47 protein-coding genes (2 of these 47 only partly in view) are annotated in these 57671 nt (G+C 72.6%); 32 read left to right on the top strand and 15 right to left on the bottom strand.

The window, feature by feature from the left end; translation table 11 throughout:
- The 3 genes from NAEX_RS36370 to NAEX_RS36360 form a co-directional block, all read left to right on the top strand.
- Nucleotides 1-635: the 3' portion of an adenylate/guanylate cyclase domain-containing protein gene (locus NAEX_RS36370; protein WP_096332068.1), read on the top strand. Its footprint begins 457 nt before the window's first position; the window shows 635 of its 1092 coding nt (coding positions 458-1092); its start codon lies off the left edge, out of view; the stop codon is at nucleotides 633-635.
- Between the two features lie 192 nt (nucleotides 636-827).
- A complete protein-coding gene (locus NAEX_RS36365; RefSeq protein WP_096332067.1) occupies nucleotides 828-2294 on the top strand; it encodes a hypothetical protein in 1467 nt (488 codons plus the stop codon).
- Entirely contained in the window at nucleotides 2291-3460 is a 1170-nt protein-coding gene (locus tag NAEX_RS36360) for an ARPP-2 domain-containing protein (protein ID WP_096332066.1), read from the top strand. Before NAEX_RS36365 ends, NAEX_RS36360 begins: the two co-directional genes overlap by 4 nt.
- Here NAEX_RS36360 and NAEX_RS36355 read toward each other — a convergent pair.
- Nucleotides 3457-3750 (bottom strand): HU family DNA-binding protein, encoded by a 294-nt coding sequence (locus NAEX_RS36355; RefSeq protein WP_096332065.1) that lies wholly within the window; start codon nucleotides 3748-3750, stop codon nucleotides 3457-3459. The two genes, NAEX_RS36360 and NAEX_RS36355, sit on opposite strands and share 4 nt — an antisense overlap.
- Before the next feature lie 637 nt (nucleotides 3751-4387).
- Between NAEX_RS36355 and NAEX_RS36350 the strand changes: the two genes are divergently transcribed.
- From NAEX_RS36350 to NAEX_RS36340, 3 genes are read left to right on the top strand one after another with little or no spacing between them, the layout of a single operon-like run.
- Entirely contained in the window at nucleotides 4388-4645 is a 258-nt protein-coding gene (locus NAEX_RS36350) for a hypothetical protein (protein ID WP_143140743.1), read from the top strand.
- A gap of 34 nt (nucleotides 4646-4679) precedes the next feature.
- Nucleotides 4680-5483, top strand: a complete 804-nt coding sequence (locus NAEX_RS36345; protein WP_096332063.1) for a hypothetical protein — start codon at nucleotides 4680-4682, stop codon at nucleotides 5481-5483.
- Nucleotides 5480-6073 (top strand): hypothetical protein, encoded by a 594-nt coding sequence (locus NAEX_RS36340; RefSeq protein ID WP_096332062.1) that lies wholly within the window; start codon nucleotides 5480-5482, stop codon nucleotides 6071-6073. The genes NAEX_RS36345 and NAEX_RS36340 overlap by 4 nt, the downstream gene beginning before the upstream one ends.
- Before the next feature lie 176 nt (nucleotides 6074-6249).
- Here NAEX_RS36340 and NAEX_RS36335 read toward each other — a convergent pair whose 3' ends face one another.
- Entirely contained in the window at nucleotides 6250-6657 is a 408-nt protein-coding gene (locus tag NAEX_RS36335) for a hypothetical protein (protein WP_096332061.1), read from the bottom strand.
- A gap of 91 nt (nucleotides 6658-6748) precedes the next feature.
- On the opposite strand from NAEX_RS36335, the gene NAEX_RS36330 reads away from it, so the two are divergent.
- Together NAEX_RS36330 and sthA are read left to right on the top strand one after the other, a co-directional pair.
- Nucleotides 6749-7747 (top strand): FHA domain-containing protein, encoded by a 999-nt coding sequence (locus tag NAEX_RS36330; protein ID WP_100793110.1) that lies wholly within the window; start codon nucleotides 6749-6751, stop codon nucleotides 7745-7747.
- Between the two features lie 408 nt (nucleotides 7748-8155).
- The gene (sthA, locus tag NAEX_RS36325) at nucleotides 8156-9508 is read left to right on the top strand and encodes a Si-specific NAD(P)(+) transhydrogenase (protein ID WP_420814175.1); all 1353 of its coding nucleotides are present in this window, start codon (nucleotides 8156-8158) and stop codon (nucleotides 9506-9508) included.
- A gap of 71 nt (nucleotides 9509-9579) precedes the next feature.
- On the opposite strand, the gene NAEX_RS36320 is transcribed toward sthA, so the two are convergent.
- Nucleotides 9580-10983 (bottom strand): vWA domain-containing protein, encoded by a 1404-nt coding sequence (locus NAEX_RS36320; protein WP_170136297.1) that lies wholly within the window; start codon nucleotides 10981-10983, stop codon nucleotides 9580-9582.
- Between the two features lie 304 nt (nucleotides 10984-11287).
- Between NAEX_RS36320 and NAEX_RS36315 the strand changes: the two genes are divergently transcribed.
- The 3 genes from NAEX_RS36315 (at nucleotide 11288) to NAEX_RS36305 (ending at nucleotide 14355) form a co-directional block, all read left to right on the top strand.
- A complete protein-coding gene (locus NAEX_RS36315) occupies nucleotides 11288-11755 on the top strand; it encodes a hypothetical protein (protein WP_096332058.1) in 468 nt (155 codons plus the stop codon).
- A 94-nt stretch (nucleotides 11756-11849) separates the two neighbouring features.
- A complete protein-coding gene (locus tag NAEX_RS36310; RefSeq protein WP_143140740.1) occupies nucleotides 11850-12569 on the top strand; it encodes a hypothetical protein in 720 nt (239 codons plus the stop codon).
- A gap of 859 nt (nucleotides 12570-13428) precedes the next feature.
- A complete protein-coding gene (locus NAEX_RS36305) occupies nucleotides 13429-14355 on the top strand; it encodes a cation diffusion facilitator family transporter (protein WP_170136296.1) in 927 nt (308 codons plus the stop codon).
- A gap of 96 nt (nucleotides 14356-14451) precedes the next feature.
- Here the strand turns inward: NAEX_RS36305 and NAEX_RS36300 are convergent, their stop codons facing one another.
- On the bottom strand, nucleotides 14452-15354 hold the full coding sequence (locus NAEX_RS36300) for a hypothetical protein (RefSeq protein WP_096332055.1): 903 nt from the start codon (nucleotides 15352-15354) through the stop codon (nucleotides 14452-14454).
- Nucleotides 15355-15511: 157 nt separating this feature from the next.
- Here NAEX_RS36300 and NAEX_RS36295 point away from each other — a divergent pair, with 157 nt between their 5' ends.
- A complete protein-coding gene (locus NAEX_RS36295; protein WP_096332054.1) occupies nucleotides 15512-16504 on the top strand; it encodes a prenyltransferase in 993 nt (330 codons plus the stop codon).
- 17 nt (nucleotides 16505-16521) lie between these two features.
- Here the strand turns inward: NAEX_RS36295 and NAEX_RS36290 are convergent, their stop codons facing one another.
- The gene (locus tag NAEX_RS36290) at nucleotides 16522-17160 is read right to left on the bottom strand and encodes a hypothetical protein (protein ID WP_096332053.1); all 639 of its coding nucleotides are present in this window, start codon (nucleotides 17158-17160) and stop codon (nucleotides 16522-16524) included.
- Between the two features lie 125 nt (nucleotides 17161-17285).
- Between NAEX_RS36290 and NAEX_RS36285 the strand changes: the two genes are divergently transcribed.
- The 8 genes from NAEX_RS36285 (at nucleotide 17286) to NAEX_RS36250 (ending at nucleotide 28450) form a co-directional block, all read left to right on the top strand.
- A complete protein-coding gene (locus NAEX_RS36285; RefSeq protein WP_096332052.1) occupies nucleotides 17286-17975 on the top strand; it encodes an MBL fold metallo-hydrolase in 690 nt (229 codons plus the stop codon).
- Nucleotides 17976-18073: 98 nt separating this feature from the next.
- Nucleotides 18074-21316 carry a PilZ domain-containing protein gene (locus NAEX_RS36280; protein WP_096332051.1) on the top strand — a complete coding sequence of 1081 codons (3243 nt, stop codon included), beginning with the start codon at nucleotides 18074-18076 and terminating at the stop codon, nucleotides 21314-21316.
- The gene (locus NAEX_RS36275) at nucleotides 21313-24045 is read left to right on the top strand and encodes an HD domain-containing phosphohydrolase (RefSeq protein ID WP_096332050.1); all 2733 of its coding nucleotides are present in this window, start codon (nucleotides 21313-21315) and stop codon (nucleotides 24043-24045) included. Before NAEX_RS36280 ends, NAEX_RS36275 begins: the two co-directional genes overlap by 4 nt.
- 112 nt (nucleotides 24046-24157) lie before the next feature.
- Complete coding sequence (locus tag NAEX_RS36270) at nucleotides 24158-24814, top strand: class I SAM-dependent methyltransferase (RefSeq protein WP_096332049.1); 657 nt, start codon at nucleotides 24158-24160, stop codon at nucleotides 24812-24814.
- Nucleotides 24815-25001: 187 nt separating this feature from the next.
- Nucleotides 25002-25814 (top strand): class I SAM-dependent methyltransferase, encoded by an 813-nt coding sequence (locus NAEX_RS36265; RefSeq protein WP_170136295.1) that lies wholly within the window; start codon nucleotides 25002-25004, stop codon nucleotides 25812-25814.
- 426 nt (nucleotides 25815-26240) lie between these two features.
- Complete coding sequence (locus NAEX_RS36260) at nucleotides 26241-27008, top strand: hypothetical protein (protein WP_096332047.1); 768 nt, start codon at nucleotides 26241-26243, stop codon at nucleotides 27006-27008.
- Nucleotides 27009-27078: 70 nt separating this feature from the next.
- On the top strand, nucleotides 27079-27483 hold the full coding sequence (locus NAEX_RS36255) for a hypothetical protein (protein WP_096332046.1): 405 nt from the start codon (nucleotides 27079-27081) through the stop codon (nucleotides 27481-27483).
- Between the two features lie 7 nt (nucleotides 27484-27490).
- Entirely contained in the window at nucleotides 27491-28450 is a 960-nt protein-coding gene (locus NAEX_RS36250; protein WP_143140738.1) for a DUF2169 family type VI secretion system accessory protein, read from the top strand.
- 167 nt (nucleotides 28451-28617) lie between these two features.
- Here the strand turns inward: NAEX_RS36250 and NAEX_RS36245 are convergent, their stop codons facing one another.
- Both NAEX_RS36245 and NAEX_RS36240 read right to left on the bottom strand, forming a co-directional pair.
- Nucleotides 28618-28872 carry a hypothetical protein gene (locus NAEX_RS36245; RefSeq protein ID WP_143825696.1) on the bottom strand — a complete coding sequence of 85 codons (255 nt, stop codon included), beginning with the start codon at nucleotides 28870-28872 and terminating at the stop codon, nucleotides 28618-28620.
- 21 nt (nucleotides 28873-28893) lie between these two features.
- Nucleotides 28894-29250: a hypothetical protein gene (locus tag NAEX_RS36240; RefSeq protein ID WP_143825695.1), complete on the bottom strand. Its 357-nt coding sequence runs from the start codon at nucleotides 29248-29250 to the stop codon at nucleotides 28894-28896.
- A 377-nt stretch (nucleotides 29251-29627) separates the two neighbouring features.
- Between NAEX_RS36240 and NAEX_RS36235 the strand changes: the two genes are divergently transcribed.
- The gene (locus NAEX_RS36235) at nucleotides 29628-30791 is read left to right on the top strand and encodes a DUF2169 family type VI secretion system accessory protein (protein ID WP_096332042.1); all 1164 of its coding nucleotides are present in this window, start codon (nucleotides 29628-29630) and stop codon (nucleotides 30789-30791) included.
- A 151-nt stretch (nucleotides 30792-30942) separates the two neighbouring features.
- Here NAEX_RS36235 and NAEX_RS36230 read toward each other — a convergent pair whose 3' ends face one another.
- Nucleotides 30943-32451, bottom strand: a complete 1509-nt coding sequence (locus NAEX_RS36230) for an ABC transporter permease (RefSeq protein ID WP_096332041.1) — start codon at nucleotides 32449-32451, stop codon at nucleotides 30943-30945.
- Between the two features lie 4 nt (nucleotides 32452-32455).
- Nucleotides 32456-34228: an ABC transporter permease gene (locus tag NAEX_RS36225; protein WP_096332040.1), complete on the bottom strand. Its 1773-nt coding sequence runs from the start codon at nucleotides 34226-34228 to the stop codon at nucleotides 32456-32458.
- A 423-nt stretch (nucleotides 34229-34651) separates the two neighbouring features.
- Between NAEX_RS36225 and NAEX_RS36220 the strand changes: the two genes are divergently transcribed.
- Nucleotides 34652-35560: a hypothetical protein gene (locus NAEX_RS36220; RefSeq protein ID WP_143140737.1), complete on the top strand. Its 909-nt coding sequence runs from the start codon at nucleotides 34652-34654 to the stop codon at nucleotides 35558-35560.
- Entirely contained in the window at nucleotides 35560-36411 is an 852-nt protein-coding gene (locus NAEX_RS36215) for a hypothetical protein (RefSeq protein ID WP_096332038.1), read from the top strand. Before NAEX_RS36220 ends, NAEX_RS36215 begins: the two co-directional genes overlap by 1 nt.
- A 165-nt stretch (nucleotides 36412-36576) precedes the next feature.
- On the opposite strand, the gene NAEX_RS36210 is transcribed toward NAEX_RS36215, so the two are convergent.
- Complete coding sequence (locus NAEX_RS36210; RefSeq protein ID WP_096332037.1) at nucleotides 36577-36807, bottom strand: Sec-independent protein translocase subunit TatA/TatB; 231 nt, start codon at nucleotides 36805-36807, stop codon at nucleotides 36577-36579.
- Between the two features lie 158 nt (nucleotides 36808-36965).
- Here NAEX_RS36210 and NAEX_RS36205 point away from each other — a divergent pair, with 158 nt between their 5' ends.
- The 3 genes from NAEX_RS36205 to NAEX_RS51290 all read left to right on the top strand — a co-directional run bounded on the left by NAEX_RS36205 (nucleotide 36966) and on the right by NAEX_RS51290 (nucleotide 41709).
- The gene (locus NAEX_RS36205; RefSeq protein ID WP_100793105.1) at nucleotides 36966-38924 is read left to right on the top strand and encodes a LysM peptidoglycan-binding domain-containing protein; all 1959 of its coding nucleotides are present in this window, start codon (nucleotides 36966-36968) and stop codon (nucleotides 38922-38924) included.
- A complete protein-coding gene (locus NAEX_RS36200) occupies nucleotides 38921-40369 on the top strand; it encodes a molybdopterin molybdotransferase MoeA (protein WP_096332035.1) in 1449 nt (482 codons plus the stop codon). Before NAEX_RS36205 ends, NAEX_RS36200 begins: the two co-directional genes overlap by 4 nt.
- A gap of 479 nt (nucleotides 40370-40848) precedes the next feature.
- Nucleotides 40849-41709 (top strand): pseudouridine synthase, encoded by an 861-nt coding sequence (locus tag NAEX_RS51290; protein WP_170136294.1) that lies wholly within the window; start codon nucleotides 40849-40851, stop codon nucleotides 41707-41709.
- Nucleotides 41710-42949: 1240 nt separating this feature from the next.
- Here the strand turns inward: NAEX_RS51290 and NAEX_RS36190 are convergent.
- On the bottom strand, nucleotides 42950-43474 hold the full coding sequence (locus tag NAEX_RS36190) for a DUF6940 family protein (RefSeq protein WP_096332033.1): 525 nt from the start codon (nucleotides 43472-43474) through the stop codon (nucleotides 42950-42952).
- Between the two features lie 43 nt (nucleotides 43475-43517).
- Nucleotides 43518-44303: a hypothetical protein gene (locus NAEX_RS36185; protein ID WP_096332032.1), complete on the bottom strand. Its 786-nt coding sequence runs from the start codon at nucleotides 44301-44303 to the stop codon at nucleotides 43518-43520.
- On the opposite strand from NAEX_RS36185, the gene NAEX_RS36180 reads away from it, so the two are divergent.
- The 6 genes from NAEX_RS36180 (at nucleotide 44302) to NAEX_RS36150 (ending at nucleotide 53939) form a co-directional block, all read left to right on the top strand.
- Nucleotides 44302-46527 (top strand): WD40 repeat domain-containing protein, encoded by a 2226-nt coding sequence (locus NAEX_RS36180; RefSeq protein ID WP_096332031.1) that lies wholly within the window; start codon nucleotides 44302-44304, stop codon nucleotides 46525-46527. The genes NAEX_RS36185 and NAEX_RS36180 overlap by 2 nt on opposite strands.
- Before the next feature lie 115 nt (nucleotides 46528-46642).
- Entirely contained in the window at nucleotides 46643-47716 is a 1074-nt protein-coding gene (locus NAEX_RS36175; RefSeq protein ID WP_096332030.1) for a hypothetical protein, read from the top strand.
- Nucleotides 47717-48014: 298 nt separating this feature from the next.
- Nucleotides 48015-49835 carry a trypsin-like serine protease gene (locus NAEX_RS36170; RefSeq protein WP_100793103.1) on the top strand — a complete coding sequence of 607 codons (1821 nt, stop codon included), beginning with the start codon at nucleotides 48015-48017 and terminating at the stop codon, nucleotides 49833-49835.
- A gap of 779 nt (nucleotides 49836-50614) precedes the next feature.
- Entirely contained in the window at nucleotides 50615-51727 is a 1113-nt protein-coding gene (locus NAEX_RS36165) for a hypothetical protein (protein ID WP_096332028.1), read from the top strand.
- Between the two features lie 532 nt (nucleotides 51728-52259).
- On the top strand, nucleotides 52260-52559 hold the full coding sequence (locus NAEX_RS36160; protein WP_096332027.1) for a hypothetical protein: 300 nt from the start codon (nucleotides 52260-52262) through the stop codon (nucleotides 52557-52559).
- A gap of 804 nt (nucleotides 52560-53363) precedes the next feature.
- Nucleotides 53364-53939, top strand: a complete 576-nt coding sequence (locus tag NAEX_RS36150) for a hypothetical protein (protein WP_096332025.1) — start codon at nucleotides 53364-53366, stop codon at nucleotides 53937-53939.
- 144 nt (nucleotides 53940-54083) lie between these two features.
- Here the strand turns inward: NAEX_RS36150 and NAEX_RS36145 are convergent, their stop codons facing one another.
- The 3 genes from NAEX_RS36145 to NAEX_RS36135 form a co-directional block, all read right to left on the bottom strand.
- The gene (locus NAEX_RS36145) at nucleotides 54084-56213 is read right to left on the bottom strand and encodes a protein kinase domain-containing protein (protein ID WP_096332024.1); all 2130 of its coding nucleotides are present in this window, start codon (nucleotides 56211-56213) and stop codon (nucleotides 54084-54086) included.
- An 11-nt stretch (nucleotides 56214-56224) separates the two neighbouring features.
- Nucleotides 56225-56836, bottom strand: coding sequence for an RNA polymerase sigma factor (locus NAEX_RS36140; RefSeq protein WP_096332023.1), 612 nt, complete (start codon nucleotides 56834-56836; stop codon nucleotides 56225-56227).
- 120 nt (nucleotides 56837-56956) lie between these two features.
- Nucleotides 56957-57671: the 3' portion of an ADYC domain-containing protein gene (locus tag NAEX_RS36135; protein WP_096332022.1), read on the bottom strand. 257 nt of this gene lie beyond the right edge of the window; only the last 715 of its 972 coding nucleotides appear in the window; the start codon falls outside the window, past its right edge; its stop codon occupies nucleotides 56957-56959.

The raw sequence follows: 57671 nt of genomic DNA, 5'->3' as shown, positions 1-57671 counted from the left end.
ACGAGAAGCGCCGCAGCGACGACCTGCTCTACAGCATGCTGCCCCAGAGCGTCGCCAACACCCTCCGCGAGGGCCGCAGCGTCGTCGGCGATCACTACCCGCAGGTCACGGTGCTGTTCTGCGACATCGTCGACTACACGCGGGCGGCCAGCGACCACTCGCCGCTCGAGGTGTTCGAGCTGCTCGGCCGGCTCTACACCCGCTTCGACGCGCTGATCGAGCGCCACCCCGTCTACAAGATCAAGACCGTCGGCGACTGCTACGTCATCGCCGGCGGCGTGCCCGACCCCAACCCGCGCCACGCCGACGCGATCTGCGACGTCGCGCTCGACATGCTCGAGGCCGTCGAGGGCATGGCCCTGCCGACCGGCGCGCCGCTGCAGATCCGGATCGGCGTCAACTCGGGCCCGGTGGTCGCCGGCGTGGTCGGCACCAAGATGCCGCGGTTTTGCCTGTACGGCGACACCGTCAACATCGCCAGCCGGATGGAGACCACGAGCCAGCCGATGCACGTCCAGATCAGCCAGTCGACGCACGCGCTGATCGACCCCAACCGCTACGAGATCGAGGAGCGCGGCGAGGTCGCGCTCAAGGGTCGCGGCAACATGCGCACCTACTTCGTGCGCCGCCGCTAAGGTCGCTCGCCCCCGCGAGCGCCGCCGAGCGCCCGCGAGCCGCCTGCGCGCCCCCGCGACCGCCGTGTCGGCCGCGGCCGCGTGGTAGGCTCGGGGGGCCGCCCGCGGGACTTCCGTTCGACTTCCGAATTCGGCCTCTGGAGCTGCGCTAAGCAGTCGAGCACTCCTTCCCCGGGCGGCTTACCTGTCCCGATGATCATGTCCGCCGAGACCCGCCACGCCGCCGCCGCGCGGGTCACCTGCGAGGACCTGGTGGTGTTCCTCAACGCCTGCTTCTGCTGCACCGGCCAGCGCGAGTTCTACAGCGACGGCCGCGCCCAGACCGTCTCGATCGAGTTCCTGCACGACTACATCCGCGGCAACTACCGCCGGCTCTACGCCCGCACCCTCGCCGCCGGCGTCAACCACTTCAACCGCGCGCGGATCGTCACCGAACTGCTGGCCAGCTCGCGCGACGCGGGCCCCGTCGAGCGGCGCGACGAGGGCCGGCTCGTGGTCGCCGCCCTGCGCTCGCTGCCGGCCCCGCGGGCCTACCGGGCGCTCCTCGCCGTGCGCGCCCGCGGCGTCAACAACCGGCGGCTGCGGGCGATCGTCCGCGACTACCTGTCCTCCCGGCCAGATCTACAATTCGACGCCGTCAAGTACCGGGGCAAGCTGCGCGACCTGATCTTGCACACCCACCTGCGCCTGCCCGGCGAGCTCGGCGGGTTCCTGTTCAAGGGCTGGAAGCAGCGCCGCTATCAGACCCCGCTGCTCGAGACCTTCCGCCAGGCTCACTTCAGCGACGAGGCGATGTACGAGCTGCCGTTCACCGTCGCCGAGGGCATGGCCGCCCGCCGCAACATCGACCGGGCCGTGTTCCTGCGGAAGATCGCCCCGCGCCTGACCACGCTCGAGCGGCTGCGCCTGCAGAACACCGCCGCGCGCGAGGGCGTGGCCGAGCTGGCGATCGACCTCGCCCGCGCCGGCCTCACGCGCGTGGCGATCTACCTCCTCTCGCTGCCGCCGGCCGAGCGGCGCGAGCGGCGGGCCGAGCTGCAGGCCGCCCTCGACGACGCCGCCCGCCGCTGCCTGCGCGAGGCCCCGCTCGCGCTCGGCCGCGTCGCCGCCGTCCTCGACCGCTCCTACTCGACCACCGGCTCGCCGGACAAGCCGCGCCGCTCGCTGGCCGTCGCGCTCGGGGTCGACGCCCTGCTACGGGCCGCGAGCGCCGAGTACATGCCCTTTTGGACACCTACCGCCGATGACCCGCTGCTGGCCGGCCCGCGCGGCCAGACCGACCTCGCCGGCCCCTTGCTCGACGCCCTCGAGACCCGGCCCGACCTGCTCGTCGTCGTCTCCGACGGCTTCGACAACGACCCCACCGGCGGCGCCGGCGAGGTCTGCCGCGTCTTCAAAGCCCGCCTCGATCCCGCGGGTCGCACCACCATCGTCCACGTCAACCCGGTGTTCGAGGCCCCCGAGCTCGGCCCGCGGCGCCTCGGCGCCGCCGTCCCGACCCTCGGCCTGCGCGACGCCGAGGACCTGCCGACCGCGCTGGCGTTCGCCCGCTTCGCCGCCGGCGACCTCTCGCTGGCCGAGCTCGAGGACTACCTGGCCCGCCGCGTCGACGTGTTCCTGCGCCGCGCCGCCGTCGCCCCGCTGGAGGAGGGCGCATGAAGTTCGACGAGACCAGCCAGGGCCTCGGCCTGCGCGGCCTGCAGATCGCCCCGGCCCAGGCGTTCGGGGCGGTCCGCCTCGTTCCCTTGCTCAAAGAACATGTCCGCGAGGACCTGCGCCTTGGGACACTCGAGTTCAAGGGCCGTCGCCCCCACGCCGTCGGCGTGCGCGGCCACGCCGACGCGCCGACGGTCGCCTACTGCTCGTACATCCCCCACGCCTACGTCCTGCGTTGGTCCAGCGACGGCACCGCCGTGGCCGCCCGGGGCGCCGCGCTGACCGACAAGCAGCTCGGCCTGCGCGACCTCGGCGGCGTGCGCGTGCTCCACCGCATGGTCCGCCAGGAAGAGCCGGGCGCGCTGCGGTTCTTGCCGCTGCACCTGTCGCTGGAGGGCTTCCTGTCGCTGCACTTCGGCGGCCCCGACGTCGCCTGGAGCGAGTACAGCCGGCAGGCCCTGAGCCACGGCCTGTCGCCGCGGCGCGAGCGCGCGGCGCTCGGCAGCCACGTCCACGGCCTCGAGGACGCCGTGCGGATGTTCGAGATCCACGAGCGCCAGGTCGGCGCGCTCGTGTTCGTCGCCGACGCGCTGGCGGCGATGGTCGTGTTCCCCCACCCCGACGACTACCGCGCGCTGCACCGCAGCCTCGTGCGCGACTTCTTCGGCGAGCTCGTCTACCAGTACGCGATCCTCTACGACGACGTCCCGGCCCACCGCGTCGCCGTGCGCGAGGCCGAGATCGCCGACCTCGCCGGCCTGCGTGCCGCCGTCGCCCGCGCCCGCGCCGACTGGACCGCCTTCACCGCCGGCATGGCCGCCGGCGTGCTGCGCGAGCCCCTGCGCTGGCAGACGGTCCACCGGACCGGCCCGTTCCGCCTGCGCCGCTTCATGTCGGCGCTGCGGCCCGACGAGGACAACCACCTCGGCGAGGCGATCCTCCGCGACGGCGGCGAGCTCGAGTACTGCAAGACCTTCCGCCTGTCCGCGGCCCAGGTCCGGCGCGCCTTTTTGTTGGAGAAGCTGGCGCAGCACCACTGGGACCTCGCGCGCACCGCCGAGGCCCTCGGCGTCGAGGTCCCGGCGCTGCTGGTCCGCCTGCGCAACGCCGGCTTCGGCTACCTGCTCAAGGAACATGTCCTGAAGAACCTGCCTCCCGGGGCCGTTTAGCCCTCCAGCGCCGCCTTGAGCTCGCGCGCCGGCTTGAACCGGACCGTCTCGCTGCGGGGGATCTCGATCGCCTCCCCGGTCTTCGGGTTGCGCCCGGGCCGCGCCTGCGTCACGTGGACCGAGAACGAACCGAAATTCGGGTGAACATAGCGCCCCTCCCGCCGCAGGCTCTCGGTGACCGCGGCGAACACCGCGTCGACCACCTTGCCCGTCGCCGCCACGGACAGCTCCGGACCGCCGCTCTCCTCGAGCTGGCGGCGGATCGTCTCGATCAATTCCTTGCGCGTCATGACCTGAGGCTAGCAGGCCCGACCTGCGTGAAGGGCGCACTCCCGGCGGTGTGGCCGGCCGCCCACGCACGACCAGCCGCGCGATCTCTCGCGGCCGCGGCGGTGGAATTCGCCGTCGTTGCAGATGCATCGACCGGCCCCCGCCCTCGGGCCCTGCCCGCGAACAACGTCTGTCTGCGCAACCAGGAGCGTGCCCCGGGCCTCGCCCGCCGCTCGCGGCGACGCATGAGGCCGCCCAATCATTGGGTCCTACGGTATTGTTCGCTGCATCCCGGTCTCAGCGAAAATGGCACAACTGCCGTGATTGTATCGGGCCTCACAAATGTTTCTCGGACGGGCCCTGGTCGCCCGCCGGGGGCCCGCGATCGGTGAACGATCCATGCTTGTACAATCATTCTTGACCCGCCACTATACATCTGAGCATGATTGCAACCCGCTACCTCGAGCGTTAGCGTCGAAGTTGCTCTAGGGTCATTGAAGCGTGGACGTTTCAACTCCGGTCGATCCGGACCGGTCGCGCCCACCGTAGCCCATACGGGCCGCTGGCCCATCGGGCCGATACCCTTCATGCCCTCATCAGGCGCTCCTCGGACCAGATACCTCATCGGCCACCATGACCAGTACCGCCAAATTCGCCTTGGGTTTCTCCCTTAGCCTGGCACTCGGCACCGGCGTGTTGTCGCAGCCGGTCGAGCCCTCGGCCGGCTGGTTCGGCAACTGCCTCATCTGCAAGTGGGATCCCTGGGGCGGCCCGGCGTTCTGTGCGACCACCACCAGCAAGGGTTGGTGGGGCTGCTACGCCACCGGTTACAAGTGTCTCAATGGCGGCCAGCCGTGCGGCAAGAAGGCCCCCACGCCGACCGCGACCGGCGACGCCGGGCTGCGGGCCCCCTGATCCCGAACACACAGCACGGAAGCGGCGGTTCGGAATGTTTACAAGGAAGCTGATCGTCACCCTCGCCGGTCTCGTCGCCGTCTGCGCCCTGCTCTCGTATGCGGCGAGCGAGCGCCTCGGCGGCCTCCGCGGCGGGGCGACAGCCTCGGCGGCCGCCCATTCGGCCGGGCCCGGTTACGGCTCCTATCTGCAGATCGCCGGCGTCCGGCCGATGGACTACGACGCCGCCAACGCGGGCGCCCGGCGCGACGGTGACGCCTGGGTCCTCGGCGACGTCGACCTCGAAGCCGTCCGCGCCGCCGCCGCCGCGCCCGAGGACCTCGACCGTCTGGCCGAGGCCGACCCCAAGTGGATCCCCACCCAGACCTGGAAGATGCGCCACGGCGGGGCCAGCCCGTTCGCCGTCGCCAAGGAGCACTGCAGCGCCCGCCACCTCGCGCAGATGGAGGCCATGTGCAAGGCCGACATCAGCGTCGTCGTCGAGCGCCGGAGCGCCGGCGAGGGCCACGTCGTCTACGCCAGGCCCACCCTCGGCGACGAGGCCACCGACGACTGCCACGCCTACGCCGACTGCATCGCCCGCAACGCCTGGCTCGACCGCCCCGCGCCGCTGCCGGACGGGCGCACCCGCTATCACGCGTTCCAGGCCGGCGACATCCGCCTGCCGATGCACGGCACCAGGGACGAGTGGCAGGTCAGCCTGCGCTCCGAGATCGAGCTCGTCACCGCCAACCTCACCGCGCTGCGCCGGCTCGACCTCGCCGACCCGCAGATCCGCCAGAGCCTCGATCTGCAGCAAGATCTGCTCGAGCAGCTCGAGTGGATGGCCGCATTGTGAGCCTGTTGCGCCGCCATCGCCCCCTCTTCGCCGGCCTGGTCGCCGGCCTCCTCGTCGCCGTCGCGGCCGCCTGGCTGCTCGACCCGGGCCGCTGGCTCCGCCCGGGCGTCGGTCGCGTCTACGTCATCGGCACCTGTTCTTACAGCAAGGTCGCGCTCGACATCCTGCGCGCCGACCCCGACGCGCCGTTCATCCCGCTGGTCCTGCCCGCCGACGTCGCGGAGTTCGAGGCCGACGCCTGCGACGTCGCCCGCGCCCGCCTGCAGCGCGCGGGCGCCTTCTGGCTGGCCGTCCTCCCGCGCGCCTACGTGTGCCGCCGCCTGCGCGATTTGGCCGCCGCGCGCTTCGCCGGCGAGACCACCGGCGAAGGTTACCCGGCGTGGGTCAGCGCCGAGGGCGAGTTCGTCGGCCTCGGCGTCGACCCGCGCCAGATCGCCGCGCTCGGCCTGACCCCGCCGCCTCCCGTCGTCCGCTTCTGGGTCGAGGGCGGCTACGACCGCGCCCTCGTCGAATCGCTCGGCTTCGCCGTCCCCGAAGGCTCCGTCCAGGGCCCGCGCGAGCCGACGCCGATGGCCTCCGCGGCGCCCTGACGAGCAGCCCGGGAGGACATGCCCCAGGGACATGTTCATCAGGACATGTTCCATGGCACATGCCCTTGCCGCCATCGCGCCGCTTGCCGGTCCTGCCGAGGCGACATGCCCCGAAGCACATGCGCGTCAGGACATGATTTTGGCATGCCGCGCCTCCGCCGCTCGCCGCCCTCGTCTCACCCGCGCTCGAGCGCGTCGGCGGCCTGCAGCGCGACGAAGCTCCACGCGAACAGCCCGAGCCCCACCAGCACGGCGGTGCGCAGCCCGGTCGCGAGCGCGTAACAGACGTGCAGCCCGGCGCAGGCGGCGAACAGGCGCCAGCGCGCGCGTGAGGGTCGTCGCGTCAGCAGGACGGCCGCGGCCGCCGCCAGCGCCGCGAAGTACCCGATCCACAGCCAGCCCGAGGCCGGCACCGCCGGCAGGGCGCCGGCCTGGAGCCCGGCGGCGATCTGCTCGATCAGGCTGTGTTGTTCGCACTGGTCGAGCACCGGCAGGGCCGCGCAGGCGAGCCCGAACGGGGCTGCGGCGCGACGCACGGCCTCGCGCCGCCAGCGTTCGGCGATGTCGTCCTGCCCCCGGCTCACGACACCACCCTACTGCGCCGCGCCGGCGAACGCACGTGCGGGCGCAAATTCGCCCGCGCCGCCGTCGATCGCCCCGGCTATCATCGTCGGGATGGCCGAGGCTCACGGACACGACGACGACAAGCCGAGTCGCGCGACCCGCATTCTGGCCGCGCCGGTCGAGCCGAGGGCCTCGTTCGCCGCGACCTTCAAGGCGATGTTCCGCGAGCTCCACCCGATCTACGCCGCCTTCGACAAGGACGGCCTGCTCTGCGTCGCCGCCCGCGAGGACGGCAAGATCGCCGCCTACGTCCACCTGCCGATCCTCAGCGAGCAGGGCGCCTTCGGCGTCATCGGTCGCCACGAGTGCTGCGCCCTCACCCTCCACGACGAGGACGTCTCGCTGCGGCACGCGCTCGTGCGGGTCAGCCGGCAGGGCATCGGCGAGGCGCGCGTGCGGCTGATCGACCTCGACTCGTCGAACACCTTCCGCACCGAGGACGGTCAGGTGTGCAAGTCGGTCCTGGCCGAGGGCCCCCTGTTCGTCCACGTGCTCGGCTACCAGCTGTTCCTGTTCCCGACCGGCTCGCTGGCCCCGAGCCGCTGGGAGAGCAGCGCCGACGCCACCTGGCAGTCCTTCCCCGAGCGCGTCTACCTCGACCATCGGATCCCCGAGCGCGTCAATCGCGAGCAGCGGCGCCCGCAGCCCGCCGGTCGAACGCGGCGCCACACGTACATGACGCTGCTCCCGGCCGCCCAGCACCTGCGCGCCAAGCCCGGCGCCGGCGGGAAGATCGTCGGCACCATCCTGCTGTCGGCCGAGAACACCCAGATCGCCCACCGCGTCTCGGCCGAGGACCTCGAGCGCGGCATGCTGATCGGCCGCTACGAGCGCTGCCAGCTCGCCGGCGCCAGCCACAGCCTGTCGCGCGTCCACCTGGTGCTGCTGCTCGACGAGGGCGACATCTGGGCCGTCGACACCGCCAGCCTCAACGGCACGATCGTCGACGGCCAGAAGATCAGCGCGATCGTGCTCGACCGCGAGCTCGAGCTCAAGCTGCCGGCGGGCATGGGCATGCGCTGGGTCCCCGAGCACATCCCGCCGTCCTGAGCGCGAGGTCCGGCGCGCTCGCGCGGGCGCGCCCGGCGTCCTCGCGACGCGCTCGCACGTGTCGTGCCGGCCGAGGATCACGCGCCTTCACGTTCGCGGTCGTCGGCGCCGACCCGCCTCGCTCGCGCTTGCAAGCCGGTCGTGGGCGACGCGCCCATCGCTCGCACGTCCAGCCGCGCGAGCGTGACGCGGCGCGAGCGAACCGCCGTCGGCCTCGCCGCGCCGCCTGTGCGGGCACGCGGCTGCACGCGCCTCGCGGCCTGGTAAGCTTGCCGCGCCCGAGGAGCCCGCGTGACCGCCGAGACCAACCTGTCCTCTTCGCCATCTGGTTTCGCCCCGAACCGGCCGAGCGGCCTCGATTTCGACGTCGTCGTCCTCGGCTCCGGCCCCGGCGGCGAGGGGGCCGCCATGCTCGCCGCCAAGGCCGGCCGGCGCGTCGCCCTCGTCGAGCGCCACCGGGCGGTCGGCGGCGCCTGCACCCACCTCGGCACGATCCCCAGCAAGGCCCTGCGCGAGGCCGTGCGGACGCTGAAGAGCGTGCGGCAAAACCCCCTGTTCGCCGACCTCGTCGCCGGCCACGTCGTCACCTTCCCCCAGCTCCTCACCGGCGCGCGGCGGGTCATCGACAACCAGGTCGAGCTGCGGCGCAGCTTCTACCACCGCAACCACGTCGACGTCTTCACCGGCCACGCGCGCTTCGTCGATCCGCACACCATCGAGGTCGAGGAGCCCGGCGGCGCGCGCCCGCGCCTGCGCGCCGCCGGCTTCGTCATCGCCACCGGCTCGCGCCCCTACCGGCCGCCGGACGTCGACTTCACGCACCCGCGGATCTTCGACAGCGACACCATCCTCGGCCTCGGCCACCACGGCCGCGAGCGCGCCCCGCAGTCGATCACCATCTACGGCGCCGGCGTCGTCGGCTGCGAGTACGCCTCGATCTTCCGCGGCCTCGAGATGAAGGTCAACCTCGTCAACAACCGCGACAAGCTGCTCGCCTTCCTCGACGACGAGATCATCGACGCGCTGTCGTACCACCTGCGCGATCAGGGCGTGCTGATCCGCCACAACGAGATCTACGAGCGCATCGAACCCCAGCCCGACGGCGTGGTCGTCCACCTCAAGTCGGGCAAGAAGCTGCGCTCCGACATCTTGCTGTGGGCCAACGGGCGCACCGGCAACACCCAGGACATGGGCCTCGAGGCGATCGGCATCCAGCCCAACAGCCGCGGCCAGATCGAGGTCGACGACGTCTACCGCACCCCCGTCCACCCGCACATCTACGCCGTCGGCGACGTCGTCGGCGTCCCGAGCCTCGCCTCCGCCGCCTACGATCAGGGCCGCTTCGCCATGACCCACCTTCTCCACGGCGAGTGCGACGCCCGCCTCGTCAAGGACATCCCGACCGGCATCTACACCGACCCCGAGATCAGCTCGGTCGGCCGCACCGAGCGCGAGCTGACGCAGGACGGCGTGCCCTACGAGGTCGGCCACGCCCTGTTCCGCAACCTCGCCCGCGCCCAGATCACCGGCATCCGCGTCGGCGTGCTCAAGCTGCTGTTTCACCGCGAGACCCTGCAGATCCTCGGCGTCCACTGCTTCGGCGATCAGGCCGCCGAGATCATCCACATCGGCCAGGCGATCATGGCCCAGGGCGGCGAGGCCAACAACCTGCGCTACTTCATCAACACTACCTTCAACTATCCGACCATGGCCGAGGCCTACCGGGTCGCCGCGCTCAACGGCTATAACCGCGTGTTCTAGCCCGTCGCGGTCCGCGGCCGACGGCGAAGCGCCCGTCCGTGTCGCCCGCGCGCCGACCGATCCCCGCGGCCTCACTTGGCGAGCTTGTACGCCTTCGCCTTCGACTGCTTGCCGTAGATCTTCGCCTGCTCCGCGCTCTGTCTGGCCGCGTCGAGCCCCGACTCGGCCGCTTTGAGCTCCTCGAGCTGCTTGGCCAGCTTCGGGCTCGGCGTCGCCTTCTGCTGCTGCTCGAGCGCGTGGACGCTGTCCTTCAGGACCTCGCGCGCCTTGTCGTAGTCGCCGCCGTCGACCGCGAGCGCGGCCGCCTGCATCTGCGCCGCGCTCTCGACCTCGGCCACGCGGACCGTCACCTCGGTGCGCTCCGACCGCCGGAGCTCCTCCGCGTCGGCGCTCGTCGGGGCCGACAGCGCCAGCTTACCCTCGACCGCCCGGCCTCGCTGCGTCTGGTCCTTGGCCCTGAGGTCGACGGTCCCGAGCGCCAGCTGTCCCGTCGCACCTGTCCCGAAGTTCACCTGCAGTTTGACCACGATCTCGCGCACCTGCTGGGCCGCCAGCGAGCCGACCAGGATCGACGCGCCCTGCGGCGTCTCCTGCCACGAGTAGCCGTACACCTGGCGCACCTGGACCCCCGGCGCCATCTGCATCGTCACCTCGATCCCCGAGGCCACGGTCGCCACCAGCCCGGCGAACTCGTCCGACAGCACCCGCGAGATCGCGTCCGTGCCCTGGATGAAGTGATAGCGCCCCCCGCCCTGGTCGGCGAGCCGCGTCATCAGCTCCTCGTTGTAGTCGAGCCCGACCCCGAGCGTCGACACGCTGACCCCGCGGCCGAAGTTCTCGCGCGCGCGCTGCCCGAGCACCAGCGGGTCCTTCTCGCCCTCGTTGGCCTGGCCGTCGGACAGCAGCAGCAGGTGGCGCAGCTCGTCCTCCTTGCGGGTCTGCGGATCGAACGCCTCGAACCCGCGGAACAGCGCCGGACCGAGCGCCGTGCCGCCGCGGTCCGTGATCGCCAGCACCGCCTTGCGCGCGGTTTGAAGGCCCGCCTCGTCCGCGACCAGACCCTCGGTCAGCACCTCGACCTCGCTGTCGTAGGCGATCAGCGTCAACCGGTCATGCGGCTTCAATTCCTTCAGCAGGTCGAGCGTCGCCTGCTTGACCGCCAGCAGCTTCTCGCCGGCCATGCTGCCCGAGCGGTCGAGCACCACCGCGAGGTCGAGCGGCGGCCGCTCGCCGACCACCTCGCCCATCCCGCGCAGGCGCAGCAGCAGGTGGACGTCGAGCGTGTTGCTGCGCCGATCGAGCACCTCGAATTGCGGCAGCACCTCGAGCTGCACCGAGCCGGAGCTCATCACCCATCCTAGTCCGCCAGGCACCGGCGCCTCCGACTTCTCCGGCTGCGCCGGCTCGCTCGCCGCGGCCTCGCGCCTGGGCTCGCCCTTGGCGGTACATCCGCTCGTGACGAGCAACGCGGACATCGTGAACACGAGCGAAACCAGCGAAGACAGGCGCGGCGTGGGCATCGGCGCCTGCAACGCCGCCGCGGTCCGCTGGTTCTGATCGCCGACGCACCGCGCGACGATCAGAACCGCTCCGCCCCCGCGAGCGCCTCTGCGTCGCGCCCTCCTCGGCGAGCCACGAGCGGTGCGAGACGCCCCGCCTCGCGCTGCGAATTCCACCGCCCGCGAACGCGGCCTCGTCGCTCGAATTCGCGCCTCCCCCGCGCCGCGAGCCGGGCTGTCTTTTCGGACATCTGATTCCAACCACGCTACTGTCCTTCGCGTGCTCGTCCGCCGCGTCGCCCTCCTCGTCCTGCTGGTCCTCGGATGCGCCCACAGCCCGCCGCCGCCGCCGGGACCGCGCGTGCTGGCCGGCAGCGCGCAGATCCAGCGCGCCGGGGCGACGGTCGAGCTGACGCTGCGTTACGAGGTGCGCGAGGGATCGGCGCTCGAGATCTCGGCCGAGTTGCGCGGCGGCGGGAGCGGTAGCGTCGGCGCCGTCGCCGTCGAGCTGCGGCCCGACGGTTTCGAGCTCGCGAGCCCCGCGAGCTGGACCGCCGAGGTCGCTGCAGGGGAGACTGCGAGCAACACCTGGAAGCTGCGCCCCGCGGCCGAGGGCATCGCGCGGGTCGAAGTCCGCCACGGCCTCGCGGGCAGCGACCTCGACGGCATCACCACCGCGGCCTTCCGCGTCGGCGCTGACGCGATCCGTCTGTGCGCCACCGCCGACTGCGCCGGCGAGGCGCCCTGACCGGGCTGCCGCGATAGTTTTGCGAAGCGAGATCGCGCAGGGAGTTTTCCCGGGGCCGGTCTGTTATCCTGTCGGAGTCGGGGACCCCAGAGTCATGACTGAACAACGCGAGTACGCCACCCGCACCAATCTTCACGCGTTTTACTCTCACAGTCAGCTCTTGATCGTCGCCGAGGGCGAGCTGCCGTCGACCGAATACGAGATCGACATCGGCCACCAGGCCGGCGAACCCATCCCGACCTTCGCGCTCACGCATCGCGCCCGGCCCACCGCCGCCGATACCCCGCCCAAGGCCACGCCGTTCCGCTACGGCGAGATCTTCAGCATCGGTCGCCCGCCCGACATCATCCGCGTGCGTCACAAGGACGGCCTCGACGACGTGAACGTCGAGTTCACGCGCGACGACCTCGTCGACATCGTGCTCAGCCTCAGCGGCGGCGACGTCGAGGTCGCCCTGCCCGACAGCGACGGCGACACCAATTCCCCGATCCCGCCGCCCCCGCCGTCGGGCTTCGACACCCACCCGCCGTCGGCCGAGAACGCGTCGGCCCCGGTCGAGACGCGGCCGCTGACCGCCAGCGAGAAGGCGGGGATCCTCGGCGACATCGCCGTCCGCTACCGCGAGGCGATCGGCTACTCGAACAAGCTCTCGTTCGACGAGGCCTTCGCCGACGCGCTCAAGAAGCTCCCGCCGCCGTCGGTCAAATTCCCCGACATGCTCGAGACCGTCGAGGTCGTGCAGATCGGCGCGAGCTTCGGCGGCATCGCGGGCTTCCGCCGCCTCGAGGTCCGGATCCGCGCCTACCCGGATTGACCTGCTTGCACATGCACCGGCCGCGCGAAAAGGGGTGCTTCCCAAGCTCCGCGGCCTTGTGGTAGGAATAAGTTCGTGCTTCGCGGCCCAGTCACAGGAGGGCAGGTCTAGCTCGCTGCTCTGCAGCGGGGCGGCGTTGCGCCGCCCGAGCGTCTTCCCCACCATCCATCACAAGGAAGGCTATTCCAGAACGTCGCTGATCGTCCGTAGCCCATACGGGCCGCGACGGGCTGGTTCAACCTCGCCGATCGTGGTTCCGTGCGCGGCCCGTATGGGCTACGGACGGCGAGTTCAGTGAGCCTTCCATGTCCCAGGTCTTGAGGTAGACCCTCCACGACAGGTCACGATGCACGGGCGGCCGAGGCGCGAACAGCACCTCGGCCGTCGCTTATTTTTCTGGTATCGTCCTCCTCGTGTCGTGCGTGTGCGAAGGAGGTCAGGTCTAGCTCGGTGCTCTGCACCGGGGCGGCGTTGCGCCGCCCGAGCGTTCTGCACGCCATTCGTCACAAGGAAGGCTGTTCCAGGATTCACTGATCGCCGAGGTACCGGTCGCATCGCGACGGGCTGGTTCAACCTCGCCGATCGGGGTTCCGTGCGCGATGCGACCGGTACCTCGGCGGAGAATCCAGTGAGCCTTCCATGTCCCAGGTCATGAGGTAGAACTTCTCGCCGCGCACGGCACGTGCGGCCCCGACGACCTCCCCGCCGCGCGCGGGAAGGCCCTTCGGGGCCGCGGCTTTTGGGTCGCTGCGCGCGCCTCTGCCCCCGTTCGCTTGACATCGCGGCCCATCGGTCCGATGCCAGTTCCATGGGTTCCGCCACCCACTCGCGAGCGCCGCGAGAACGCGCCCGACGCGCCTTGCGCGTCGCCCTCGCGCTCAACGTCGCGTTCCTCGGGCTCGAGACGGTCATCGCGTTCCTCAGCGGTTCGCTGGCCCTGCTCTCCGACGCCGCGCACATGGTCAGCGACGTCGCCGCCCTGGCGCTCGCCCTGCTCGCCTCCGAGTTCGCCCTGCGCCCGGCGGTGCAGGGCCGCACCTACGGCTTCGCCCGCGCCGAGGCCCTCGGCGCCTTCGCCAACACCCTGTTCCTCGCGTTCGCCTGCGCCCTCATCGTCCACAGCGCGATCGGCCGCCTCACCACCGGCGACACCCACTTCGAGCCCGAGCCGGTGCTCGTCGTCGGCGCCGCCGGCCTCGTCGTCAACCTCGCCTCGGCCTGGTACCTCGCGCGCAGCGGCGGCGACAACCTCAACATCCGCGGCGCGCTGATCCACATGCTGGCCGACGCGCTGGGCTCGCTCGGGGCGATCGTCGCCGCCGTGCTCGCTTCCACCTGGGCGATCCACGCCGCCGACTCGATCCTCAGTTTGGGGATCGCCGCGCTCGTCCTCTTCAGCGCCTGGGGCGTGCTGCGCGACGCCACCCGCGCCCTCCTCGACTTCGCGCCGACTCACCTCCCGCAGGAGCGCGTCGAGGCCGAGCTGCGCGGCGTCGAAGGGCTGTCGGAGATCCACGAGCTCCACCTCTGGAGCGTCGGCGGCGCCCCGGTGCTCACCGCTCACCTGGTCCCGGAGCCAGGTGTGGCCCCCGGCGACCTGCTGGCCCGCGCCGAGCACGTCCTGCGCGAGCACCTCGGCGTCGTCCACACCACGCTGCAGATCGACGACCCCGGCCCGTGCGCGCAGCGGCGCTGCCCGCTGTTCGACGAGCACCTCACCCAGCTGCGCCCGCACGGACACCACCACGGCCACTCGCACGGCCACGGCCACGGCCACGCGCACTGACGCTCGCCCAGGGGTTCACCGCAGGGCGGCCTGTCCTGCGAGACAGGCCGCCCCTCGGCCGCGGCGTCGCTCACCTGTCCTTCAAGACAGGCGAGTTCAGAACCCGATCTCCTTGCACGTGCAGCCGGGCACCCCCGGGCCGCACTGCGTCGGCGGGGCCGGGTTGTCGGCGCTGACCGACAGCGGGATGTAGCGATCGGCCGACTGCATGTGCCCGTCGATGCGCGTCCACACCTGGGCCGCCGGCTCGAGCGCGTTGACGGCGGTCGCGTCCTCGTTGGTGATGAACGGGACCACCAGCTTGTCGTCGGGGTAGCCGAAGCTCTTGAGGCCCTCGCTGAGGCCGTAGTGGGGGCCGATGTACTTGCAACCGGCCGGGTTGAACTTGGCGAACACGTCGCTCGGGCAGTCGGTGCCGGTGGCCTCGCGGTAGTACTGCAGGAACGCGATCTCGCAGCCGATGCCGCCGGAGCAGCGGACCAGGTAGCGCCAGCCGGTCTTCTTCGGATCGATGCACGGGTGGACGCAGGGGTTCCAGCTGATCGGCAGGCCGTCGCCCGGGCGCAGCTTGTCGGCGTAGCAGACCTCGCCGCGGAAGAACGGCAGCACGAACGTCGACAGGTCGCCCTCGCCCATCCCCGTGCAGTCCTCGGGGACCTCGCAGGTCGCCGGCGGCCCGGTGGTGGCCGTCGGGTCCCAGCCGGTCGTCTCGGTCGTGGTCCCGGTGGTCGACGTCGTCGCGTCGGTGCCGCCCGAGTTGCTGTCGCTCATGCTGCCCTCGGAGCTGGTGGTCGGCACCATCGTCGTCGTCGGCACCTCGGCCGTCGTCGATTCGGTGCCCGTCGCGCCGGTCGCGTCGGTCTCGGTCCCCGTGATCGACGACGACTCCGACACTGTGTTGAGGGCTGCGGTCACCATCTCGTAGTTGTCCTGGCAGCCGACCGCGAGCGCGAGCGCGGGGAGCCAGGCCGTACGCGGCCAAAGCGGAGACATGGGCATGCCGAGCAGTGTAGAGGCTCACCGGGCCGCGGGCGACTTCCCGGCCGCGCGGCCTGCGCTCGAACGATGAGGGCACGTGGCCCCGCGCACGACCTTCGCGCCGGCGGCGCCTGCTTCGGCGCTCGCACCCGGCCGGCGGGTTCGGCAAGCTTCGCGCATGTTCGACCTGCGCATGTGGTTTCGGGCGCTGCAGATCATCCCGCGGCTCAGCAAGGACGAGTGGGACCGCCTCGACCTCGTGAGCCGCTGGCTCATCGCCACGCGCGCCGCCGTGTTCGTCATGACGATCGTGTCCGCCGGCATCGGCGGGATCCTGGCCGCGCGCGACGGTCACTTCTCCGGCCTGAACTTCCTCGCCTGTCTGATCGGGCTGGTGTTCGCCCACGCCACCAACAACCTCGTCAACGACCTCACCGACCACCTGCAGGGCGTCGACGAGGGCAACTACTTCCGCGCCCAGTACGGCCCGCAGCCGCTCGAGCACGGCCTCATGAGCGTGCGCGACGTGCTGCGCTACACCGCGATCACGGGCGCGATCGCCCTGGCCGCCGGCGTGTGGCTGGTGGCCGCCACCGGCACCGCCGCGCTCGGCCTCATGCTCGCCGGCGTCGTGTTCGTGCTGTTCTACACCTGGCCCTTGAAACACATCGGCCTCGGCGAGCCGACCGTGCTGCTGGTGTGGGGCCCGCTGATGGTCGGCGGCACCTATCTCTGCACCGCCGGCCAGTGGAGCTGGGACGCCGCGCTGATCGGCACCGCCTACGCGCTCGGCCCGACCGCCGTGTTGTTCGGCAAGCACACCGACAAGCTGCCGGCCGACCGCGCCAAGGGCATCTTCACCTTGCCGGTGCTGCTCGGCGAGCCGCTCGCGCGCCGCTGCGTCACCGTCATGCTGGTCTTGCAGCTCCTCGCCGTGGTCACGCTCGTGTGGCGCGGCGCGCTCGGCTGGCCGCTGCTCGTCGTGCTCGCCGCCCTGCCGCTGCTGCGCGACACCGCCGCCGTGTTCGCCCGCCCGCGGCCCGAGACCTGCCCGCCCGGCTTCCCGAAGCACATCTGGCCGACCTATCTGGTCGCCTACGCCTTCCGCTACAACCGCCGCTTCGGCCTGCTGTTCCTGCTCGGTCTGCTGATCGACCTGGCGCTCCGCTGATCGGCGCGCCGCGAGGCTCAGCCCGCTCGCCGTGGAGCGGCGATCGTCGATCGCCGGACGCGCGAAGAGCCGAAGCGATCGCCACGACCGCCTCGGCCCTCCCTACAGATCGACCCAGTGACCGCTCGCACCGCGAAGCGGCTCACTTCGGCGCCGGCTCGGCCGCGGCGGCCGGCGGCGTCGAGCCTGCCGGCGGCGTCGAGCCCGCCGGCGGCGTCGCGCCCGCCGCGGCCGGCGGCGTCGAGCCGGTCGAGGGCGTGCAGATCGGCGGCTCGGTCGCGGCCTCCTGGACCTTGTTGGCGACCCCCGTAGCAGCCCCACACGACCTCGAGCTCGCGGCACGAGCCGGGGTTGAGCTCGATGAACTTGGCGGCCCGCCCGCGCGCCTCGGCCGACTGACCGATGTTGGGCCCCACCCACTGGAGCTGCAGTCGACCGAGGATCTCCTTCGTCAGGCCGACATTGATGCTCTCGCGCGCGGCCGCGTTGGTGACGCATTGATTGTAGTCGACGATGTTCTGCAGCACGCAGACGTTGCCCTCGGACAGCACATAGCCCGACTCGCAGCCTCCGGGGCTCTTGGAGCTGTCCTTCTTGCAGGCGACGGCGGACAGGGCGGCAGACGATAGGGCGATGACGGCGAGGGTACGGAGCATGGGGGGCCTCTTCGTTGCGGCCGATTGTATGCCACAGGGGTCCGCGCGCCGCACGAAATTCGCCGGGCCCGGGAAAAATGCGACCCCGATCGCGTAAAACCGCGTCCCGGGCTATCTTCGCGGCCATGAGCGAGCCTTCCGACCTGTACTTCCGTCAAGTGCCGATCGGGCCGATGGCCAACTTCATCTACTTCATCGGCTCTCGCAGCACGCGGACCTGCGTGGTCGTCGACCCGGCGTGGGACACCGACGCGCTGGTGCGTCTGGCCGAGGCCGACGACATGAAGATCGTCGGTGCGCTCGTCACTCACTATCACCCCGATCATTGCGGCGGCGGGATGATGGGGTTCCGCGTCCCCGGCGGCGTCGCCGAGCTCATCGGCCGCGTCGACGCCCGGATCCACGTCCACAAGCTCGAGGCCGACGGGCTCAAAAAAGTCACCGGCGTCAGCGAAGGCGACCTCGTGCGGCGCGAGGGCGGCGATCGGCTCGCGCTCGGCGACGTCGAGATCACGTTCATTCACACACCTGGCCACACCCCCGGCAGTCAGTGCTTCCTCGTCCGCGATCGCCTCGTCGCCGGCGACACGCTCTTCGTCGATGGCTGCGGCCGCGTCGACCTCCCGGGCGGCGACGCGCAGCAGATGTACGAGAGCCTCACCGGGCCGCTGGCCGCGCTGAGCGACGACGTCGTCCTTTACCCGGGCCACAACTACGGTCCGACCCCCACGAGCCCGCTGGGTACGCAACGGAAGACCAACCGTTACTTGCGGATCCGCTCGCGCGACGACTGGCGGCGCCTGATGGGCCGCTGACGCGAGCGAGGGCGCGCGATGGTCGGCCCGGCGCGTCGTTGTACGATCTCGGGTCCGCGGCCTCGGGCTGGCGGGTCGGGCTTCGGTAGGATGGGCGCGTGAACGTACAACCTTACGGCCGTCCCGGAGATCGCCGCGTCTACCCTCGGGTGGCATGCACGCTCGTGTGCACCGTCGCCAACGTCGGCAGCGGGCGCGTGCTGAACGTCTCTGACGGCGGGGCCTTCGTCGCGTTGCCGGACCAGCACGCGCACTTGCCCAGTCAGTTGCACCTGTCGGTCGCGCTGCTCGGCAGCGACCAGGCCGTCGACGTGTCCGCGCGTGTCGTCCGCGTGGCCGCACTGTCGCCGCATGGCCTCGGGGTCGGCCTGCAGTTTCAGGACCTCAGCGAGGCCGCGGCCGAGCAGATCCACCGCTACGTCCTCGGGCGCTTGCTGGCGGAGATCGCGGAGATCATGGAGGACGGCCCGAGACACGTCGACCCGCGCAACGTGCAGGTCGTGAGCGGCGTCGCCTCGGTGGCCGGCACGCTGCGCGACATGATCGCCGAGGGCCCCGTGCCCGGCCTGCTGTTTCAGCGCGACGTCGGCGAGCTCGTCGACCTGCAGTTGTTTCAGGTCAGCGGCGCCGCGGTGCTCGTGCAGCTGCGGGACGCTGCGGCGCGCCTGCCGGCCGTCGGCGATCACGTCCACATCACCTTGACGCGCGGCACATTCAACGCCCACGCGCACTCGCAGGTGCTCGACCGCAGCGGCGCCCGCGTCACGCTCGAGGTGCCGGCCAACCTCACCCGCTTCGAGCTGCGGCGCTCGCAGCGGCGCTCGCCCGGCCCGCAGGAGATGTTCGTCTCGATCCCGCTGCCGTATCCGCCGGGCAAGAAGCTGCGGCGCGAGGTGCTCGACATCTCGGCCACCGGCCTCGCCTTCAAGATGCGGCCCGACGAGGCCCTGCTGCTGCCCGGCACCCCGCTGCGCGAGGTCGTCGTCAGCGGCGCCAACGGCGACGGCGAGACCCGCAAGACCGGCCAGGTCATGCACGTCACCCCGGTCCAGGGCGAGGCCGGCGCCGTCGAGTACCTGCGGGTCGGCCTCGACTTCGGCATCGCCGACGAGGCCTTCACCAAGGGCGTGCGCCCGCGCGGCGCCGCCGAGAAGAAGTCGCTCGGCTTCGTCGAGAAGATGGGCCTTCTGATCGGCCGGCTCATCCCGCGCAAGGCCCCGCCGCCGGTCGGGCCGGGCGCCGGCGGCGTCGAGGTGGTGCGCTACCCCAACCGCCGGCGCGAGGACATCGTCGCCATCCTCAACACCACCCCGCGCGGCGACGGGCGCAAGCTGCTCGCGCCGGTGATCATCATCCCGCCGGCCCACTCGAAGCGCAAGGAGTCGACCTCGGGCCTCGCGCTCACTCTGGTCGAGAACTTCGCCCGCCGGCGCCAGGACGTCGTCGTGCTGCGCTTCGACGGCGTGCGCAACCTCGGCGAGAGCTACAAGGACCCCGACTGTCGCGAGCACGGGCGCGAGGCCATGCGCATGTCGCTGTCGCAGGCCGTCGACGACATCCAGGCCACCCTCGACTACGTCTACGACAACCCGATCTTCGCCCCGACCCAGGTCGTCCTGGTCTCGTTCAGCCTGCAGGGCGTCGTCGGCCGCCGCGCCGTCTGGCTCGACAAGGGCAAGCGGATCCACTACTGGCTCGGCATCAACGGCGCCCCCGCGGCCCAGGAGGTGATCCGCAACGCCTCCGGCGGCATCGACTACGTGTCGCAGCACGCCAGCGGCAAGCTCAGCGGGATCGCCAACATCCTCGGCGTCACCGGCGACATCGACCACTTCTGCGCCGACCTCTTGCGCGAGGGCCTCGCGTTCATGGCCGACGCCAAGCGCGAGATCGCCGAGATCCCGATCCCCGTGACCTGGCTGCTCGGCCGTTACGACGCGTGGATCGACCCGGCGACGATCCGCGAGTTCATGGCCGTCGCCGCCCCCGGTCCGCGCGAGCTGGTCGAGCTCGACTGCGGCCACATGCCGCTGTCGAGCGTCGAGGCGCTGTCGCTGTTCCACACCGCGGTGCGGCAGATCTGGCGCTTCCTTTTCCGCGAGGACATCGACCCGATCACGCCCGACCCGCGCGAGCTCGTGCGCGCCCGCAACGCCGAGTGGCGGCGGGTGCCGAAGAGCCCGCTGCCCGACCGCCGCCGCTACTGGCAGGAGTACCTGCTCGGCGACAGCAGCTCGAAGCTCGCCTACGACGTCCTCAACGCCTGCGACGAGTACAACGAGTTCATCGAGCGCGAGCTCGAGCTGCTCGACGTCCGGTCCGAGCACGTCGTCTGCGACCTCGGCTGCGGCACCGGCAACCTCTCGGCCCGGCTGCTGCGGCGTCGCGGGGCCCGCGGGCGGCCGCCGTGCGCGCGCCTGAACCTCGTCGACTTCGTGCCCGGCGCCCTCGACGAGGCCGAGCGCAAGCTCCGCGGGCTCGCCGAGGAGCGCGGCCTCGCGCTGCCCGAGGTCGCGCGGCACTGCGTCAACGTCGACATCAGCCCGGTGCGGACCCTCCGGCGCTTCCTCGCCGGAGAGCTCTACGGCTACGACGCGCTAAGGGGCATCATCAAGGGTCTCACGGGCTACTCGATCGACATGTGGAAGGCGGCGGAGGACTGGCGGCTGCACGACGTCTTGCGCGGGCGGGAGCTCGACAAGCAGGACCTCGCGTACCTCGCCGCCGCGTTGCCGGCGGACGAGCAGGACGTCGTCCTCGACTTCAACCGCATGACCCGCTGGCTGCGCGGGCGGCTCGGCCCGCAGGACCTCGTCCGCGAGGCCCGGGCCCGGTTCGAGCGCGGCCAGGCGCCGGCGATCGACGAGCTGCAGCTCACGCGCCTGTCCATTCGGCCAGGTGATCAGGTCGAGCGCCTGCCGTTCGGCGACGCCACGTTCGACCGCGTCGCCTGCAGCCTCGTGCTGAGCTACCTGAGCAACCCGATCGAGGTCCTGCGCGAGCTCCACCGCGTCGTGCGGCCGGGCGGGCGGATCGTCGTGTCGACGATGCAGCCCGACTTCGACATGAGCCGGATCTACCAGAACCTGCTGCACCGGCTGCAGAGCGACCCGAACATGCCGCTGCCGCCGGGCGTCGACCGCGGGACCTTCCTGCGCGACGTGCGGGCCTTCCTCAGCAGCGCCGCCTTCCTCTCGATCCTCGCCGAGGAGGGCCAGTTCGCCTTCTTCTCCCGCGAGGAGCTGATCACGATGGTCGAGCGCGCCGGCTTCCGGCGCGTCGAGACCGTCAGCGCCTTCGGCGACCCGCCGCAGGCGATCATCGCCGTGGGCCATCGATGAGCGCGAGCGACCTCCCCACCGTCAGCGAGAGCACCCTGTCGCGGGACGAGGGCTTCGCCGCGCGCGTGCGGGAGGACGTCGCGGCCGGCTACCGCCGCGTCACCTACCTCGGCATCGCCTTGATGCTGGGCTTCGGCGTGCTCGACATCATCAGCCTCGACGACCCTCGCCTGGTCGCCAAGTTCTTCGCCATGCGCCTCGCGCTCGCGCTGGTGATGGTCGGCCTGCTCAAGTTCAGCCAGCGGCCGCGGTACCAGCGCTACGTCGAGAGCGTGTGCGCCCTGGCGATGTACCTCATCGGCTCCTTCATGGGCCTGATGAGCGCGCTCAACCTCGGCCACAAGAGCCACTACTACGCCGGCATCACGCTGACGCTGATCGCCGTCGGCGTGTTCGTCCCGATCGGCCCGCTGCACGTCCTCGTCACCTCCACCGCCGTCTACCTCACCTTCGTCGGCCTGCTGCTCGCGCTCGACCCGGTGCCGCTGGCGCAGTGGGACTGGTCGGTGTTCGCCGCCAACAGCATCTTCCTGATCTCGACCGCCACCACCGTGACCGTCGGCGCCTACTTCAACCGCCTCCTGCGCCGGCGCCTGTTCGACGCCGCGTTCGCGCAGGAGCAGACCAACGAGGAGCTGCGCAGCGTCTACGAGCGGATCACCCACAGCTACCAGGAGGTCTCGGAGAAGAACCGCGAGATCGAGGAGGCCTACCGGGCCAAGAGTCAGTTCCTCGACAACATGTCGCACGAGCTGCGGACCCCGCTGACCTGCATCCTCACCCCGCTCGAGGGCCTGCTCGCCGGCAACGCGCGCGGCGAGGTCCGGCAGGTGTTCGAGGACATGCACACCGCCACGCGGCAGCTCTACGACCTGATCAACGACCTGCTCGACTACTCGAAGTACGGCGCGCGCGACCAGCCGCTCACGCGCGACCCGGTCGACCTCCGCGCCATCGTCGACGAGCAGGTCAAGGCGTTCGGCAGCACCGCGCGCCAGCGCAAGCTGGTGCTGCAGTGGGACCCGCCGCCCGATCCGGTGGTCGTGCTCGGCAGCGGGCGCGAGCTCGGCAAGGTCGCGCGCAACCTGATCAGCAACGCCGTCAAGTTCACCCCGGCCGGGGGCCGCGTCACCGTCGCCGTCGCCGTCGACGGCGAGCGCGTGCGCCTGTCGGTGCGCGACACCGGCATCGGCATGAACGACTCGGTCAAGGCCAAGCTGTTCACCCCGTTCTTCCAGGGCGACGCCACCTCGACGCGCGCCTTCGAGGGCACCGGCATCGGCCTCGCGCTGGTCAAGACGATCGTCAACCGCCACGACGGCGAGGTCCGGGTCGAGAGCAGCCCCGGGCGCGGCACCACCATGAGCGTCGACCTGCCGAGCCGCCCGCTCGACCCGACCGAGCTGGTCGGCATGGCCCCGCCGCAGCCGGCGCCCGGCGAGTCGATGCTCGCCATCCCTGTCCCCGAGGACATCCTCGCCACGCCGACGATGAGCATGACGCGGATCGAGCGCCTGCCGCCGCTCGAGCGGATCGAGCTGCTCGACCCGGCGGCGCCGACCCCGGACCTGTCGTTCCCCGGCGCCGCGCCGCTGCTCGGCGAGCACCTGCTGGCCGCCGCGGGCCAGCGCAGCCGGATCCTCGTCATCGACGACCACCCCGAGATCGTCCGCGTCATCGAGCGCCTGCTCGCCCCGCAGCACGACGTCTACACCGCCAGCAACGGCGAGGAGGGCCTGCAGAAGGTCCGCGAGGTCCGCCCCGCGCTCGTCATCTCCGACGTCATGATGCCCAAGCTCTCGGGCTTCCAGCTGGTCGAGCAATTGCGCAAGGACCCCGAGTTCGAGCGCCTGCCGGTGCTGCTGCTGACCGCCCGCGCCGACGGCCGCGACCGCGTGCGCGGCCTCCGGCGCGGCGCCAGCGACTACCTCGTCAAGCCGTTCTTGCCCGAGGAGCTCAAGGCGCGGGTCGGCAACCTGCTGCGGGCCCAGCACTACGAGTCGTACCTGACCCGCCTCAACGAGGAGCTGGCGACCAAGAGCAGCTCGCTCGAGAGCCGGGTGCACGGCTTCTTCATCGACACCGTGCGCACCCTGGTCGCCGCCATCGACGCCAAGGACTTCTACACCGGCGGCCACTCCGAGCGCGTCAGCTACTTCGCGGTGCGGATCGCCGAGCACATGAAGCTCGCGCGGCCGCTGCTCCGCACCATCGAGCTCGGCGCGCTGCTGCACGACGTCGGCAAGATCGGCATCCCCGACAAGGTGCTCAACAAGCCCGGCGCGCTGACCCTCGAGGAGATCGAGGTCATCCGCCAGCACACCGTGCTCGGCGGCAAGATCCTCGAGAAGTCGCCCGAGCTGGCCGAGCTGCGGCGCTTCGCGCTGCACCACCACGAGCGCTGGGACGGCACCGGCTACCCCGACCGCCTGCGCGGCGACGACATCCCGCCGAGCGTGCGCGTCGTCAGCGTCGCCGACTGCTGGGACGCGATGGTGTCCGACCGCATCTACCGCGCCGGCATGGAGCCGCGGGTCGCCGCCGAGAAGGTCAGCAAGCTCGGCGGCAGCCAGTTCGATCCGGCCGTCGTCGAGGCGATGATGGAGATCTGGCCCGAGCTCGAGCTGCCGCCCAACTTGCGGCCGCTGAAGCCGCGCACGAGCCCGGTCGAGAACCGTCAGGGTCCGCGCGTCAGCGAGTGCGGCGAGGTCTACGAGGTCCACAACTGACGCGCCGCCGCCGCCGGGAATCGGGGCCCGGATGCGTACGCGGCTGCGCAGGCGCGAGGCGGCCCTGTGCTCACCGTGACAAACGGCTGCGGCCGGTTACAATCGCCGCCCTGTGACGACCTCGATCGATCGGATGCGGGCCGCGTGGCGCTTCTTCCTCAACGGCTGGCGCGACTGGGATCAGACCGCCTCCTTCGTGCCGAGCTCGCGGTTCCTCGTCGACGCGCTGGTCCAGGGTGCCGAGCTCGGTCGGGCCCGCAGCGTCGTCGAGCTCGGCACCGGCACCGGCACCGTCACCGCCAAGCTGCTCGCGGCGATGCGGCCGGACGCGCGCCTGTTCGGGGTCGAGATCGACGGACCCTTGCTCGAGGCCACGGCGCGGCGCCTGCCCGACCCGCGGCTCGTCGCCATCCACGGCAGCGCGGCCGACCTCGGCACGCACCTCGCGGCGGCCGGTCACTCGGGCCCGGTCGACGCGATCGTCTCGTGCCTCGGCATGAGCCTGTTGCCGCCCGACCTGCGCGACGCGATCCTCGACAGCGTCGCGCGGGTGCTCGCGCCCGGCGGCGTGTTCGTGCAGTACGGCTACCTGCACGCGCACGTGATCGTCTACAGCACCACGCGGGGCTTCTCGCAGTTTCACCTCGGCCGCTGCCTCGGCCGCTACTTCGCCGAGCAGAGGCGGCAGATCGTCGTGCCCAACCTCCCGCCGGCCGAGGTGCTGGTGTGCCGCGGCCCGCTCCCGCGGGACATCTCCGCCGCCGCCTGAAGCACGCCCGGTCGCGCGGCCCGTCGTACTTCTGTCGCCGTTGTTTTAGTTCTGTCGCGGCCGGTGGGCGCGCTGCGGGGGTTGACTGCGCGAGCCGTTGCGCACCTGCACAGAGCTTCAGGATCCGCGGCTGCACAGCCTCCACGAACGTTGCACGGGGGTCGGCTTCGGTGTATCGCTGCGGCGCGTGCAGAGCCTCGATCATTACTTCCAGTCGACGTACGACCGCGTCGCCGAGTTTTACGACGACCTCTGGAGCCCCAACGTCAAGACGCCCAATGAGCGGCTCACGCGCGACCTGCACCTCCGCCGCGGCGAGCGCCTGGTCGACCTCGCGTGTGGCAGCGGCGCCGCCACCCTGCCGATGATGCGGCTCATCGCCCCCGGCGAGACCGTCGCCGTCGACCCCTCGGAGAACATGTTGCGCCTCGCCGTCGAGCGCGCCGCCGAGGAGGGCCTGCACCTCGTGCCCGTCAACTCGAAGGCCGAGGACTTCATCGCCGACGCGCCCGCGCACTCGTTCGACGTCGTGTCGATGCGGTTCGCCCTCGCCTACCTCGACTGGCCGCGCGTGTTGCCGGCGATGGGCCGTCTGGTCCGCCCCGGCGGTCGCGTCGGCATCCTGACCAGCCTCGCCACCAGCGCCCCGCAGGCGATGGCGACCTATCACAAGTTCGCCGAGCACCTCGAGCTCGACACCGTCGCCGAGCCGCCGACCCCCCGCGAGGTCGACCCGGTGCTCGACCTGCTCGGCCGCGGCGGCCTCGTCATCGACACCTGCTGGCAGCACAACTTCCGCCTGTGGTTCAAGTCCGGCGTCGACGCCACCCGCTGGCTGCTCGACACCGGCTACATCACCCACCCGGCCCTGTCGGCGCTCGAGGGCGAGATCAAGGACGCCATGATCGAGCTGTTCGGCTCGCACCTCGAGGACGGCTTCCGCGAGGACGAGGGCGTCCCGCTCGACTTCTTCTTCGCCGGCGTCATCGCCCGCCGCTGAGCCGGCCTCCGCGCGGGTCGGTCGCGCCTGCCCGATCGGTCAGCCTGTCCGCCAGGCCAGCCGAGCTCGCCGCGGCCGCTCGCGGCTTGGCAGCCCGGGCCCGCTGAGGCGCCCCGCTCGCGCCCGAGGTCGCAGCACCCGGCCGCCGACCGTACGGCCGCAGCGCGCGCCTCGCCGGGCCCCGGCCGCGCGGAGAGCGGCCCTGTGACCTGCCCTTCGGGCCAGGTCGACCGGCGCCCCGGTCCGCTGCCGAAGGCCGCTCGCCGCCCCCGGCGGTTCCCTCGCAGGACACCGCCGCCCCCGGAGCGGTCCCCGTGACCCTGTCCTTCGGGCCATGTCAGCCGAGTCGCGCCCCTGCCGCCCGGCCGGGCCGCTCGCTCTCGCGCCTGCTTCGCCTTCGCCGGCCGCTCGCGTACCATCGCGCGCATGGCTCTCTCCGCGCGCAGCCGGCAGATCCTCGGCGTCCTCGTCGCCGCCCTCGTCGGCGTCGTGCTGGTGCTCGCCGGCCTCGACCGCGCGGACTTCCGCTGCGACCGGGCCGCCGCCACGTGCAGCCACAGCGCCGGCCTGTGGGGCTTCGAGCGCACCCGCGACATCCCGCTCGACGCGATCGTCGACCACCGCTTCGACGGCCACGACAGCCGCGCCGGGCGGCGCGGCGTCACCGTGCTCATCGACGCCAGCGGCCGCGAGCTCCCGGTCGGCCTCGCCGACGAGGCGACCGCGCGGGCCCATTACGACGACCTTCACGCCTTCTTTCAGGGTCAGCGGTCCGCCGTCGCCGTCACCACCGGCCCGACCTGGTGGCTCGTCGTGTTCGGCCTCGTCGTCCTCGTCGCCAGCCCGTGGCTCGTGCGTCCGAGCGGTCCCGCGCGCGCCGCAGCGCCCGTCGACACCGCGACGCGGCGTGGCGCCAGCGCCCCCGTCATCGCCCTCGTCGTCGGCGTCCTCGTCCTCCTCGGCATGTCCGCCTCGATCCTCACCTCGCGCACGCAGGGCTCGCTCGCGCTGCGCTGCACCCAGCGCTGCGACGTCGGCGGCGGCAGCTGCATGCCCGGTTCGGAGATGGTGCTCACCCTCGCGCCCGGGGAGCACGAGGTGCGCGTGTTCAACCCGGACGAGCCCGCCAGCCCGATCGTCCACCGCGTCGCCGTCGTGCGCGGGCAGGTCACCCACTTCGAGTGCGCGCGCTGACGAGCGCCGCGCGGGCGCGGCCCTCGCTCCGCCGCCGCCCCCGCAGTCGATTCTGTGGAAGCATCACCGCATGCCCGAGGACCGCGAAGCGCCGGCCACTGCCCTTGAACTCGTCGGCCAGCACCGCGTCGAGCTGCGCCGCGACCCCGCGCTCGACACCCTCGAGCTCATCGGCCGCGACGGCAAGGTCGTGCTGGCGATCGAGGTCCGCGAGACCGGCCCGGTGCTGCGCTTCGAGGGCGCCGGCCTGACCCTCAAGGCCGCGGGCGAGCTGGTGCTCGACGCCAAGAAGCTGACCCTGCGCTCCGACGAGGCGCTGTCGCTGTCGACGGGCGGCGACCTCGAGCTCGTCGCCGCCGGCGATCTCCGCAGCACGGCGCGGGTCCAGACGATCACCGCCGAGCTCGGCGACGTCCGGGTCGAGGCCAACGACGACGTCCGGATCGACGGCGAGCGCGTGCTCGTCAACTGCTGAAGGCGCCGTGAAGCTCGACAACCGCACGCCGTACCACGCCCGCCTGTTCCGCGGCGGCATCGACGACAAGCGGCTGTTCGGCTCGGTCGCCGTGCGGATCACGTACGACATCGTCGGCGACCGCCTCCGCGTCGCCCGCGAGCAGGCGTGGCCCGTCTCACCTGCCCCTTGGGACAGCCCGCAGGGCCCGCTGCCGGGCGACGAGCTGTTCTACCGCGGCGGCGTCGACCTGCTGGTGTTCGGCGCGGCGCGCTCGGCCCGGCCCGTCCCGCGCCTCGACCTCGACCTGCGGGTCGGCAGCGCCTTCCGCGGCCGGCTCGCGGTGTTCGGCGATCGCGTGTGGAAGCGGAGCCTGCGCGGCCTGGTCCCGAGCGCGCCGGAGCCGTTCCGCGTCATGCCGCTGACGCTCGACCGCAGCTTCGGCGGCAGCTTCGAGTGGGACGGCCTCGCCGTCGCCTTCCCCGACAACCCCGGCGGCCGCGGCTACTACCCCGACGAGCGCGCCGCCGAGGGCCAGCCGCTGCCGAACATCGAAGACCCGGCGAACCTGTGCGCGCGCTGGGACGACCGCCCCGAGCCGGTCGGCACCTGCTGTCCGGGCCAGGGCTTCGGCCCGCGGATGCGCCGCAGCGTCGAGTTCGACCCCGACACCGGCATGCTCAAGGTCCTGCGGCCCACCTTCTACAACGCCGCCTTCCCGCAGCTGATCGTCCCCGCGGTCAAGCCCGGCGATCGCGTCTCGATCACCGGCGTCCGCGAGGACGGCCCGCTCGTGTTCCACCTGCCCGACAACCTCCTGCGCGTGCACCTCGCGTTCGGCGACGAGACCGCCGAGAAGACCCCCGCGATCGACCAGATCGGCGTCGAGCCCGACCTGCTGCGCGTGTTCGTGTCCTACCGCTACCCGTTCCGCTACGTCCTGAACCCGCTGGAGAAGCGCGTCTGCGAGCTCGTCGCCCTGCGCTGAAGGACATGCCCTGAGGGACATCCCGTGCCGTTCGCCGTCCTCAAAGACTTCCACCCGATGATCGGCTACGACCTCCACATCCCGTGGCCGATCGGCTCGCCGGCGCCGCTGCCCGCCCCCGTCCCGTACGTCTGCTTCCACCTGCTGTGCGGCTGGAAGGGCACCTATCAGCGGGCGATCAGCCACAGCACCAGCTGGGGCGCGCTGGTGCAGAAGGGCAGCGACATCGGCCCCGGCATCCCGCACATCGGCATGCTGTCGTACCTGCTGCCGCTCGACATCCTCTTCAGCGCCTCGAAGTCGTACTGGGGCACCACCGAGTACAAGGCCGAGGGCAAGCCGGCGGCGGTGTGCATCATCCCGTTCGCCTGCATCAACCTCAACCTCAACTGCGGCACCCCGTTCCCGATGCGCCCCGGCATCGTCATCGCCTTCAACACCCACTACGCGGGCATGACCTGGGGCGACTTCTTCCACGGCCTCCTCAGCTTCGGCATCGACTGGGCGCTGCAGTGGCTGTTCAACAAGCTCCTCGGCAAGTTCAGCGACAAGATCGCCAACCGCTTCCTCAACGCGGCGATGACCAAGGCCGCCGCCAAGGACCTCCTGCGCGGCACGGTCAAGCAAAAGGTGATCAACCAGCTCGCGCGCGAGATGGCCGCCGCCAACCGCGCCCGCGCCGACGCCTTTCTCAAGATCTTCCCGGCCTTCATGCGCCCCAGCCGGGAGGCCGCCAACCCGATCCTCAACAACGCCGTCGGCGCCGTGTCCGGCTTCCTGTTCGGCGGCCCGCTCGGCATGGACGCCAACGGCGCGTTCGGCTGGTGGACCCCCGGCGGCGCGACCACGAACGGCGCCCAGGACTACCTCAATAACCACGTCGTCGACGAGTTCGGCAAGCGGCCCGAGCCGCCCCCCAGCCGCCCCCGGCCCGCGCCGGCCGCCGACCATCGGCCCCGCGCCGCCGCCGGTCTGCCGGCCCTGACGCACCTGTCCCGAACGCCAGGTCGACATCCTCACGCCGACCGCCGCATCCGTCCCGCTCACCTGTCCCTCGCGCCAGGCCGCTCCGCCCGCTCTCACCTGTCCCTCGCGCCAGGCCGCTCCCGTCTCCCCGCGCTCTCGCCGTCCCTTCACCTGTCCCTCGCGCCAGTCTCCCGCCCGCCTCATCTGTCCCATGCGCCAGGTCGAAACCCGCCCGAGCCCCACCGTCCAGCAGGTCTCCGACGTCCTCCCCTCGGGCGAGCCGATGCTCGCCGTGCTGGCCAAGCGCACCTACGACGTCGGGGCCGACGGCCGCTGCGTCGTCGCCGACGAGCAGACCCCGCTGTTCGCCGCCCCGCTCGACGACCCCGACGTCCCCGCGCTCCTGGCCGCCGACACCGACCTCCACGCGTACAAGCCGCGCACCGACGTCGTCCTGTTCGGCCACGCCTACGGCCGCCAGCGCGCGCGCCGGCTCGACGTCCTCGTCCGCGTCGACGGCCACCGGCACCGGATCGCCGTCGTCGGCCCGCGCACCTGTTCGATCGGCCAGGGCAGGATTCGCTTCTCCGATCCGCTCCCGATCGACAAGGTCCCGCTCTCGCCCCTGTTCGCCTACGGCGGGCGCGACCGCGGCGCCGAGGCCCGCCACGGCAACCCTCTGCGCAGCCCCGAGTGGAGCAAGGCGCTCGGCGACCTCGATCCCGACGCCGCCTCGCCCTTCCTCTACCCGCGCAACCCCGTCGGCCGCGGCTACCTCCTCGAGCTCGACCCCGGGGCCGACGACGAGTTCGAGCTGCCGCAGCTCGAAGATCCGGGCGACCTCCTCACTCCCGAGCGCATCGTCGGCGACTGGCTCGACAATTGGCACCGCATGCCGCTGCCGCACGCCGGCGGGTGGGTCCAGTACGACTGGTACCCGCGCGTCGCCTTCAGCGGCCTCGTCCCGATCGTCGAGTTTTTCGACCAGCCCCCGCTCGAGGTCGAGCGCGGCCTCGTCCCCGAGCTCCTCGCCGACGGCACCGGCCGGACCGCCCTCGACTTCCGCTACGAGATCGCCTGCGGCGCCCCGCTCGGCCTGCAGGTCCCCCATCTCCGCGGCGGCGAGCCCGTCGAGCTGCACGGCGTCCACCCCACCCGCGCCCGCTGGGCCTTCGCCGTCCCCCCGCCCCCGCGCCTGCACACCGACGGCCGCGACGGCCGCTTCAACGCCACCGAACCTGTCCTTCACACCATGCTCTTGGAGCCAGACGGCGATCGCGTCACCCTCGTGTGGCGCGGCTGCGCCGCGGCCAAGCGGCCCTACCACCCGCAGGAGCTCGAGACGATGCCCCTGCGCGTGGAATGGCGCGACTGAGCGCATCGGCTCGCCGAGCACCATGTCCTGAAGGACAGATTGTGCCGGCGAGCCGGCCCCGCGACCGTCCGCACGGGCTCACCGGCCTCGCCGATGACCTGTTCGCAAGAACAGGTCCTGCCGACGCGAGGACGCACGCCCCGCGCCCGTGTCACGCGCGCCCGAGGCCCGCGAGCAGCGGCAGCCGCGAGGCGACCAGCGCGACCGGGCCGCTGGCCAGCGCGCAGATGATCAGCGCCGCCGCGGCGGGCCCGGCCAGATCGATCCACGACAGCGCGAACGGCAGGTGGTCGACCGGATAGACCTCCGGGTCGAGCGGATAGCGGAACACCGCCACCATCGCGCCGAACGCCAGCCCGAGGCCCACCCCGATCAGCGTCCCGAGCAGCCCGGCGAACACCCCGACCGCCTCGAAGACGGCGAAGATCGCCCGCGAGTCGGCGCCGAGGCTCATCAGCGCCGCGATCTCCTCGCGCTTGCGGCGGACCAGCAGGAGCAGGCTCGCCAGCAGGGCCGTCGCGGCCACCACCTCGAGCAGGCCGAGGACCAGCGACACGGCCGCGCGGATCTGCCTCAGCCCCGCGAGCACGTCCTCGCCCTGCTGCTCCCACGTCGTCGCGCGGAAGCCGTCGCCCATCGCCGCCACCACCTCGCGGGCGAACGCCGACGCCGAGTCCGGGTCGCGCAGCGCGAACTCCACCCCGCTGACCCGGCGCTCGGCGAAGAACAGCGCCTGCGCGGCCGACAGGTGGACCAGGGCCAGCGACGCGTCGTATTCGCCGACCCCGGTGTCGAGCAGGTCGACCACCTCGTACTCGCCGTGGCGAGGCGGCCGCATCATCGCCGCCGCCGTCCCGTCGAGCTCGGCGGGCACCACCAGGCGGACCGAGTCACCCACGTCCACGCCGAGGCGCTCGGCCAGGCGCGAGCCGAGCGCGATCGCCGGGCCGTGGCGGACGTCGCCGGGGCGGACCTTCGTCAGGTCGCCCGCGCGGAGCATCCCCGCCGTGCCCGGCAGGCCCGCGGCGAGCGCTGGGTCCACGCCCTTGATCAGCGCGATCACCGGCGCGTTGCGGTCGATCGGGCGGACGTGCGTCTCCGAGGACATGTCCTCTCGAACATGTCCCTCCGGACCTGCTCCATCGGGCCTGTCCGCCCCGCCATCCTTCTTCAGCGGGACCACCGCCGCCGTCGAGAACGCGAACGGCGAGGCCGCCAGCACGCGCGGGTCGGGGCCCCAGCGGGCCACCACCTGCGGGTACTCGTCGAAGTCGAGGCCGTACTCGGTGAGCGTCACGTGGCCGCCGACCTTGCTGAGGCGGCCGACCAGCTCGCGTTCGAAGCCCGACGTCACCCCGAGCACCGTGATCAGCGCCGCGCAGCCGAGGCCGGTGCCGAACACCGCCACCGCCACCGCGGGCATCAGGTGGCGCGCGCAGAGCAGGCCCACCGCCACCAGCGACGCCATCCCGGCGACCAGCGGCGGCGCGACGGCCCGCACCCCGAGCAGCGCCGCCGCCGCGCCGGCGATCGCCAGCGCCACCGCCACCAGCAGCACCGCGCGGCTGGTCTCGCCCGCCCCGCGCCGGCCCTCGCGGAGGAGCATGCGACGAGCCACCAGCGCGATCAGGGCCCAGCGGCGGGAGCTGCGAGCGGCCACGGCGTCACTCGTAGCGCAGGCCCTCGACGGGGCGGAGTTTGGCCGCGCGGAGCGACGGCGGCAGCGTGGCGACGAAGCAGATCGCCAGCGTCATCGCGAGGATCCAGCCGATCTGGGCCAGGCTGATCTCGACCGGCAGCTCCTCGATGAAGTAGACCTCGGGGTCGAGCGTGTAGCCGTAGAGCGACACCAGCCAGCACAGCACCAGGCCGAACAGCACCCCGGCGGCCGCCCCGGACAGGCCGATCGCCATCCCGGTGACCTGGAAGATCCGCGCCACCTGCGGCCCGGTCGCGCCCATCGACATCAGGATGGCCACGTCGTTGGTGCGACGGACCACCATCGTCCACAGCGCCGACAGCACGTTGAACGTGGCCACCGTGATCACCAGGCTGAGGATCACCGTGATGATGTTCTTCTGCAGGCGGATGCTCTTGAACAGGTTCTCGTTCAGGTTCTGCCACTCGAGCACCTGGTACTCGCGGCCGGGCAGCGCCGCGCGGATCGTCGCGCCGACCTGGGGCGCGAGATCCGGGTGTTGCAGGCGGAGGTCGACGCCGGAGACCTGGTCGCGGCCGCGGTACTTGAAGCGCTGCAGCTCCTTGATGTGTACGTACACCAGCCGGCTGTCGTACTCCTGAAAGCCGGCCTGGAAGATCCCGGCCACGCGGTAGTACTGGAATTCGGGCTCGCTCGAGGCGTCGAACGACGAGCCCGGGTCGACCACCATCACCAGCGAGTCTTCGCGCAGGCCGAGCTCGCGGGCCAGCGTCGCGCCGACGAAGATCGTCGGCAGGGCGCTGGCGTCGAAGCGGGCCGCGGGTTCGCCGGCGGCCGGCTCTTCGGGCCACACGTCGTCGTCGAGGAGATCGCCGCGGATCTCTCCGGGGATGCGCTTGCGGGCGGCGGGGACCTGGGCGTAGTGGGCCATCGCCCGCTCGTACCAGCCGGCGCCGCGGGGGTCGGGCGTGGCTGCGATCGCCGGCGGCAGCTCCTCCGGCTCGCGGTCGGGCACCGGCATCAATTCGAAGTCGGAGCGCAGCTCCGGGAGCGGGATCGCCCGCCCGCTGCCACGTTGCAGGTGGGCCGGCAGGTCGATCACCTCCGCCGCCGTGTCCGGCTCGATCCCCTTCACCAGCACGCTGGCGAGGCGGAGGTCGTCGGTGCGGCCGCCCTCCGGATCGTAGGGCGCCAGCATCATCGCGTAGTAGACGAACGGGCTGGCGCCGGTGACGCCGGGCCGCGTGCGCAGGTAGGCCTCGAAGCGGCGGTACTCGGCCATGCCGGAGCTGCGCGTCACGTTGATGTGGGCGTACACCCCGAGCACGCGGCGTTCGAACTCGTGCTGGAAGCCGGTGGCGACCGACTGGACGACGATCAGCGCCGCGACCCCCAGGACCACCCCGATGATGCTGGTGGTGCCGAAGATCGACGAGTACTGGACCAGCAGCAGCAGCAGGCCGAGGAAGCTGGCCGCGGCGGTGGCGATCACCAGCGCGAGGCTGTGGTAGCCGAGGTTGAGCAGCAGCAGCGCCACGGCGGCGATCGCCCAGCACACCGCGCACAGCATGCGAGCGCCGCGCGGCACCCTTTCGGCGCGGATGATCCGCAGGCCGAGCGATCGCTCGTAGCCGAGGGCGCCGGACAGCAGCCAGAACAGCACCAGCAGGGCCAGGGCGGCCGCGCCGACGTAGCCGGCGACGGGGGCCCACGCGGGCAGATCGCCGGCGAAGCCGAGCGGGCCGGCGAGCGCGAGCGGCGAGGCCCACGACAGCACGAACAGGCTCAGCAGTCCGGGGCGTCTGGGGGACGCGGGAGCTCGCGCCCGCGCCCCGAACCGATCTCCCGGCCGATTCGGGCTTGTGCGGGCGAACGGAGGGCCTTGTACGTGCGGCGGCTGCAGGCCGGGCACGCTAGCAGCCGGCCTTTGCGCGGTCAACGAGCGCGGGGCGGCGGACCGCCTGCAGCCCCGTCAATTCCGCGGCCCTGCGCCTGGGCTCGGCGCCGGTGCGACGCCCGCTGCGGGGCGCGCCCGGTCTCCTTAGTTGCGTCAGCACGGGCCGCGGCAGCACCCCACGCGCGTCTCACGGCAACCTACGATCGGGCGTATTCCTCGGCCCAGCACGGCCTGGCGCGAACCTTGACACACCTCGCTGGCGCAAGTTACGCTGCGCCGACCGCTGAATCTCGGAGCTCCCGCATGCCCAGACGGTTCCTTTCTTCGTTTGCCCTAGCGGCTTTCGGCCTGAGTTTGCTTCTCGGCTCTTCGGAGGCTTGGGCGGGACCTTACGACCTGCGGCTCAGCCAGTTGGGCACGATGGATCCGAGCGGCATGGTGTCGGCCAACGACGGGGACTTTCGTAGCCTCGCGTCCGAGCTCGGCGTGCTCATGGCGCCGAAGCCGGTCGACCCCGCGGATTCGCTGGGCCTGTCGGGCTTCGCCGTGTCGGCCGACGTCAGCCTGAACACGATCAGCAACGGTCAGAACTTCTGGAAGAACGCGACGCGCGGCGATCCGGGCAAGGTCGCGCCGACCCTGCAGATCATGGGTCGCAAGGGTCTGTGGCCGGGCATCGAGGTCGGCGCCGGTGCGACGCACCTGTTCGGCAGCCGCATGTGGACGATCAGCGGCTACGGCAAGGTGGCGCTCCACGAGGGCTTCCACCACCTGCCGATCCCGTCGATCGCGCTGCGCGGCATGTTCTCGCGCCTGGTCGGCGCGGAGGACATGAACATGACCACGGGCGCGTTCGACATCTCGATCTCGCACGTGTTCGGGGTCGGCAAGACCGTCAACCTGACGCCGTACGTCGGTTATCAGGGTTTGATGATCTTCGCGCGCTCCGGCGTGCTCGACGCCACGCCGACGACCGACGAGTACCTCGACAAGTCACCGGTACTCAGCGAGTTCGTCTTCAAGGATGCGGGTATGATCTACCGGCACCGCCCGTTCCTCGGCTTCCGATTCATCTTCAGCGTCTTGCGCGTCGGCGTCGAGGCGATGATCGTCCCTGGCGGCAAGCGCGAGGGCGAGATCGAAGGCAACAAGGTCGCCGACAAATCCGGGCTGCAACAGCAGTACACTCTCTCCCTGGGTCTGGACTTCTAATGTTCGTCCTCTGTCCGTCCTGCGCCGGTCCCTTCCGCATCCCTGCCGACCAGATCGCCCCGCTGGTCCAGATCGCGTGCCCGCACTGCGAGTTCCGCATGATCTTGGACTTCGAGGCGGCCAACGAGCCGTCGCTCGCCGAACCCGGGCAGCTGTTCGCTCAGGGCTTCGAGAGCGCCGAGGCGTACTTCAGCGTCTACAGCCACGTCGGTCCGACGTCCGACCTCACCCCGCGCAAGGTCGAGGCGCCGCCGCCGGCGCGTCCGGTCGAGGCCGAGGCGCCCCCCGCCAAGGCGCCGCCGACCTCGCCCGCGGCCACGCCGCCGGTGTCGGTGCAAACGCCGCCGACCCCGCCGGTGTCGACGCCGCCGCCTCAGCCTGTCGCCGCCGAGCCGCCCGCGCGGGCCGGCAACAAGACGATCATCCAGGCGCCGAAGCGGCCTGCGAGCATGGATCCGCGAGCTGCCGAGGTGGCTGCGGCGCCGACCTCCGGTTCGTCGATGCGGGCCGGCAACAAGGCCATCGAGGTCGAGCCGGTCGCCGAGGCCAAGGTCAGCGCCGTGCAGCCCGAGCCGCGGATTCCGCCGCACACGCCGCCGGCCCAGACCGCGACCAGCAACCCGCCGGCGCCGTCCGAGCCTGCCGTCGCCGCCAAGGTCGAGCAGGCCGCGACGTCCAACGCGAACCTGCCGACGCCCAAGCAGGAGGCGACCAGCAAGCCGGCCGAGCCGGAGGCGAAGCCGATCGCCACCACGCCGCCGCCGACCGGCAGCTCGAACGTCGTCTACATCGCGCTCGTGGTGGTCGTCATCATCGCGATCGTCGTGGTCGTCATCCTCAACTCGAAGTGAGGCCCGGTCGGCGCCCTCGCGGCGTCGACGGCGAAGCCCGCTCGCTCCGGACGGACGAGCGGGCTTCGGCAATTTTCGCCTCGACGGCCAAGCCCGCTCACTCCGGCCGGAACGAGCGGGCTGCGTAAATTTTTGCGGCGAGGAGGCGGGGCGACGGGAGAGCGGTCAGCCCGGGCGGCTGTGCTTCGGCTCGTCCTTCGGCGTGACGTCGATCTCGCCGCGGCGCTCGGCCTCTTGTTGCTTGTCGTGTTCGATCGCCTTCATCTCCTTGCGGAACCCTCGCAGCATCTGACCGATGCTCGATCCCAGCGCGGGCAACTTGGACGGGCCGAGCACGAGCAAGATGACCGCGACGATGATGACGATCTCGAGGGGACTGAGGACACCCAGGAGCATGGCCGAAAGGTAGTCCTTCGAGCCTCGCTTTGCTAGCGTGGGCGGCGATGCGAATGCGACCAGGTCCGGATCTGCGCGGGCGCCGCAAAACCGCCTATACGCCCTCCTGGAGCGGGTTTGGCGGGCTCGTGACCGCCCTCTGGCTGGCCGTTGCGGGTGTGGCTCACGGCGCACCGGCGGAGGAGCGCGAACGGATCGGGCCCCTCGAGGTCGCCGGCGGCGGTCGCGACCAGGTGCGTGGTGGACGGCCCGACGGCGCCACGATCCACGAGACGCACGGGGCGCGGGCGGTCGACCCCGACGCGGCCGCGCGCGAGGACCTCGCCAGCTTCGAGCGCGGCGTGCTGGCCGGCACACCGCGGGGGACGATCGAGAAGACCGCGCCCGAGAAGTGGATCGCCGCGCTCGCCCTGCCCGAGCTGCCGATCCGCTACGGCGCCAAATTGGTCGAATACTTGCGTTTCTTCAAAGACGACGCCAAGGGCCAGGCGCTGATGCGCGGCTGGCTGCGGCGCATGAACCGCTACGAGCACATCTTGCGCCCGATCCTCAAGGAGGTCGGCGTGCCCGAGGACCTGGTGTTCGTGGCCATGGCGGAGAGCGGGTTTCAGCCGCACCGCCGCTCGCGCGTGGGGGCCGCCGGGCTGTGGCAGTTCATGGAGCCGACCGGCAAGGTCTACGGCCTCGAGCAGAACTACTGGGTCGACGAGCGGCACGACATCGAGCGCTCGACCTACGCCGCGGCCGCCTACCTCAAGGATCTGCGGGTCCGCTTCGGCTCGTGGGAGATGGCGCTGGCGGCCTTCAACGGCGGCTACGGCCTGGCGATGACCGCGATCGCCCGGGCCAACAGCAACAACTTCTGGGCCCTGTGCGAGATCGAGAGCGGCCTGCCGCACGCGACCACGCTCTACGTGCCGAAGATCCTCGCGGCCGCGCTGGTCGGCCGCAACCGGGCCGCGTTCAAGCTCGGACCTGACCTTTCGGACAGCTTGCCGCCGATCCACTTCGTCAAGGTCGACGTCCCGCCGGGCACCGCCCTCAGCGCGGTGGCCAAGGCGATCGACGAGGACCCGGCGCTGATCGAGGAGCTCAACGCCCAGCTGATCCGCAAGCGGACCCCGCCGGGGCGCAGCTATCCGGTGCGGATCCCCAAGGCCAAGCTTGCCGCGTGGGAGCGCGGCGGCGTGCGCGACGGCGCCGGCGGCGACCACATCCAGCACGTGGTCGCCTACGGCGAGACCGTCGCCGCGATCGCCCAGCGCTACGGCGCGACCGAGGCCCAGCTGCGCAAGCTCAACGGCCTCGAGGACAACGGCGAGCTCGAGCGCGGGGTCGTCCTGCTGGTCCCGCGCGGCACGGCCGCCGCCGCACCTGCCTCCACGGACAGGTTGCTGGTCCCGGCGCCGAAGGTCGCCGTGGGCGCCGACCAGCGGCTGGTGTTCTTCGTCGTCACCCGCTCGACCACCCCGCGCGGGCTGGCCGACGCCTTCTCTGTCCCCTGGGACAGCATCGTCGCCTGGAACGACCTCGACCCGCAGGCGCGGCTGCAGCCGGGCCAGGTGCTGCAGATCGTCGTCCCGCGGTCGTTCGACGCCAAGGCGGCCAAGATCGTCGTGCTCGAGCAGAGCGCCGTCGACCTCGTGGTCCGCGGCTCGCGCGAGCACCTCGAGGCCGGCCTCAAGCAGCGCGGCCTGGTGCGGCGCGGCTACAAGGCGAAGAAGGGCGACACCCTGGAGAAGATCGGCAAGCGCTTCGACCTCACCGACGGCGACCTCGCGCGGATCAACGGCATCGACCGCGGCCACACGCCGAGCGCCGGCGAGCTGCTGGTCGTCTACGTCAAGGCGGGCGAGACCCGCGGCACCGTCGACGCGCCGCCGCCGCGCGGCAACGTCGGCCCCGCGCCCGACGACCTGCGCGCCGACGTCGCCGCCGAGGACGTCGACGCCACTCGCTACGCCGCCACCGCCGACGACCCGAGCGCCGCCTCCGCCGTCGACAACCCCGTGCCCTCGACCGAGGAGACCAACTCCCTGCCGGGCAAGCGCGGCTGGTCGCGGCGCGGCAAGCACAAGACCACGCCGCCGAAGAAGAGCAAGAAGAAGACCGGATGACGGCCGACGACCTCGAGCTCGCCGACGCCCTCGCGCGCGTCCTGTCCGCCTGCGCCCCCCTCCCGGGCGAGCGACGGGCCCTGCGGGCCGCCCGCGGCTGCGTCCTCGCCGAGGCGCTGCACGCCCGCTGGGCCATGCCCGGCGCCGACGTCAGCACCATGGACGGCTGGGCCGTGCGCGCCGCCGACCTGTCCCCGCGGACAGGCGAAGACCTGTCCGCAGGGACAGCCACGGCCCGCGGCGCGGCTGCCACCGACCTGTCCGCAGAGACAGCCACGCCCCCCGGCGCGAGCGTGCCCCCCGCCGACCTGTCCGCAGAGACAGCCACGCCCCCCGGCGCGAGCGTGCCTTCCATCGATCTGTCCCCCGGGGCAGCCACGATCCCCGGCGCGGGCGGGCCTCGCAAAGACAGGTCCTCCGGAACATTTGTGGTCGAGCTCGCCGTCGTCGGCGAGAGCGCCGCGGGCCATCCCTCCGCCGCCGAGGTCGGACCCGGCCAGGCCATGCGGATCTCCACCGGCGCCGTCCTGCCGCCCGGGGCCGACGCCGTGGTCGCCCAGGAGGACGTCCGCCGCGAGGGCGAGCGCCTGCGGGTCGACCTCGCCCGCGCCGGCCAGATCCGGCCGGGCCACTTCGTCCGCCGGGCCGGCAGCGACCTCGCCGCCGGCGTCGAGATCCTGGCCCCCGGGACAGCCCTGCGCCCCGGCGACCTGGCCCTCGCGGCCGGGGCTGGCCACGCCGACGTCCTGGTCCACCGGCCCCCGCGGGTCGCCGTCCTCTGCACCGGCGACGAGTTGGTCGACATCGGCTGTCCTCCGGGACATGGTCAGGTGGTCAGCAGCAACGGCCTCATGCTGGCCCTCCAGGCCGAGGCCGCCGGCGCCGACGTGCGCGACCTCGGGCGGGTCGGCGACGAGCCGGAGGCGCTGCGCCGGGCCCTCGCCGACGCGGCCGCCGGCGCCGACGTCGTCCTCGTCAGCGGCGGGATCTCGGTCGGCGACCACGACCTCGTGTGGCCGGCCCTGCTCGCGCTCGGGGCAGAGCCGATCTTCCGCCGCGTCCGCCTGCGGCCGGGCCGGCCGCTGGCGTTCGCCCGCCTCGGCGACGCGTGGGTGTTCGCCCTGCCCGGCAACCCGGCCAGCACCTACGTCGGCTTCGAGCTGTTCGCCCGCCCCGCCCTGCGCCGCCTGCGCGGCCACCAGCAGGTCGAGCGGCCGCGCCGGCGGGTCGTCCTCGCCGGCCCCGCCGAGGGCGCCGGGCGGCGCACCCACTGCGTCCGAGCCCGCCTGGTCGACGGCCGCGCCGAGCCGCTGCCCAGCCAGGTCTCCGGCGCCCTCACCTCTCTGCGCGGCTGCGACCTCCTCGTCCTCGTTCCGCCCGGCTCCGGTCTGCCCGCCGGCGCCGAGGCCGACGCGCTGGTCCTCGCCGACCCCGGGGTCGCGTGACGCGCAAAAGGAAAGGTCCCCAAAGCCATGTCCCCTCGGACAGGGCCGATACGACATGTCCCCCGGGGCACGTCGAGGCCGGGTCCGCCGGAGGCGCGACGAGGACCTCGCGCCGGCCCGGCGACGCGCGCTCCGACGCACCCTCCTCGAATGACGCACCGCCCGCCCGCGACGCCCGCCGCCGCGACGACGCGCGCTCCGACGCACCCTGCTCGAATGACGCACCGCCCGCCCGCGACGCCCGCCGCCGCGACGACGCGCGCTCCGACGCACCCTGCTCGAATGACGCACCGCCCGCCCGCGACGCCCGCCGCCGCGACGACGCGCGCCCCGACGCACGCTCCCTGAATGACGCCCCCCCCGCCCGCGACGCCCGCCGCCGCGACGACGCGCTCCCCGACCTCGGCGCCGCTCGGGACCGCTCCAGCACGCGGCTCGCCTGCGTCGCCGGGCCCGAGGACGACGGCGCACGGGCCGACGTGGTCCTCGGGCGACGCCTCGCCGGCCTGTCGCGCCGGGTCGCGCGGGAGCTCGCCCTCGCCGGGCGGCTCACCGTCGACGGTCGGCGGGCCCCGCCGTCGCACCGCGTCCGCGCCGGCGAGCGCCTCGAGCTGGCCGCCCCGGCCGCCCCGGCGATCGCCGTGGAAGGCCCCGAGCTGCTCGCCGCCACCGACGCGTTCGTCTACGTCGTCAAGCCGGCCGGCCTGCACACCCACCGCCTCCGGCCCGACGACCCGCCGGCTCTGGCCGACCGGGTCGCCGTCGACTTCCCCGAGTGCGTGGCCGCCGGCCTCGACGCGCGCGAGGGCGGCGCCGTCCATCGCCTCGACCGCGGCACCTCGGGCGTCGTCGCCTTCGCCCGCACCCGCGCCGCCTTCGTCGCCGCCCGCGAGGCCTTCGCCGCCGCCCGCGTCGGCAAGTGCTACATGGCCGTCACGACATGCCCCTTCGACCATGTCTGGCCACCCCCGCCCGACCTCTGGCTCGCGCCCGTCAGCGCCACCACCGTCGAGGTCCGCGCCCCGCTCGGCCCCGGCTTCGGCCGCGATCGCATGGCCGTGCGCCGCACCGGCCAGCCCGCGCACACGCGCGTCGAGCCGCACAGCCCGCCGGGGCCGCGTCGGCTGTGGTCGCTCGAGCTGCTGACCGGCCGGCGCCACCAGGCCCGCGTCCACCTCGCGTGGCTCGGCCTGCCCATCCTCGGCGACGAGCTCTACGGCGGCGAGCCCGCCGATCGCCTCTACCTGCACGCGCTGCGCCTCGACCTCTCGGCCGCGATCGCCGGCGAGCTGCCGATCACCGCCCCGCTCCCGCCCGCGTTCGCCGCAGCCCTCGGCTGATCGCGCGACCACATCGCCGCGATCGCCGTCGAGCGACCGCTCGCGCCGCTCCCGGCAGAGTTCGCCGCGATCTCGGCCGGTCATGCCGATGCAGGCCGCGGTCGACGCTCGCGGAGGAGCGCGAGCTGATGACTCGCTCGTTGCAGCGTCGGATCGCAAGCCCACAGCTCCATGCGCGCGAGCAGCCGCCGACTCGCTCGCCTCGCGTGATTCTCGAGCATGCGCGAGTCGCCGCGGCCGCTCACGCTTCACCGGCGCGCTTTCGACCATGCACCCCGGCGAGTCGCCGTCGCGACCCGCTTGCTGCAGCCGCAGGCGAACACGCAAGAGAATCACGACGCGCGAGCGCTCCTCTACGCGCCAGCTTCAGCGGTCCGCTCCTCCGCTCTTGCGCTCGCCGAGCTTTGGGGAGCTCCGCGCGCCGACCCCAGCTCTACGCCCTTGCCCGCTCTCTACTTCTTTGCTGCACCGAGTCGCCGTCAGCACCCATCTACCTCTTGCGCTCACTCGACGCCCTTGCTGCACCGAGCTCGCTCCTACGCTCTTGCGCCCACCGAGCGACCTCTTGGGTTCTCTCTACTTCCTTGCTGCATCGCGTCGTCACCACCGCCTATCTCGCGGGCCTCGTGGATGCAGCCCAACCTACCTTCTTGCCCTCGCTCTTCGCCCTTGCTGCACCGCTCACCCCGGCGCCGCCATCGCTCTACGCCCTTGGGTTCTCTCTACTTCCTTGCTGCATCGCGTCGCCACCACCACAAATCTCGCAGATGCAGCTCAACCTACCGTCTTGCGCTCGCTCTTCTCCCTTGCTGCACCGAGCCACCACCCGCTCGCTCCTCTGCCCTTGCGCCCACTGCCCCGCGCACCGCCATCGCTCTACACCCTTGGGTTCTCTCTACTTCCTTGCTGCATCGCATCGCCACCACCACAAATCTCGCAGATGCAGCTCAACCTACCGTCTTGCGCTCGCCCTTCTCCCTTGCTGCACCGAGCCACCACCCGCTCGCTCCTCTGCCCTTGCGCCCACTGCCCCGCGCACCGCCATCGCTCTACGCCCTTGGGTTCTCTCTACTTCCTTGCTGCATCGCGTCGCCACCACCGCAAGCCTCGCAGAGGCAGCCCCACCTACCGCCTTGCGCTCACTCCTATCCCTTCATGCATCGAGCTCGCTGAGCTCTTGCTCTACGCCTCTCCTGCATCGAGTCCCCACCACCTTTATCGCGGGCCTCGCCGATGCAGCTCACCCCTCGCGGATCGCCCGGTACGGCGCATGCACGTAGTATTTCGGCCGCGCGTCGAGCCGCACGTGCAACCACGGCACCGCGCTGCCCGACGTGCTCAGCCACACCGGCGCCGGGCTGCGCGCCCACGCATCCACCAGCGCCGCGCCCACGGCCTGCCACAGCGCGTCGATCTGCCCGGCAGGCGCGCCGCGGACGAACGCCGCCAGGTGGCCGTACGCCGCGTGTTCCGTCAGCGGTCGCGGCACCACCAGCGTCGCGTCGCCGCCGAGGTTGGCGAACGTGCGGACCGCCGGGCCGTCCGGCTCGAGGTGTTCGGCGAACGCGGTCGGCGACGGCTCCGCGCGAGCCAGGTGGGGAGCCGACACCACCACCATCTCGAACGGCTGCGCCGTCGACCTCGCCGACACCCCCGGCGTCTCCCAAAAGAACGCCGGATACGGGCTCGCGGCCAGCGTCTCGGTGAGCCGCGCCCGCAGCCCCCGATCGGCGCGCAGACCGGCCGCGAACTCCGCCCAGGACACCGCCGTGGCGCCTGATGACAGCCGATGGCGGCGCGCATCGCCATCAGGCGGCTCGCACGTGAACGTGAAGCGATCCATCACCCCACGAGCATAACACCTCGCGCCGCTCGGCTGGCCGATCGGACAGGCGCTGCCGGGCGCGCGCCGCGATCTGTGGGCTGCGCCTCAGAAAGCTCGGTGCGCCCCAGCGCGCGGGTGTATGCTTCGAGGATGCGGACCCGGCACTGCGGCGCGACCGATCGGCGCCCCGGGCCAGGCCGGCTCGTTCGTCGACAACGTCGCCCTCGACGTCGCCATCAACGGCTTCTTCGGCGCCGCCGACTTCGCGCGCCTCAACACCTGTCTCACGCGCCAGGTCGGCGGCATCGACGGCCCGACCAAGTACGGCCTCGAGGTCGACGCCCCGCCCGGCATCGACCCCGGCGTCGGCGCCGGCAACGAGTGCAGGACCATGGCCGCCGCCCACGAGGGCCTGGTCGACGCCAACGACGACGTCGGCATCGACATCAACGACTTCGGCGCGCTCGTCACCGACCTCGTCACCGCGATGGAGACCGCCGGCGTCGCCCCGACCGATCAGGAGGCGATCCTCGGCGCCCTCGGGCCGATGTGCGAGGGTGGCAGTGACCGCGGCGACGAAGTTGATGCCGTCGTCGGGCACGTCGAGGAGGGCGCAGGCCATGCTGGCGATCGAGCCGTCGTAGCCGTCGTCGGCGAGCGAGACCACCGACACGACCGGCTCGACCACCGACGACACCACCACCGCCGCGCCGACCACCGATCCGCCGACCACCTCGACCACCGGCGATCCGACGACGACCACCACCATGGGGCCGACGACCGAGCCGGTGACCGGCACCACCGACGAGACCACGGCCACCACCGCCGACACCGACACCACGACCGGCGGCCCCGCGGCCCTGTGCGAGCGGCTCGGCGGCGAGGTCGGCGTCGGCGAGCTCGTCGCCGACGCCCAGGCCCGCGGGATCTCGCGCGCCTTCCACGGCCACACCGATTATGTCAGCCGCATCAGCGTCTCGCCCGACGGCGCCCGTTTCGTCACCGCCAGCGACGACAAGACCGCCCGCCTGTGGGACATCGCCAGCGGCGAGGCGCGCGTCCTCGTCGGCCACGACGACGAGATCTGGAACGCCCAGCACACCTGGGACGGAGACGAGATCGCGACGGTCTCGAAGGACCGCACCCTGCGGCTCTGGGACGCCCGCACCGGGGCCCCGCGGGCCACGATCGCCGTGCCCTCGCCGACGCGCCAGCTCGTCTTCCGCCCCGACGGCGCCATCCTGGGCGCGCACACCATCGGCGGCGAGGCGTGGATCTTGCGACCCGGCGCCTCGGCCGTCGAGCTGCTGACGCCCCCCGAGGAGCGGCCGAGTCGCTCGTACCTCTCGCTCGACGGCCGCCGCCTGATCGTCCAGCCCGAGCTCGGCGACGTCTACGTCCGCGACCTCGACGGCGCCGCAAAAAAACACCTCCCCCGCACGCGCGGCGCGACCGGCAAGTGGTTCCTCGATCGTCACGGCGACGTCGCCCTCCAGCTCAGCAACGACGCCACCGTGCACTGGGACCTCGCGACCATGACGCGCCGTCCGCTGGACGGCATTTCGCACTCGCGCAGGCCCGCCTTCTCGGCCGCCGGCGATCGCCTCGCCCTCGCCGTCGGCGCCGACATCCACGTCTACGCCACGCGCACCGGCGAGCTCGTGCGGCGGTTCGTCGGCCACGAGGGCCCCGTCGAGATGGTCAGCTTCTCGGCGGACGACCGGCGCCTCGTGTCGGGCTCCGTCGATCGCACCGTCCGCCTGTGGAACCTCGCCTCCGGCCGCAGCGAGGTCTACGCCGGCTTCGAGGGCGTCGTCACCGAGGCCGAGCTGCTCGCCGACGGGCGCTCGATCCTCGCCGTCTCCACCGCCGGTGAGGTCCGCCTGTTCGAGCCGCGCCGCGCCGGGCGGATCGTCACCGATCACGCCGCCCCGGCCACCGGCCTCGCCGTGTCCGTCGACGATCGCGTCGCCTCGATCGACGACCGCGGCCGGCTGCGGATCGTCGCGCTCGACGGGCGCGTGATCGCCGAGCACGCCGTCCCGCGCGCCGCCGCCGTCCACCTCGCCGCCTCGCCGGACGGTCGCAGCTTCGCCGGCGTCCCCCGGGCCTGGGTGACCGGCTCCGACGGCCGTCACCCCGCTCGCGCCGCGCCGCCCGCCACGCTCCTGCTGGGCCGCTTCGACGCGACCGCGCCGCTCGCCGTCGCATTGCCCGCCGCCGCGCTCGAGCTCCTGTGGCTCGCGGACGGCAGCGCCGTCGTCGTCGCCCTCGTCGACGGCAGCGTGCGCCGCATCGATCGCAGCGGCGCCGGCCTCGAGCTCGATCGCTTCCCCGCGCCCGCGACCAGCATCGCCCTCGCCCCCGGCGGCGACTGGCTCGCCGCCGGCAGCGACGACGGCCGCGTGCGCCTCACCGAGCTCGCCACCGGTCGTCACCGCGACCTCGCCCCGCACGAGGAGCGCGTCACGGCGCTCGCCTTCGCCGGCGGCACCTGGCTCGCCAGCGGCTGCGCCGACCACACCGTTCGCCTGTGGCGCGTGCAGGACGGCAGCTTCCGCGCGTTCGACGAGGGCGGCCACGGCGTCGAACAGCTCGCCTTCTCCGCCGACGGCCGCGCCCTGATCCTGCTCAGCGGCGGCGAGACGCAGCTGCGTCGCCTGTCCGTCGAGACAGGTGAGCACCTCGCCCCGCTGACCGGGCCGCTCGGCAAGCTGCACGGCTTCACCCTCGCCGGCGACGGCCGCCGCCTGCTCACCCACGGCGCCGACGGGGCCGTCCGCGTCATCGACCTCGCCGACGGCGAGGGCCGCACCCTCGCCGGCCACCCCCTGGCGATCACCGGCGCCGGCTTCGCCGCCGGCGGGCGGATGATCGTCACCCTCGGCGCCGAGGGCAGCGTGCGCGCCTGGCCCGACGACCTGCCGGAGACCATGCCCGAGCTGCGCGCCTGGCTCGCCGCCGCCACCCCCGAGCGCATCGCCGGCCAGTGACCCCTCGCCACATGTCCTGCGGGACATCCGAGACCGCGCTCCGCGGCCGCCCTCCCCACCTGTCCCCCGGGACATCCACCGGACACGCTCGATTTCTGTTAGCCTCGGTAGCGCCGTGCCGACCTCCGACGATCCCGCGAGCGGCTCCTGCCTGCGGCTCGCGCTGCTCGTCCTCGCCGCGATCGTCACCTGCCTCCTCGTCTACGGCCTCGGCAGCGGCGGCGCCTTCTATCACCGCCTCGTCGCCGCGCCGTTCGCTCCCGCCGCGCCCGCCCCCTACTACCGCGAATCCTTGCTGCACGTCGGCCTCGCCCACCTGCTCGGCCTCGGCGCCAGCCTCCTCGCGTTCCGCCTGTTCGTCCTGAGCTTCTTCTGGCTCGGCCTCGTCCGCCTCGTCGCAGCGGCCGCGCGCCGCCTCTCGCTGGCCGACGTCGCGCGGGTCCTCGCCGTGGCGGTCACCCACCCCGCCGCGATGATCGCCCACGCCTGGACCTGCCACCCGGACGCCCTCACCTACGGCTTGACCATCGCCCTGCTGTTCGCGCGCCGCCCCGCGCTCGTCGCCGTCCTCGCCTTCCTCGGCGCCTGGAACCACCTGCCGATGTGGCTCATCGTCTGCGGCGACGCCCTCGTGCTGTGGTCCGGCTTCGCCGAGCCGCGCCTCCGCCCGCGCGCCCTCGCCCTCCTCGCCGGCCTCCTCCTCGGCGCCGTCACCTGCAAGCTCGCCCTCCACCTCGGCGGCATCGCCATCGCCGAGGATCGCTTCGCCGCCGCGGCCGGGCACCCCCTGCCCGTCCTGCTCGGCTACTGGACCGGGCCCGGCTGGCCGGTCCTCTACACCCTCTACTTCGCCCACCTCGTGTGGCTGCCCGCGCTGCTGCTCGGGCTCCACCGCACCGCCCCGCGGGCCGCCCTCGGCCTCGTCGTCACCCAGGCGCTCGCCCTCGCCGCGACCTTCTTCACCGAGGACACCACCCGCGTGTTCGCCTTCCTCGCCGGCGGTCCGCTGCTCTACGCCCTCGTCCACCAGCTCGGCGTCCCGGCGCCGCAGCGCCCCTCCGCCCTGCGCCCGCTCGTGCTCGCCGGCGTCCTCCTCACCCTCGTCGCCCCCAAGGGCTTCGCCTGGAAGGGCCACCTGCACGACCTGCAGGCCTCGCGCGCCCACCTGCGGGCCCTCCTCTCGCGCTGAACCGCTGACGTCCCCGCCTCGGGAGACGACCGAGGGCCCGCCTTCAGGCGCGCCGGCGAGCGCAAAAAAAATTCTTCGTCGCCCGGGAAGATGGCGACCGGCCGGCGTTGACCCGGCGAACCAGGACCGAGCCTCGCCGACCGCCGCGTCGCGCAGCCCGGCTCGCGCAGGCGCTCGCTCCGGAGCGGCCGCGCACGGCATCGACCCGCGCCCGCCCGGGCAGCGCGGCCGTCGGGGAGTCACGTGTCCTCTCACACATGTCCGAACAAACATGTCGAAAAGCACACGAGATCTCGCCATGAACCACCGCATCCTCCTCCCCACCGCCATCCTCCTCGCCTTCCCCGCCTGCGACGATCCCGACGACCTGCGCGCCGACGAGGCCCTCGAGCTCGAGAGTGACGAGGCCGAGGAACAGCCCGACGGCGAGGCCGGCGTCGGCTCGACCGACGGCCTCGACCTCACCACCGCTTTAAAGCCGCAGACGATCGTCGGCGGCGGCCCGGCCAGCGAGGGCGAGTACCCGTTCATGGTCTCGATCCAGCTCTCCGGCGGCCACTTCTGCGGCGGCAGCCTCGTCGCCCCGCGCTGGGTCCTGACCGCCGCGCACTGCGTCAACGGCCGCACCCCGGGCAGCCTCACCACCGTCATCGGCCGCACCGACCTCACCAGCACCGCCGGCGAGACCCGCAGCGTCTCGCGGATCGTCGTCCACCCGCGCTACAACACCGAGGCGGGGGACCTCGACAACGACCTCGCGCTGCTCGAGCTGACCTCGGCGTCGACGCGCGTCCCGATCGAGCTGGCCGCCCCGCACACCGGCAGCGACCGCGCGTGGTGGTGGCCGGGCAGCCTTGCGACCGTGATCGGCTGGGGCGCGCTGTGGGAGGGCGGTCCGAGCACCCACCATCTGCAGGAGGTCGAGGTCCCCGTGCTCGCCGACGCCTACGCCGCCCAGGCCGGCGTCTACGGCAGCAGCTTCAACCCGGCCGTGCACGTCGCCGCCGGGCCCGTCGACGGCGGCAAGGACTCGTGTCAGGGCGACAGCGGCGGCCCCCTCATGGTCTGGACCGCCACCGGCCTGCAGCAGTTCGGCGTCGTCAGCTGGGGCGTAGGTTGTGCGCGCAAGGACAGGCCCGGCGTCTACACCAGGATCTCCAGCCAGCGCCTGCACCGGTGGCTGCGCAGCGTCATCCACGAGACCCCGCTCGTCGGCGACGCCAACGGCGACGGCCGCGACGACATCATCACCTTCACCCACGGCGACGCGGGCACCGGCCCGCTCGACGTCTACGTCGCCCTCTCCAACGGCAGCAGCTTCGGCGCCGGTCAGCTGTGGCAGGACTGGTGGGCCCACCGCGGCCACACCGGCGCCATCGGCGACTTCAACGGCGACGGCCGCGACGACATCTGGGCCTTCAGCGAGAGCCAGGTGTGGGTCGCCCTCTCGCGCGGCCACGACTTCAACGGCGCCGTCTACAGCAGCAGCGTCGGCACCGCCGACATCGACGACATCGGCCGCGTCGCCGACGTCAACGGCGACGGCCGCGACGACGCCGTGCTGTTCTCCGCCGACGGCACCGGCGACGTCCACGTCATGCTCTCGACCGGCACCGGCTTCGGTCCCAAGACCAGATGGCACGAGTACTTCGCCCCCGAGGGCGAGACCCCGATGCTCGCCGACGTCAACGCCGACAGCCGCGCCGACCTCATCACCTTCACGCAGGGCATGAACGGCGCCCAGGCCATCGTCGCCCTCTCCACCGGCGGCAGCTTCGGCGCCGCCGGCGTGTGGAACAACTGGTTCGCCCCCGCCGGCGAGGTCCCCGCAGTCGGCTACTTCAACAGCGACGCCCGCGCCGACATCGCCACCTTCACCCGCGCCTACGACGTCTACGTCGGCATCTCCAACGGCACCCACAACTTCGCCTCCGCGCTGTGGAACTCGTCCTTCGGCGACTGGAACGACACCCTCACCACCGGCGACGTCAACGGCGACGGCCTCGACGACCTGATCGCCTTCACCCAGGACCAGAGCGCCGACGTCTGGGTCGCCCTCTCCAACGGCGTCAACGGCTTCGGCACCCCGTACATCGCCCACAACTTCTTCGCCCCGTGAGCCTCGCGCCCAGGCGAGGGGCACATCGCCGCGGGGCGATGCCCTCGCAGGCGCCGCTCCCCTCGCGCCCCCCAGGCTTCGCCCCCCGGGCCCGCGTCGCGCCGACGCGGGCCTTCTCGTGCTCGACGCCGCCGGCCCCCCGTCGCAGTCCGCTGGCTCGCCCCTGACAACCTGCCCCAAAGGGCATCTTCACCATCCCCCTCTCCGCCCATGGCGCGCCCGGCTCGACGCGCGCGACTCGCTCGCGCCGCTGGCCCCATGTCCCCGCGGACATCTTCCTTTGCCCGCGCGAGCCCCCTCCGCCCATGCCGCGCCCTGCTCGACGCGCGCCACCCGCTCGCGCCGCTGGCCACCTGTCCCCGCGGACATCTTCCTTTGCCCGCGCGAGCCCCCTCCGCCCATGCCGCGCCCTGCTCGACTCGCGCCACCCGCTCGCGCCGCTGCCACCTGTCCCCGGGGACATCCTCCATCGACCGCTCGGGGCAACATCGCGCCCTCGCCCGGACCGGCTCGCCGACGCGGAATTTCTCCAGCGCGCCGCCGTCCGCGAGCTCACATCGCCGCTCGACGCCGCGCCGTCACACTCGCCGCGGACAGCTGTCGTCGACATGTCCTTCGGGACACCTCCCCGTCCGCGCTCGCCCTCGCGTCCGCACGGGCTCGCCCGCCTCGCTCGAGCGACTCGCGCGGCGATCTCGACGACGCGAACGCGACGTCCCGGACGCCGCACGTGCGCGTGGCGCCGTGCCCGCGGACCGCTCGTCGGCTACAAGCGACGCATGCCCCTTACGCATCGCTTCACCCTCCTCGCCTCCCTCTGCTTCGTCGTCGCCGGATGCACCGATCCTGGCGCCACGACGGCCGGCAGCGCGAGCGACACCGATCTCACGACCTCGTCGACCGGTTCCTCGACCACCGTCGACTCGCCGACCACCACGACGGGCGGCGACACCCCCGGCAGCGGCACCGCCACCACCCTCGACACCACCGGCAGCGACACCGCCACCACCCTCGACACCACCGGCGTCGACACCACCACCGCCGGCCAGGAGTGCCCGCCGGTGAGCGAGGCGTTCGGCCCCGCCGGCGGCGAGCTCACCCTGTGCGGCGCCACCCTGCGGGTCCCAGCGGGCGCGGTCGCCGAGGACGTCGTGTTCGGCATCGAGGTCATCGAGCCGCCCGCCGAGCCGCCGTTCGAGCAGGAGTTCGCCTCGCCCGTGTTCCGCTTCACCCCGGACGACCTCGCCTTCGACCAGCCGGTCGAGCTCATCCTGCCGCGCCCCGTCACCGACCACCGGATCTCCCTCGCGCGTCACGTCCCCGAGGACGAGGCGTTCTGGATCGTCGAGGCCTGCGACGTCACCGACACCACGATCGCCCAGAGCTTCTACCAGCTCGGCACCTTCGTCACCCTCCGCGGCACCTACAAGTATCCGGACAGCACCTCCGGCCTCGGCGGCGGCACGCTCGAGCTCGAGCTCCTCGGCAAGACCGCGAGCTTCCCGATCGACATGGGCGGCTTCGGTATCTACGCCGACGCCGAGGACGGCAGCCGCACCGTCACCCTCAAGTCCGTGCGCGAGGTCGACGGCGCCTTCGAGTCGCTGCGCGTCGACTTCGCCGTCGACGGCTCGGGCGACGTCGCCAGCCTCGTCGCCGTCGAGTGGCTCTCGACCGTCGACGGCGGCTACACCTATATCGTCGACCTCATCGGCTCGGACGGCTTCATCACCCTGACCGACAGCACGGGCGATCACTACGCCGGGGAGCTCGGCGCCACCGTCCACGGCGGCAACCCGCCCCACGACGAGCAGCTCCACGCCACCTTCGACGTGACCGTCGAAAAGTACACCTTCCCGCCCGAGCTCAGCTGCTTCGGCGGCGGCGGCTGATCTTTCGGCCAGCTCGCCGAGCCTTCGTCGGCGCGGCCGCCTCGTCGGTCGCGCGCTCCCCTGCGCGCCCGCGGCCGGGTCGAGCGAGGGCTCGGATGTCGAGCTCGCCGAGGCCGTCGGTACGCCCGCGACCGGCGGATCTCGAGCAGTCCATCGCAGCGGCGCCGGCCGCTCGTGAAACCCCTCCGCTCCCACCGTCCGTGGGGGTGCGGCGGCCGGCCGCCGTCCTTGCAATCTCGGGCGCTCGATCCATCGGCTCACCTTCGGGCCTCATCGTCGACGGACGTCCCCGGCCGACGCCGCCGCCTTCGGCTGGCCCGAGTGAAGGAACTGGGTCGCCGTCGCCCGACGATCCTGCGCTCCCGCGCCCAGCGAGACGGCGGCCGCTCCACGCGTCAATTCTCTCGCGCCTGTCAAGCTCCTTGGAGCGTGGGTCATGTCCGAGCCCCGACGGCACGGCGGCGGGCACGCCCCAGGGACGCGGACCGGCACCCCCAACGACAGCGCTGCGGGACGTGGGTAGAGTCGGGCGATGACCGTCGATACAGCGCTCGTCTTCGTGGTGGTGGCCGCGTCGCTGCTCCTGTTCCTGCGCGCCGGCAAGCGCCTGGTGCCGGCGATCGCCCTGGGGGCGAGCGTCCTGGAGGCCCTGCTGGCGCTCCGGATCGTCCAGCTGAGCCTCGCGGGCGTCCCGCTGGGCCTGGTCCTCGGCGGCGCGCTCGCCGGCTGCGGCGCGCTGCTGTACCTGCGCGTCAGTCAGAAGTTGCAGATCGCCGCGGCGACCGTCATCGCCCTGGTCGGCGCGATGCAGGTGCTGGCGGCGGTCCTGTAGGCGCCACGCGAGCGCGGCCACAGCCGCGGCAGGAGCAGCGCCGCCGCCGAGGCTGCAGCCACATGGTCGGGCATCACCCGTCACGCGCTGCGCGACATCGTCCCCGACGAGCCCGACCCGGATCGGACACTGGAGGGCGTCGCAATTCTGCGAGGTCCAGGCGCCGTGATGCGTCAGCCGCCCCCGCTCATCTCGTCATCGACCACGCTCGGCGCGTCGCAGGTCAGGCGGGCGTCTCCCGCTCGCCAGGCGATCAGCCTCGAAGTCGGCCCTGGCCTCCAGGGCATAAACCCGGCCGCCGACCCCACCGTCGAGATGCCGTCGAGGTCCGAGACCCACGTCCAGTCGCGGCCGAGAGCGGTCCGCGACGGCATCCCCTGGATGAATCCCCCGGGTGAATTCGTGGGGGTAATCCGGGGCGTCGTCGAAGTCACCGGTCGCCGGGACACGGGGCCATGATTCCGCGACCATCATGGCGTGGCGCCGCCCCGCAGCGCTCCGCGCACGAGCCGCACGATCGCGTGAGCCCCGTGGAAGCCGATCACCATCGGCACGCGCCGGAGCAGCACAGGGCCGTGCTGCTGAGGTCGGTGACGCTCGCCGCCGACGCTCGCCGGCCGCAGCCTCGGATCGCGGGCCCGCGCGGGCGGCCGATGGGCTCGGCCGCGTGACGCGCGAGGACGTGCGCCGACGTACTCGAGCCAGGCCGCTCCGCTTGACCCGCTGCGACCGTACGGTCCAGTATCGACGGTCCATGGGTCTCTTCCGCGCGCGCGTCATCCTCCCTGTCCTCCTGGCCGCCGCGTGCGACGGCGGACAACCTGGTCCTTCCGCCATGCCCGCAGAGACATCCAAGTCGGCGCCCGCCACCCCGCCCGGACCGGCCGCCGCGGCCGACCCCGGGCTGTTCGCCAGCAAGGACGGCCTGGTCGCGGCCCCCGGCCGGCGGGCGACGGCTGGGAGTGCGTCGAGCAGACCGCGACCGAGCCCGGTCAGGAGGCGACGCTGATCAAGTGCCGGCGCACCGACCGGGCGCGCTTCTTCTTCCTGCTGGCCAAGGACTACGTGGTCCCGCCCGACCAGGTCCGCAGCCCCGAGCAGCTGGCCACAGACGTGTTCCCGGCGACGTACCAGAAGCTGTTCCAGAAGTTCGAGGTCACCGAGTCGAAGGCGACCACCCGCGCCGGCAAGCCCGGGCACGAGCTGCGGATCTCGGCCACCCACGCGAGCATGGGCGAGATCCGCAAGCGCGAGCTCGTCCAGACCGCCGGCAACCACGTGTTCGTCGTCAGCGCCGAGGGCCTGCCGGACGTGTTCGACGCCGAGTCGAGCGCCATCGAGGCGTGGTTCGCCGGCGCGCAGTTCAAGAACCTGCCGTAGGCGCCTGCGGGCGCCGTGGACCTGTCCCCGGGGCCAGAGTTCTTGCACCTGCATTCCGGTTGCAGGAGCACCCGCGGCGCCCCGCTGTCGAGCCCGCAGGGCCTCCTCGCCGCGCCCGGACTCGCTCGAGCGCTCGCGGCCTGCTCAGCGCGCGAGGGACGCGATCCGCTCGCGCAGCGCGAGGACCCGCGGGTGCGTCTCGCCGAGCTGCGGCGCGAGCAGGTCGAGCGCTCGCTGCCACGCCGCGCGGGCCTGGCTCGATCGACCCGCGCGGCGGTGCAGCTCGCCGCTCAGCGCGTGCAGCGGGGCGAGGCGGAGGTCGTCGGCGAGCCCACCCGCCGAGGCGCGCCCCAGCCCCGCTCGCAGCGCAGCCTCGGCAGCGTCGAGATCGCCGCGCGACAGCGACGCCTTCGCCGTCGCGTCATCGACGGCGACCTCCTCGGCCGCGCCCAGCCCGGCGCGACGGACCGCCACCCGGGCGTGTCGGGCCCACCGGAGCACGAGCGCGTCGGCACCGGGACGTCCCCCGACGACGCCGAGCATCGCCGTCGCCGCCTCGGCTGCGACCTCGTCGGCTCCGGTCGCATAAGCGCGACGAAACCCCTCGGCCAGCGCGAGCTCGGCCTCCGCGAGTTCGCCGAGGTCCGCGGCCGCCCTGCCGACGAGCGTGTGCGCCTCCGCCGACGCCGGCATGCGCGCCGGGGTCCGGGACAGCGCTGCGAGGGCGCCTGCGCGCGCCCGGGCGGGTACGCCGAGACGAAGCCACGCGCGCGCCCGGTCGAGCCCGGCGAGCGCCTGCACGTCGGCGAGCGAGTCGATCGTCACCGTCGCGTCGCCGGCGAGCAGCGCCTCGGCGTCCTGGCAGCGCTCGAGCCCGCGGAGCCCGGCCGCCGCCTCGACCGCCCCGGCCGCGACCTGCTCGTCGGCGTCGACGAGCAGCTCGATCGTCGCGCCGAACTCGCCGAGCCGCCGCTCGAGGCACGCGACCTGGCGGGCGTACAGCGAATCCGAGCGCGCGCCGTCGGCCCAGGCCTGGCACGCCTCGACCCGGGCCGCTCGCCAGGCGCCGGCGCGGGCGTCCAGGATCGCCGCCACGGCGCGCCCGCTCGCCTCTGCGTAGGGGACGCCGGTCGCGGCCAGCCCCGCCTGCAGCGCGGCCGCCCGGGCCGCGTTCCAGTGCGCCTCCACCCGCGCGCCCTCGCCCGCGCAATCGATCCGCCCGCGACCCGTGAGCACGACGCCGACCGCCAGCGCGAGCGAGGTCAGCCCGGCCGCCAGCCACGCCCGCCGGCGGCCGCGCTGCAGGCCGCGCTCGAGCTCGGCGACCAGCGCGTGCATCGTCGGCCAGCGCTGTTCAGGGCGCCGCTGGAGGCCGCGTTCGAGCGCCGCTCGCAGCCACCGCGGCGGCGCGGGCACCACCGCCGTCGCGCCGGCGACGACCCCGAGATCCGGCACGCCGGCGACGACCGGCCGCGCGCCGTAAAGCGCCTCGTACAGCGCGACGCAGAAGCTGAACTGATCGGCGCGGGCGTCGACGGTGGCGCGCTCCCACTGTTCGGGGGCCATGTAGGCCGGCGTCCCGAGGGTCGTGCCGGTCCGCGTCCATCGCGGATCGACGCCGGCCTGCAGCGGCTCCGGGTCGGTCGGCTCGTCGCTGCCGTCCTGCCGCGCCAGGCCGAAGTCGCCGACGCGCGCCGTGTGGCCGTGCATGAACACGTTCTCCGGCTTGAAGTCGCGGTGGACCAGCCCGGCGGTGTGCGCCGCCGCCAGCCCGCGGCCGGCCTCGACGAAGCGCTCGACGACCGCCCGCCACGACCGCGGCGTCGCGAGCCACGCCCGCAGCGTCCCGCCGGTCGCCAGCTCCATCGCCACGAAGGTCCGACCGTCGGCCTCGCCGACCTCGTACACGGTCAGCACGTTCGGGTGCTGCAGCCGCGCCATCGCGCGCGCCTCGAGCTCGAGCCGCGCGCGGTGTTCAGGGCTCCGCGCGGCGTCGGAGCGGGGGCGCAGCACCTTGACGGCGACGGCGCGCCCGAGCTCGGGGTCCCACGCCTCGTAGACGACCCCCATCCCGCCGCAGCCGAGCTGCCGGCGCAGCGCGAAGCGGCCGACATGCACCTCGGGGACCGACTTGCCGAACAGGCCCCGGCGGACCGCGGCCAGCATGCGCCGGGCCTCGAGCGCGTCGTCCTCCTCCGGGCGCTGCGGCAGCCCCGGGGACGACGCCAGGTCGCCCGGCTGTTCGCGCTCCGCGTCGGGGCCGGCGGGGTCCACGGGAGGCGGGCTCAGGCGCCACGTTCGGCGGCCGCACGATCGAGCGCGTCGATCCGCTCGAGCGTGTCCCGCAGCAGCGCGGGCGTGCGCGCGAGCTGCTCGAGCTGCTCCTTCAGCTGCTGGCGGGCGCGGAACAGCCGGCTCTTGACGGTGCCCGGCGGCACCTCGAGCACCTGCGCGAGCTCGGCGAGCGGCAGCCCCTCCCAGTAGAACAGCTCGAGCGCGAGCTGGAGATCGACCGGGAGCCGACGCAGCGCGTCGAGCAGCAGCTGTTGCTCCTGCTCGCGCGCGACGATCTGGCTCGGCGACGGGTCGAGGTCGAACAGCGAGCTGACCCCGAAGTCGACCTGCCGGTCGTGGGCGCGTCGGAGCGTCCGCAGGTGCGCCAGCAGGACGTTGCGCGCGATGGAGAACAGGAAGGTGCGGAAGCTCGACTCCTGGCGGAAGCGCGCCCGGGCCTCGAGGCAGCCGAGGAAGGTGTGTTGAATGAGGTCCTCGCCGCCGGTCGCGACCTTGTTGCGGAAGAACCGGGCCACGGCCGCGAAGTGACGGCCGACCAGCTCATCCCCCGCCTCGGCGTCGCCGGCCTGCCAGGCTGCGAACAGCTCGCTATCGGTGGCCATGCCGGGAGCCTAGCGAGCGCCGCGGGACCTGTCCACGGCGGGCAGCTCCTGGAGGTCGCCCGGCATCGGACCGCCGTCGAACACTCGCGCCCGGTGGCCACGTGGAGCCTGCCGCGCGGCTCAGGGGGCGCGGCTGAGCACGAGGCCGCCGAGCGCGTCGATGTCGGCCAGCTCGTCGACCCCGGCGCACGTCGGGATCGGCCCGCAGTGCGCCTCGACGTCCGCGCGCGGGACCAAACGCGGCGTGTTGAGACAGACCGCGCCGTGCTCGTCCCACACCGCCTCGATCGGGCCGAAGCCGTTGTCGGGGTGGAACAGCGTGTCGGACCACGAGATCATGGTGCCGGCCTCGGTGAAGGCCTCGCCGTCGCCGCAGTAGTCGGCCCGGATCATCCGCACCGCCGCCTGGTGGTACGGGACGATCGCGTCATGGTAGACGTTGTACGTCCAGGCGTGGATCGCCTTGGCGATCGCTCCGCGGTTGCAGGCGAAGGTCAGGGTGTTCGGGCGCTCGTTCCGAGCGCCGCTCGGGTCCCACCAGACATCCTCGATCAGCGAGACCCAGTCCGCCTCGCCCTCCTCGGTCCAGCACATCGGCCCGACGTCGATCTCGTTGAACATGACCCGGTGCGCCGGCAATTCGCTGTCGTCCTCGTCCACAAAGACCAGCTGGAAGGTCCGACGGCGTTCGCCCTCGGTGATGAAGAACTTCATGCCGATCAGATCCTCGCCCGACTTGAGGACCCCCTGGTGCGTCCCCTGGGGCATCCCGGCCGGGGCGCTGAAGTTCGTCACGGCCGATCCCTCCAGCGTCATGCCCTGAAGTATCGCGTTC

This window comes from Nannocystis exedens, assembly GCF_002343915.1.
GTDB lineage: Bacteria > Myxococcota_A > Polyangia > Nannocystales > Nannocystaceae > Nannocystis > Nannocystis exedens.
The sequence above is the reverse complement of the archived record's forward strand: the minus strand, read 5'-3'. Positions and strand labels throughout refer to the sequence as shown.

Coding starts and splice junctions, on each gene's coding strand:
- NAEX_RS36365 (WP_096332067.1), top strand. CDS start 828: ATGATCATGTCCGCCGAGACCCGCCACGCCGCCGCCGCGCGGGTCACC.
- NAEX_RS36360 (WP_096332066.1), top strand. CDS start 2,291: ATGAAGTTCGACGAGACCAGCCAGGGCCTCGGCCTGCGCGGCCTGCAG.
- NAEX_RS36355 (WP_096332065.1), bottom strand. CDS start 3,750: ATGACGCGCAAGGAATTGATCGAGACGATCCGCCGCCAGCTCGAGGAG.
- NAEX_RS36345 (WP_096332063.1), top strand. CDS start 4,680: ATGTTTACAAGGAAGCTGATCGTCACCCTCGCCGGTCTCGTCGCCGTC.
- NAEX_RS36330 (WP_100793110.1), top strand. CDS start 6,749: ATGGCCGAGGCTCACGGACACGACGACGACAAGCCGAGTCGCGCGACC.
- sthA (WP_420814175.1), top strand. CDS start 8,156: ATGCTCGCCGCCAAGGCCGGCCGGCGCGTCGCCCTCGTCGAGCGCCAC.
- NAEX_RS36320 (WP_170136297.1), bottom strand. CDS start 10,983: ATGTCCGCGTTGCTCGTCACGAGCGGATGTACCGCCAAGGGCGAGCCC.
- NAEX_RS36310 (WP_143140740.1), top strand. CDS start 11,850: ATGACTGAACAACGCGAGTACGCCACCCGCACCAATCTTCACGCGTTT.
- NAEX_RS36300 (WP_096332055.1), bottom strand. CDS start 15,354: ATGCCCATGTCTCCGCTTTGGCCGCGTACGGCCTGGCTCCCCGCGCTC.
- NAEX_RS36295 (WP_096332054.1), top strand. CDS start 15,512: ATGTTCGACCTGCGCATGTGGTTTCGGGCGCTGCAGATCATCCCGCGG.
- NAEX_RS36290 (WP_096332053.1), bottom strand. CDS start 17,160: ATGCTCCGTACCCTCGCCGTCATCGCCCTATCGTCTGCCGCCCTGTCC.
- NAEX_RS36285 (WP_096332052.1), top strand. CDS start 17,286: ATGAGCGAGCCTTCCGACCTGTACTTCCGTCAAGTGCCGATCGGGCCG.
- NAEX_RS36275 (WP_096332050.1), top strand. CDS start 21,313: ATGAGCGCGAGCGACCTCCCCACCGTCAGCGAGAGCACCCTGTCGCGG.
- NAEX_RS36260 (WP_096332047.1), top strand. CDS start 26,241: ATGGCTCTCTCCGCGCGCAGCCGGCAGATCCTCGGCGTCCTCGTCGCC.
- NAEX_RS36255 (WP_096332046.1), top strand. CDS start 27,079: ATGCCCGAGGACCGCGAAGCGCCGGCCACTGCCCTTGAACTCGTCGGC.
- NAEX_RS36245 (WP_143825696.1), bottom strand. CDS start 28,872: ATGCCGGGGCGCATCGGGAACGGGGTGCCGCAGTTGAGGTTGAGGTTG.
- NAEX_RS36240 (WP_143825695.1), bottom strand. CDS start 29,250: ATGCCGAGCGGGCCGCCGAACAGGAAGCCGGACACGGCGCCGACGGCG.
- NAEX_RS36235 (WP_096332042.1), top strand. CDS start 29,628: ATGCGCCAGGTCGAAACCCGCCCGAGCCCCACCGTCCAGCAGGTCTCC.
- NAEX_RS36220 (WP_143140737.1), top strand. CDS start 34,652: ATGCCCAGACGGTTCCTTTCTTCGTTTGCCCTAGCGGCTTTCGGCCTG.
- NAEX_RS36215 (WP_096332038.1), top strand. CDS start 35,560: ATGTTCGTCCTCTGTCCGTCCTGCGCCGGTCCCTTCCGCATCCCTGCC.
- NAEX_RS36210 (WP_096332037.1), bottom strand. CDS start 36,807: ATGCTCCTGGGTGTCCTCAGTCCCCTCGAGATCGTCATCATCGTCGCG.
- NAEX_RS36200 (WP_096332035.1), top strand. CDS start 38,921: ATGACGGCCGACGACCTCGAGCTCGCCGACGCCCTCGCGCGCGTCCTG.
- NAEX_RS36180 (WP_096332031.1), top strand. CDS start 44,302: ATGGGGCCGACGACCGAGCCGGTGACCGGCACCACCGACGAGACCACG.
- NAEX_RS36185 (WP_096332032.1), bottom strand. CDS start 44,303: ATGGTGGTGGTCGTCGTCGGATCGCCGGTGGTCGAGGTGGTCGGCGGA.
- NAEX_RS36170 (WP_100793103.1), top strand. CDS start 48,015: ATGAACCACCGCATCCTCCTCCCCACCGCCATCCTCCTCGCCTTCCCC.
- NAEX_RS36165 (WP_096332028.1), top strand. CDS start 50,615: ATGCCCCTTACGCATCGCTTCACCCTCCTCGCCTCCCTCTGCTTCGTC.
- NAEX_RS36160 (WP_096332027.1), top strand. CDS start 52,260: ATGACCGTCGATACAGCGCTCGTCTTCGTGGTGGTGGCCGCGTCGCTG.
- NAEX_RS36140 (WP_096332023.1), bottom strand. CDS start 56,836: ATGGCCACCGATAGCGAGCTGTTCGCAGCCTGGCAGGCCGGCGACGCC.